This window comes from Algoriphagus kandeliae (assembly GCF_004571135.1).
Taxonomy (GTDB): Bacteria; Bacteroidota; Bacteroidia; order Cytophagales; family Cyclobacteriaceae; genus Algoriphagus; species Algoriphagus kandeliae.
On the sequence record NZ_SPSB01000002.1, the window covers coordinates 288,357 to 346,027 of the forward strand.

Below are 57,671 nucleotides of genomic sequence, written 5' to 3' on the forward strand. Positions count from 1 at the left end.
TTTAAATGAGTTGAGTTGCTGGAGTTCTTCCGGTATTCTCGGGAGAATCTCTTGGAGTTCTTCTTCTGAAAATGAATTGGCTTCTGAAATCAGCCAATTTAAGCCCATCTCTTTATCAAGGTTTTCCACGATTAGGGATTTTTTGCTCTCTCCTTCTGATTGGGAAATTTGATTAGAAATAGTCGAATAGGGATGCTCGGGATCAATTTTAAGTGTGGATAAGTCATCTATTTTTCCTCGAATGTGGTATGTTCCTTTTCCCACCCAAAAAGAATTTCTACCCAGGATTTTCCCATTGTTTTTCAGATGATAAAAAGAAATCTCTGTCGGTCGCTCAAGCTCAGCTTCTAGTTGTCCTGTTACAGCCTCGGTGCTTTGATATGTTTTGTTTGCAAAAGTTGTTTGTATAAAATCTTTCCCGCTAAGATTTCCTTCCAGTTCAATGATAACTCGGGTTGTTTGGGCTAAAAGTGGAAAAGTTAGAAAGAGGTTAAGAATGAGGAATTGGCAGAATCTTTTCATAATCAGGCATTTTCTTCTAACACGAAATTCGAAAACTAAGGTTTGATTACTTGATTGAAAACTACCTGACCAATCCCGATAAGATCGTCTTATTTGAAATCCAAAGGTTTGCGATTTTTAATTTGTCCTTGCCTCTATCCTTACCTTTTCCCCCGTCATTAGGAATCTGCGGTAGCCGTTTTGAGTATCTGTGTTGACTTCTTTTCCCAGCACCTTCACTTGGGTATAGTTTTCCGGTATTTCCACAGACAATCCCCATTTCTTCTCGCTTTGTTCAACTTCAAGGATTAATTCATTCCCCGATTTTTGATAGCTAAGTGAAATTTCATTTTCACCAATCTGGACTTTTTCGATCGAAGCATTTTCCCAGGAGTTTGGCATTTGAGGGCGGATGAAAATCACCTTATTCCCCGCGTCCGGTTTGATTCCAAAAAACTGAGTGACAATAGGAACCGCAAAGCTATACAGGTTCCAAGCTTGGGTAAACATCCCATAATCCGGTGAAACTTCGTAAATAGATCCCGGCAGAGCAAAGCCAAAACTTCGGGTCATTCGCTTCAGATAATCAAGTGCCCCTTTTGGATTCCCATAGTTGTTTTCACCAATGGCTGATACCCCTGTCGGTAAAGTCATTACAGCACCAGTATAGGAGAAAACCTTACTTCCTGAAAATGAGCCATCCTCATTTTCCGCACTTTCATCCCTATCGATACCAGTAACAAAGACACCAAATGGATTGGTGTACTTTCTTCCTGTTTCCAAAGCAATTCTTGCCTTTTCGGGATCTGCAACTCCCACTTCCATGGGTGTATTCACCACCCAATTGTGGTAAATGACAAATCCCTGTTTTTGATCTTTTGGGAATGTGGATAACTTCTCTTTGGTGGTCCTTAACTCTTCTACAGCCCAAGGTTTATATAAGGTATCTGCTCGGATAATAGCGCCATCAATCAAATGTAAAGCCTCATCAGCCGTTCCGATAAAATCGGCATAACTTCCAAATTCCGGTACCCAAAAATCCTTATTGATTTTTTCGGCCAAGGCATTAGCGGTCTGTTGATAACTTTCGGCTAGGTCTGTTTTTCCAAGGATTTCGGCCATTTTTGCCACATCGCTGAAGGCTTTATAGCTGTATGAAGCTACATCAATCATTTCAGATTCTAAGCCGTGGATTTCCATCATTCCATAGCCATCTGCCAAAAGATTCCCATCAGCATCATTTTCATCCAGCAACCATTTCAAACCTTTTTCCACAGAAGGAAAATATTTCTCTAAAAACTCTCGATCTCCAGTCCATCGATACACTTCCCAAATCGTAGAAGCCCACTGTGGCGTTTCGTTGATATTTCCGGGATTGAAGACGACCCCATTGGTGGAGGCTTCATGAATGATTCTTCCATTTCCGTTGGTTTTTTCTGACAGATTGTGGATTAACTCAATGGTACTATAAACCAATTCTTTTCTCCCTGTAGCAAGTAAGCCCTGAATCGTGTATTCACTATCTACTCCGAAAAACCAAGGGTAATCCTGTAATCCAGCTCCGAACCCCCTACCAAGTCCAGGCACATCTCTGACCAACCAATCTGTATTGTATTTGATCCATTCATAGGCTTTTTGAAGTTCTTGATCCGGAATTTGGATTTGGGATTTCTCATGAATCTCCTGGTAGCGGGCTTTTTTAGTGAACCAATCCCCTTCTAAATTTTCTTGCAATTCTGCAAAGGTTTCCAAGGCTTTAAATTCGCTTTCAGTAGAACCAGCGATAAATATGGGAATTATCAATTCCGATTCTGCAGGAATGGATAATTGAATTGAAAAGGCAGAATTGATTCCCCTTCCTTTAGAATCAATTGGGCAGGCATCTTCTTTTGGAGAAAGCGTAATTCCTGATTCACTTCCCCAGACAACAAACCAATCATTATCCTGATCTTTGCCTAAGTAAGTTCCGGTCAATTCATTAAAGCTAACCTGATCGTCCCCATCTATCATTCCATTTTGTTCCCCCAGCCATACTGGTCTTAGGTCTACTTTCGCATTCCAGGAAAACTCAAAATCTGTCGAGGACTTTGCAGAGTTTTGAAAGCGATAGAGAACAACCATTCCTTCCCTTCCATCGGGTACGAAGTGTATTCTGTCTACAGAAAGACCTGTTGTGATTTTTCCATAGTCAATCACATTTGCAAAGGGGTAATTTGTAAAAGACTTGCCGTCTGACAAGCAAATAGTGTTTTCTTCAATTTTTATTTGGGCACTAAAACCATCGAGCAATTTAATTGGATGCAACCAGATTCCCCCCATTTCTCCTTCCACATGCCATCCTAAATCCGGAAAAGTCCCGTTTTGATTTCCGATTAAATACAGCCGATCTCCTGCAGCAGCAAAAGGTGAGTTCAAATAGGATTCAGTCCCTTTTAAACCTTCCAATGTGGAAATATCCTCATAGATCATCGAATAAGGGCCACTTGCTTTTTCGCAAGATTGAAAAATCAGCCCGAGGACAAAAAGCAATAAAAAGGGGTTTTTCATAAATAGTAATGTTTGACGGAAACTATTCCTAAGCTTTCCAATGATCCCAAAAGTTAAAAAATAAGTGCTTTTGAAAATTCAAATTTTTCAAAACACTTCAATTACACAGGCTGTTCACCCGATATGAAGCAAAGACGGATCATAGTTTGGTTTCGAAACGATTTGAGATTGCAGGATAATGAAACTTTATCGAAAGCAATCCAAATGGGAGAGGAAGTTGTTCCGGTTTATTGCTTTGATCCTCGTCATTTCGAAAAAACTGAATTAGGTTTTCCAAAGACAGGAAATTTTCGAGGCAAATTCCTTTTGGAGTCCGTACAAGATCTTCGAAACAACTTACAAAATCTAGGAGGCGATCTAGTTATCCTTCGAGGAAAGCCTGAGGAGGAGTTGGTCACATTTGCAGAGCGAATCCAAGCAGGTGCTATCTATTTTTCTCAGGAAGTCACAGCTGAAGAATGCTATGTGGATAAGTCTCTCGAAAAGAATGCTTGGGCTAAAGGTATCGCTACCGAGAGCTTTTGGCAAACCACCTTATATCATATAGATGATTTGCCGTTTCCGATAAATCAAACCCCGGAGGTATTTACTCAATTTCGAAAATCTGTGGAGAAACTTTCATCTATTAGAGAGACTTATCCACAGCCTGAAAAAATATCTTTTCCGGAAAAAGAAATTATTCCACAAGCAGGTGTGATGCCTGATTTACAAACTTATGGATTGGAGGAGCCTGAGTCTGAACCACGCGCGGTGATGGTTTTTGAAGGTGGAGAGCGTGCCGGACTCAGGCAAATCCATTCCTATATATGGGAAAAGGATTTACTAAAAACCTACAAAGAGACCCGTAATGGATTGATTGGGGAAGATTACAGTTCCAAGTTTTCCGCTTGGTTGGCTTTAGGCTGTATCTCGCCGCGAACGATTTATGAAGAAGTAAAGCGATACGAGCGAGAGCGAAAGAAAAATCAAAGTACCTATTGGTTGGTTTTTGAATTGATTTGGCGGGATTATTTCCGCTTTATCACCAAGAAACACGGAAACAAAGTTTTCCACATTGGTGGCATCAAAAATCTAAAGGACTCCTGGAGAAGGGATAATGCTGTTTTTCAGCGTTGGTGTGAGGGGCAGACAGGAGTTCCTTTTGTTGATGCAAATATGCTGGAATTGAAAAATTCAGGTTTCATGTCCAATCGCGGTCGTCAAAATGTTGCAAGCTTTTTGGTAAATGATTTAGGGATTGATTGGACTTGGGGTGCCAGTTATTTTGAGAGTGTGTTGATCGATTATGATGTTTGCTCTAATTGGGGAAATTGGATGTATGTAGGTGGTGTAGGAAATGATCCTCGGGAAAACCGCTATTTCAATATTCTACGGCAAGGCAAAAATTACGATCGAAATGGAGATTATGTCCGATTGTGGATTCCTGAATTAGCTGCTTTGAAAGGCTTTGATATTCATCAGCCTTGGGACTTATCCACAATCGAATTGCAAAAAGCAGGGATCAGAATAGAAGGAACTTATCCACAGCCTTTGGTTGACTTACAGTCTGCCTACTGAATTTTAAATTGTGGATAAATCAGTTTGCCTTGCTTCTATTTTGTTTGATTTTTTCTCTAAAGGTTGGGTTGGGTTTCCAAAAGAGAAAGTACTCAAAGGCAAACCAAAATCCCATATAGACTAACAGTATTAAATAGGATTCTGGTTTTTGTAGAAAACTCCAATCAAAGCCTATATTCAATCTATAATTGCCAAAGGTTACAATCCAATTGACTAAAGCAGCCAAGACCGTCCAAAGCCAAAAGACTTTCAGGAAAAGTGTGAAATCTGGAAACCTATTTTTATTCATTTTTTTAGATTACTCGTCTTCTAAACTAATAATCCATTTTTAATTCTCCCCAATCAGGTTTCAATAGCTTTTTCCTTTTTAACTCAATCTGATATAAATACTCACCTAATTCAGCAAAAAAAGGTAAGCCAACTTCTTCGGTTTCATAAGTATCATCATTCAGCGTTTGATTTTTATTCGTATAAATGATCGCAGAGACAAAAAACTCCACTCCATTTTCATAATCCACAAAATAGCTTCCATCAATTAAGTGTCCATAAGCCCAACCGGTTTTGTTGAAAATTCGAAATTGCTCGGGAATTGGGTTTTTGTCAGTGCCGAACTTGAAAAATTTGGAATAGCTATCATAGTAATCTGGATCTTCATATTTCGGAAAATCCGATTCTCCGGGAAGCATACTCATATATTTTAAAATAAAGTTTCGATGCTCTTCATTCAACTGAAATCGTTCAGTTTCCAAAAAGGACCGCGGAAAAATGATTCGTTGAACTACTCCGTGTAAATCAGACAAAGCGAACTTGTTTTTATAGGTAAACTCCATGCCTTTCTCGATTAAGGAATCCCCTGAATAATAAGCTTTGCCAATGATAGGTCGCTCTGAATTAGAATAGATAGTTTTGGTTTCTCTTTCTGGGATTTCAAGAATTGTTTCTCCTGACTTATCCACAAATCGAATAGGGTTGAAAAATCGATTTTCGATTTCATTGGCAGGATAGCTAAGTCGATGATTAATGACAGTATGCTTGAGCCCTTTCTCGGCCAACTTTTGATTAATGTAGTCTTGGCCGAGCAATTCATAGAGGCGATTATAGGCGTCATTATCTGAAACCAACAGAATCTTTTTTATGTAATGGGCGATGCTAGGTAAAGAATCTTGTGAGGAGTTATCCACATAGGCTGGCATTTGAGAGGGTCTTACCGAATCAGTTAACATGGGAGTATCCATGTTTAAGTTATCCACATTTTGTTCTTCTAGCCACTCCAATGCAAGAATAGCTACCGGCAATTTTACCGTAGAAGCTGGATAGAAATACCGCTCATCATCCAAATTGAAGGAAAAAGTTTCCATCATCGGATTCATGTGCTCATTTCGATCAATTCGAGTGTAAAAGATTTGGACTTGGTAAGTCTCTGTGCTATCCAAGACTCGCTTAAGAATTGGATAAGCATCTAGACCATCCTTAAAAGGAATAGGATTTTTTTGCGAGCAAGAAAAAATTAATAATCCAATGACAAATAGGTAAATAGGGTTACGAGTTTTCATTAGGAAGCTAGATTTTCTAAAATATCGGCTAAGTATTCAATATCTTCTTTTTCATGAAAAGCAGAAAGGACAATCCGGTTTATCTTAGGGCTGTGGGCATGTGGATAAGGGAAACTTGAGGTGATAATTCCTGATTTTTCTAGCTGATCAACCCAAGAATCATTCATATACCGAAAAACAGGATAATCAGTATGTCCGATAATTTGTGAAAGGAATGCTATTCGATTATAGAAATATTGGATGTTTTCCTTTAACTGTTCTTGCGCTACATCATAAGTATGTTGCATTTCCAAAAAGGTTTGTAAATGAGCAGGAGATCCCGGTGATGCTCCTGCAAAAAGTGGAGTGGATTTAATTTTTTCTATTTTCGGTAGATCTCCCAGAACGATACCTGCTGGCAATCCCAAGCCTTTTCCAAGGGAACCTGAAACTAGCAAATGGAAGGATTCATCCATCCATTTGGAATAGGTTCCAAAAATCCCTCTTCCTATCACTCCAAATGCATGGGAATCATCAATCAAGAGATATACTTCATGTTTTTTTGCGATTTCACGTACCCAGGAATAATCATGTATCTCCACTTGAAGGGCATCGACTGCGTTCCCAATGATTAAAATTGTTTGGGAAGAAAGATTTTCAGATCGTTTTAGACAATGATTTTTCCATTGTTTAAAATTTAATTGGTCACTTGCTTTAAATCCATCAGGAATAATTGCAGGGTGCGTATCAGAGGCAATCCAAACTTCATTTGTGAAATGGATCAGGCTTTTCCAAGCGGCGATGCCCGCTAGGTAACCAGAACTAAAAAGAGCCGCGCTTTCAGCACCTGACTCGGAAGCAAAAAATTCCTCAAATTCATCAAAAACCTTTAGCTGTATATTGTTTTTTCGACTTTGGCCAAAGTTAGAACCGTACTCGAAAATATTATTTGCTAGCACGTCCAGAAAATCATTATCCTGGGCTATCCCTAAATAGGACGTTCCGCTGAAATAAAGGTATTCTTTCCCCTCTATTTCAATCATTCGATCAATTCCGCTATGAAGGAAATGCTTTTTCAAATAATCTTATTTAGCAAAAATCTGTGATTCGTCCTGGAAGGATTTGAACTCCAAGGCATTTCCACAAGGATCCAAAAAGAACATGGTAGCCTGCTCTCCAACTTCCCCTTTGAATCGAATGTAAGGCTCGATCACAAACTCAATTCCATGTGCCTTGAGTTTATCAGCTAACTCATGCCATTCATCCCAAGGAAGAATCACCCCAAAATGACGGACTGGCACATTTTTACCATCTACGGCATTGGTTTTAGCTTGGGCTAATTCTTCAGGCTTGATATGAGCCGAAAGTTGATGTCCGAAGAAGTTGAAATCTATCCATTTATCAGTGCTTCTGCCGATATCACAACCTAAAAGGTCGCCGTAGAATTTTCTTGTTTCTTCAATATCCCGAATAGGGAAAGCCAGGTGGAAAGGTTTAAATTGACTCATATTGCGTACATTCGTTTGACAATTTTCATCCTAAAGATATGGCAAAAAAGCAGAAAGTTTCATTGGTTTTAAGTAGCGGTGGAGCTCGAGGATTAGCCCATGTCGGAGTCATTGAGGAATTGGAAGAGCGGGGCTATGAAATCGCCGAAATCGCAGGTTGCTCAGCAGGAGCCTTGGTAGGTGGTATGTATGCTGCTAAGAAAATGGACGAGTTTAAAAACTGGATCTGTAACCTGGATCGTATCGATGTTTTTTCCTTGATGGATTTCACTTTTTCAAGTAGAGGCTTTATCAAAGGAGAAAAAGTGTTTTCCGCTTTGAAAAAGGTGATTCGAGATTGTCAGATCGAAGATTTAGAAATTCCTTTTTCCTGTAATGCTGTAGATGTGCATAGCGGAAAAGAAGTCGTGTTTTCTGAAGGAAGCCTATTTGCTGCTATCCGTGCTTCGGGAAGTATTCCTTCTGTGATAATTCCTGCCAAGCAGGGAAAACAACAATTGATCGATGGAGGTGTGCTAAATCCAATTCCCATTTCTTTGCTCAAAAAAGAAGATAATAATCTTTTGGTGGTCGTCGATGTCAATGGGACCGATCAGGATTTTGTTTCTCCTCCAAAGAAGGATTCTGAAGGGAATCGCTTCATATCGCTTCCTAAGTGGCTGTCAGAGTATAGAGACAAGATGAAAGAGTATTTTCCTGATGACAAGGAGGAAGAAAAACCCAGCTCTTTTTCAGCATTGGATTTGGTATCCCGCTCCTTTGATTTGCTTCAGGATCGCTATTGTGAAATAATAATCGCGCAAAACAAGGTGGATGTACTCGTCAAGGTCGCGCGAAAGCAAGCAGGAACCTTGGAATTTCACCGGTCTGCGGAAATGATCGAAGTGGGTCGAATCAAAGCAAAAGAAGCCTTAGATAAATTGGAAAATGGAAATAGCTGAACTGAATCGCCTGCTGGGAAATGTGGATATCTACCTGCTGGATCAAATTCTAAAGGGTAGGTTTTCCAAGGAAATGCGGATTCTCGATGCAGGTTGTGGAGAAGGACGCAACACGGTTTACTTTATTAATCAAGGCTATCAGATTTTTGGAATCGACCCGAATGATGTCGCGATTCAGTATTGTCGTTACCAAGCCAAAAGCTTAAATCCAAATTATGATATTCATCGCTTTCAGCTGGGAAGCCTGGAAGATGTTCCTTTTCATCAGGAAGCTTTTGATGCGGTCATTTGTTCTGCTGTACTTCATTTTGCGTCTAGTGTTGATAACTTTTGGCAAATGATTTCAGAAATCCATCGGGTTTTAAAGCCTGGAGGAATATTTTGGTTTCGAATGTGCACGGGTTTAGGAGGAATATTAGAACAATCCGAATCCTTAGGAGACGGCAGATTTTTGCTGCCTGATGGAACTGAGCGATTTGTCTTAACTCGGGAGCAACTGCATGAAATTGAAAGCCTTGGATTTCGGTTCGTAGAAACTCCCAAAACTGTTTTGGTGCTAGATCAACGGGAAATGGGGATTTTTCTTCTGGAAAAAATATAAATACAATTTAATTGTAAACAATTAATAAATGACTTTACAATACGCTCTTGAGCTTGTCGGAACCTTTGTTTTTGCCATTTCAGGCGCCTTGGCTATTCGTGAGCGAGAGCATGATTTGTTTGGGGCAGGATTCACTGGTTTCATTACCGCCATTGGTGGAGGAACCTTGAGAGATATTTTGTTGGATTCCTATCCGCTCGTTTGGATTGGCGATATTTATTTCTTGTATGCTATTCTATTGGGTGTATTGGCAGCATTTGTTTTTCCGAATTTTTTAAGCCAGTTGCGCAAGACCTTTTTCCTTTTTGATACCCTTGGGATTGGATTTTTCACAGTATTGGGTGTGGAAAAGGCTTTGAGCTTGGGTGTTCGCCCTGAGATTGCTGCTATTATGGGTATGTTTTCGGCAGTAATGGGTGGCGTCATTCGGGATACACTGACCAATGAAATCCCGATTTTATTCCGTAAGGAAATATATGCCTCTGCTTGCCTTGCCGGAGCGATTTTGTATTTGGTGCTGAATTATCTAGGCCTAGACCGCGATTGGAATCTCCTGATATCCATGTCTATGGTAATTTCCATTCGCTTGGTAGCGGTAAAGTATAAGCTGAGTTTGCCGAGATTGGATTGAATTTTTAGAACTCGCAAGGCCGCAACGACGCGAAGAAAAAATTCTCCCGCAAAGGAGCTAAGGCGAAATTGTTTTCCCTGCTGAAAACAATCCATATCAGGTTAATAATCTGTAAAATTCTGTGTTTTCATCTGTGACGATCTGTGGGAAAAATTTCTCTAATTCCTGTCTCAGTTTAGTTCCTGTTTCTTTCTTGCAACGTTGCAACAGAAAAACTCCCGCAAAGAAGCAAAGGAATTTTCCCCTACATTGATGTTTAGAATAGCTTTGAACTTTCCTTTAAAAAAGGACTGGGGTACCTGAATCCGCGAAAATCAGGGACTTTTTCTGCGTCGATCAGTAGAAAAGCTCTTTTGCTTCTTTGCGCCTCTGCGGGAGGCCTTATTCAGAAATACTCGGCTTCACCCGCACAAAAGCCACTTCATCGTCAATATTCAGGAATTTCCACAACCTACCATCGAGATAAAATGCAGGTTCGAAGAAGTTGAATCGTTCGGGTAAAAGCGTTTCACCAACTTGATTAGTCTCTGAATCAAAGGCTGTCAGGATATTTTTATAAATAATAGTATCTCCCGCAGTCAGCCGATCCATTTCGCGATGAACTCTCCAAAACTTATCTTGATCAGGGGCGAGGATCAATCGGCCAAAACTAACCTCCTTGTTTTTTTCCTTCATTGCTTCTCTAAATTCTTCTGGAGAACTCGCCTGCATGGGAAAATTTCCTTTTTTGCTATTTGAACTCAACTGGCTTTCATAATTACGACTTATTAAGCTGTCTAGCTCCAAGTTCCATTCCCATAATTCGTTTTTGGCAGTGGTCGTGATCAGGATTCTATCGTCTATCTTTCGGACACGATTTTGCTCCGGAGCCTTTGCCATTCCTCCCCCATTCATCTCTAGACTGATTTCATAGGCCGAGGTGAATTGTAAAAAATCCGATGGAAATAAGCGTAGCGATTGATCACTTAGGTTGAATTGGGCAATCCCTAAATTTTTGCTGTCAAAAAAATTTTCTGTCCCATAGAATCCATAGAATGTTTTCCCGTCTTGAGTATCCAAGCTGGACACATTGATTTCTTCGCTATCTCCCAATTGATCCCCTTTCCAGTCGATTTCTTCCAATTTGTAGGTGGCAATTTTTTCACCGGACTTGGCGACATGATGGATTCCATTGAAATCATAAAAAATGACGCTTTCATCTGGCAGCACTTGGACACGCATGATAAATCCACCTCCGATGCCATTGGGCCCTTCTTTTTCGTATTGTTTTACCTCTTTCAGCTTCAGATTTTCGAGATCAATGATCTCCATCTTGAAGTCCTGATTATTGAAGTTGTAGAGGAGCTTTCTACTTTCATCCACATCAGACATCCCCAAACCGTATTGGACAAAAAAGAAATGATCTCCTGCATCCACCATCACGGTGTCTATTTCGTAGGAGATTTCTAGATTTTGATTGGATTCTGTGCTTTCAGGATCTCCTCCGCAGGAAATGAGAACAAGAATTAAAAAGTAAACCGGTAAGTTTTTCATAATATATTGGTTTAGAGGAATTAAAACTTAAAATCAAAAATGGCAAAACCCAGTTCATCATCCACATTGACATAGGACCAGAGCTTGCCGTCTTTGAAGAAGGCACTTTGAGGAATGGAGTAAATACCCTCCATTTTTGCTTCGCCAAGCAGTCTGAAGTTCTGATCGAACATAAAAAGAAAAATATCACCTTTTCTTGTCTGCTCCCCATCTTTTTTAGGTTCCAAAATTCTCCCAAACCGGAAAAAACGGTTGGAGCTATCATCATAGATCAAGCTCCCAAAATAAATCTGAGACAGGGCTATTTCTTCTTCGACCAGGTACTCCTCGAGGGAGTTTACTTCCTTCTTGATGGGCCGTTCTTTTTGATTGGGAACGAGTGAAAAATCATATTCCATCAATTTCAAAGAGTCTGTATCAAATTCGTATTGGTAAAGTTTATTGTTGGTAGAATTACCAACCAAAACACCATTTTCAATTTGGTTAAGCCAAATCCCATCACCAACGAAACGAATCCTGTTTCCAGCTTGAAATTCAAGAGAATAATCGAAAGCTTGTTCCATTTCTGGAAGCCAAAAAACCTTACCAGTCATAGTTTCCAGATCAAAGACGATCAGCTCTGAAGAGTTGCTTTCTCCAATCCGCTTTAAGACTGACCCAAATCTTCCATCTTTGGAAAACGTGAATCTTAAACCCAAATCAGTGATTTCTAGGGCTTCTAATCCTTTGTAGTCGGCGGGGTTTAAATTTAATTCTTGGACTTTCTTTCCCTGCAGGGTAAAAACTCCATATTGAGCTCCATATCCACCAAGTATTAATTGCCCATTGTCTAGGAACTGCATCCCAAAAATCAATGGTGCAATTCCATTTGGCCCCTCTTCCTCAAATGGATATTGGTTTTCCAATTTGAATGAATTCAGATTGATTTGGTTTATTTGAGGTTTACTAGGGTCAAATTGGTAAAGAAATTGTCGTTCAGGACCAAGAGTGGCATTACCAATTCCGTAAGAAAGGTTGATTATTTTATCACTAGGATCGATGAGAATCGTGTCTACTGAAAAACTGAAGTTTTCCAGAATCTTATCCGAATCGGATTTTTCAGATGAGTTGCCTCCACAGGACAAAATCAACGGAAGAGAAATAAGAGATATAAGTCTTTTCACTTGTCTAAAATTTAAAATCAAAGACGGCAAAACCCAACTCATCATCTACATTGACATAGGACCAGAGTTTGCCGTCTTTGAAGAAGGAATTGCTGGGAGTTTGGTCTAGTTGTGGAATTTCTGTTTCACCCAAAAAATTTAGGTTTTCATCAAAAGCGAAAAGAAATACCTGAGCCTTTCTTGGGGCCTCAGGGTCTTCTCTTGGTTCGTAAATTCTGCCAAAACGAAAAAATCGTTTTGTTTTTTCATCATAAAGCAATTTTTCGAAACCGATTTGTGTATTCGCTTTTTCCATTTCTGACCTAAATTCCTCCATAGACGACACTTCTTTTCTAATTGGAATTTGTTTTTGATTTGGTACTAGCGAAAAATCATATTCAAATAAGTCCAAGGAATCCTGGCCTGATTCAAATCGATAAATGCTGTTGGTTGTAGCGCCTGAGATAAAAAACTTATCATTAATTTCCTGAAAAGCCATTTCCTCTCTGTAAATACTCATCCCGTCGCCGGATTGAAGAAGAATTTGGTATTCACCAACTATATCCAAAGCCGGAATGGGAAGTACAGCGCCTTTTTTGGTTTCAAGGTTGATTTTCGCCAACTGTGTAGTTCCTTCCATAAAGTCACTTGGAAGCGAGTAGGCCCACTTTCTATCTGGAGATAGACGGATGGAACTTGTGATATTGAATTTCTCATTTTCTCCTAGTCCCTCGATATCGATCTCTTCAGGTTTGAGGGTCAAGTCGAGTACTTTTTTGCCCTGTTTGTTAAAAATACCTGTGGATTGAAAATTAGAAAAAAGGAACTCTTCACCAGGCATGTATCTTGAAGTGGTGATATAGTTAGCCCCGATTCCATTCGGTCCTTCTTTTTCAAAAGGTATTTGCTCTTCCAAGACCAATTCATCCAGGTTGATTTTATTGATTTGGGTGGTCGCTTCATCAAATAGATAGAAATAGGTCTTGGTTTCATCCAATGAACTTCCCCTTACTCCACGGGAAAGATTGATGATCTCTTCTCCAGGATCCACAACTACGGTGTCTACTGAAAAGGAGAAGTTTTCAAAAATATTGTTATTGCTTGAGTCCATGGACTCATTTTCTCCGCTGCAGGAAAAGGCCAAAGCGGCAAGGAGTATAAGAAAAAGATAATTTTTCATAATTGGGGGTTAAAAGTTTAAAGTCATGATTACAAATCCTGGGTCTTCTTCCACAGGGAGATAATTGTAGATTTTACCATCGTAGAAAAAGCTTTGGTAGAAGAAATTATTGAGTTGATCGAGTTTGGTTTCTCCGAGGAGATTAAAATTTTCATCGTATGAAAAGAGATACCAATCTGCCTTCTTAGGTTCTCCCGACTCTAAAAATCCATTTTGTTTGACGGCAAAACGGAAATATTGCTGCCGGCTTTCATCCCAGAGAAAGCCCATGAAAGAGACCTGCGAACGAATTTCTTGAGCGATTTCCATCAATTCCTCTCGCGTTCCAGCCTCGCTTGGGAAGTCGCCGCTTTTTTGATTAGGGACCAATTGATGTTCAAATTCGATCAATTTCAATTCTTTACTATTCCAGTCATATATATAGATGTCGGCTGTACTGGCAGAATATATGACAAGCTGATTCCGAACTTCCTGAATAGTCACATTATCTCCCATGGTTGTGGTGCCACCACCTTGGGAAAAAGAAGACCTGAATTTCTTGGTAATTTCCAATTCTGGCAGGGGAAGCATTTGGCCCGTTTTGTTTTCAATATCCATCATAGCGAGGCCGACGGAAGCATCCCTGTATTCTATGGGTCGGGAGATCGCAAGCTTTTTATCAGGGCTTACATGGATAAAACCATACAAACTGCTCAATGACTCATCCAATCCATCATATTCTTCAGGCAGGGCTTTGATATTTAAAACTTTTTCAGCCTGATCATTGAAGACCGCTTGAATATTATAACTGGCTAGCAGGAATTCCCCGTTGGGAAGAACTTGGAAAAAGTTGATAAAACTCGGGGCTTGATTGGGACCGTCTTTTTCAAAAGCAATACGGCGCTCCAGCTTCAGTTCTGGTAAATTGTAGGCATGAACCTCTGTATTCATGCCATCCGCAAAGTAGATAGTTTTATTATCCTCACTTAGTCCAAACCCATAATAGGCTGTTGCATTAATTATCTCATCGCCTACGTCTACTCTGACTGTGTCTAAAGAGATTTGGAGATTTTCGAGTTGGTTTTCGGAATAAGGTTTTGAAGAATCTGATTGATTTTCGCCCTCTTGATTGGCATTGCTACAGGCAAAAAGCAAGGAAATAGATAAGAGGGAAATGTACTTTTTCATGTAAAGCCGTAAAATTTTCCATAAAACTAAATATATACGGCTAAAAGACTAGTGAAATATTGTTAAACTCGTTAAATCCCTGCAAATTCTTTAATTCAGCCACCAAATCGAGAAATTGAGTACGCTCGCAAAGCTGACCCAAAGCAAATAGGGAATCATCAGGCCAGAAGCCCAAGGGGAAATCACGCGGAATTTTTTCACACAAAAAATTATCAATACCAATAGAGGTAGAATGATTATCAGACCCAAAGGCGGGGATTCCATTCCAAAGAAAGCGGGAGACCAAATGCCATTTAAGGCAAGTTGTACGAAATAAAGGGTCAAAAGACTTTTCTTTTGTGGATGATCACTTTTCCAAATCAGATAACAGGCAATCCCCATTAAAATATAAAGTGTAGTCCATACCGGACCGAAAAGCCAATTGGGTGGATTGAAGCTAGGCTTGTTGATAGTTTGGTACCAGCTTCCGATGGAGGTAATGGTAAAGTAGGCGCCGGTTCCTCCCACTATTTGGGGAAGCGCTAGACTAATAATCAATTTGAGCCAATTGGGCATAGCTTAGAGGATTTCGAGTAAAGTTCGGAAGGCAAGGGCTTTGTCCTGATAGCGTTCCAGGGTTTTGGCCCGAAGTGCCGGAGCAAAGTTTTTTTCATAATCTTCCATATGCTTGAGGCTCTCCGTGAAGAACTGCACAGCATAATTGGTGCTACCATCATCGGCTTCATGAAGAAGGCGGAGGAACTTATGCTCAGAAAAAAGTCCTGTCGCCATGACCTCCGGAATATGCGTTTCCCGCATCCATTGAATGAAATCCGACTCGATTTCAGGGGATACGTTGATGGTTACATTATATAGAATCATCCTTTTTTTCGATTATTTACTTTCCTTTGTCAACAAATTACGTTTTGCAAAGTTAGGAATCCCGAACTGAAAATAGAATTTCCCCAATCCAAGCACTGCCATGCACAAAGTAGTACCCGAGCGAGGTAGCTCCTACCAACTACGATTAACTATCGCCAAGATTGTCATTTTGGTTCTCCATGTGGTGGGGCTAGTGGGGCTAAGTATTCCGGAGTACCAAGATTGGTTTTTGTCTTTGACGCCGGTTCAGTTGCTGACTACTTTGGTGATCATTTTGTTATTTCATCGGGGTTGGACAGATGCTTTTCCCATTTTCGCGGCAGCGGCCTTTTGGATAGGATTTGGAGCCGAATTAATTGGAATTCATACTGGATACCTATTTGGAGATTATGTCTATGGTCCGACTTTAGGCCCTAAACTGTGGGAGGTCCCCGTAATTATCGGAGTCAATTGGTTTATTCTAGCTTACTTGACCGGATCTGTTTTTCACAAGGTACCCAATGATTATTATGCGGCATTTTTGGGAGCTTTTGCCATGACTGCCTTAGATTATATCATGGAACCTGTAGCGGTGGCCTTAGATTTCTGGTATTGGAAATTTGATATTATTCCAGTTGGAAATTACATCGGTTGGTTTGGGGTTTCTTTCCTCATTCACCTTATTTTCCGGAAAGCGAATTTTGAAAAATACAACCCTGTGGCGCTATTGCTGCTATTGACACTTGTTGCATTTTTCACGCTGTTGAATTTCACGGTATTGTAATTGCTGAGTAAAATCATGAAATTTTCTTATCCATATTTTAAACAGTCTTACAGCTTGTTGGATTATAACAAAAGGAAAACTCTATCGGTTATCTAAATGATGTTTGAAGCTATCGGGTTTACATTCTTGGGATTTCTTCTCATGGAGCTTGCTGGATGGTTCATCCACAAGTACCTTATGCATGGGCCTTTGTGGATGATTCACAAAACTCATCACCAACCATCAAAATCGTTTTTTGAGTTGAACGACTTGTTTTCCCTGGGATTTGGTAGTGTTGCGGTACTATTGATTTTCTTGGGAATGGATGGATTTGACTATCGCTTCTGGATAGGAATAGGGATTAGCGTTTACGGAATTTCCTATTTCTTTCTGCATGATGTGTTAGTTCATCGAAGATTAAAATGGTTTGATCGACCAAAAAACTCCTTTTTAAAAGGAATATTTCGGGCGCATCAAGCACATCACCGAACTAATAAGAAAGAGGACGCTGTTTCATTTGGCCTCTTTATTGTTCCAAAAGAATTCTTTAAAAACGAAGAAAAGTGAGCACGTATTCGATAAAGGACCTAGAGCAGCTTTCTGGAATCAAAGCCCATACGCTTCGGATTTGGGAGCAGCGATATAATTTGCTTAGCCCCAAGCGAACAGATACCAATATTCGGTATTATGATGACGCCGACTTGAAGCTGATTTTGAATGTTGCCTTGTTAAATGACAACGGATTTAAGATCAGTAAAATCGCCTCCATGGACGAGCGGGAGATTCGGGAAGAGGTCATGAAGCTTACCGAACGGTCGCTTACGCATGATGATCAGATTCATGCCTTGACGCTTTGCATGATCGAAATGGATGAAGAGCGATTTGATAAAATCCTTTCCTCCAATATTCTCAAATTAGGTTTTGAGCAGACCATGCTCAACATCATTTATCCATTTATGTCTAAAATTGGGGTCTTGTGGCAAACCGGGGCGATTAATCCGGCACAGGAGCATTTTATCTCCAATTTGGTTCGACAAAAACTAATTGTAGCTATCGACGGACAGCTGACTAATGGAGGAGGCAAGAAGTTCCTTTTGTTTCTTCCAGAAGGCGAACTCCACGAAATTGCGATCCTTTTTGCGACTTACTTGATCAAAAGTAAGGGGCATAAAGTGATCTATTTGGGACAAAGTACCCCAAATGATGATCTTTTGGCTGTATATAAATTACACCAGCCTGAATATTTGATGACTGTGGTGACTACTTCACCGAGCGCTGAATACGTACAGGAATATATTAATGCTTTGGCTGAGCGATTCAAGGACGCCAAAATTTTAATTTCTGGCTATCAGGTGATTGGCCAAGACTTGAAGCTGCCTTCCAATGTGGAACAACTGAATTACATCCGGGATGTAAAGGATTTGTTGGAAGAAATAGAACGTATACCACAGGAGAAGTAATCAGTCTAAGAAATTTAACAAAAACTTAAACAAGAGACAGTTTGCAAAAACTGTCTTTTTTTTGCCGTTTACCCTCAAAATTCTCCATTTGCCTGTTTTTTGTGGAGGCTAGATTTGTTTTGTTTAACAAAAACAGAAAAAAATTAGACAAAATGTTTTGATTTTGTTTAATCATTAGTAGCTTTGGTTAAACAAAATAACTCCACAGCCATGACAACTCTAGAATTCAGTTATTCACTAAACAAATTGTCTAGTACACTGAAGCCATTTGCGCTGAAGTTGACCCGTGATATGGATGATGCCAATGACCTTTTGCAAGATACCATGGTCAAGGCTTTCACCAATCGTGATAAATTTACGGAGGGCACCAACTTGAAGGCTTGGTTGTACACAATTATGAAGAATACCTTCATCACCAACTATCAGCGAATGGTGCGTCGTGGAACTTTTGTTGATACCACCGACAATCTTCATTACATCAATTCCAGTGATTCTCAAATTGAGAATGGAGCCTATGGCAATTTCGCTATGGACGATATTACACTAGCCATTGAAAATCTGGACGATGTTTACAAAACTCCATTTATGATGCATTTCCGCGGCTTCAAGTATCATGAAATCGCAGACAAGCTTCAAATTCCCATTGGAACTGTCAAAAATAGGATTCATATTGCCAGAAAGCTACTGAAGGACGAATTGGTAGTCTACAGACACAAAAATTGATCCTATGAATCAGAAACATGTGGTGGTTATCGGTTCGGGTTTTGCCGGACTTTCGGCAGCCACCCATCTTGCTACTAGTAAAAGTTGTAGAGTCACCATTTTAGAAAAAAACAGTACCCCCGGTGGACGAGCCCGTAAGTTCGAGCACCAGGGGTTTGTTTTTGACATGGGACCTAGTTGGTATTGGATGCCGGATGTTTTTGAAGATTATTTTAGAAAATTCGGTAAAAAGCCTTCTGATTACTACGACCTAGTTCGACTTGATCCTTCTTATGCGGTTGTCTATGGGAAAGACCGGATTCTGGATATCCCGGCCAATTTGGATGAGTTTAAGTCCATGTTGGATCAGTTGGAGCCCGGTGCCGGAAAACAATTAGACAAGTTTTTGGCCCAAGCCAAATACAAATATGAAGTAGGGATTCACGATTTGGTAGAAAAACCAAGCCGCTCTTTATTCGAATTTACGTCCCCGGGTTTATTGGTGGACATGATTCGAATGGATATTTTCCAGTCCATGGCAAAGCACGTTCGGAAATTTTTTAAATCCGAAGAAATCATCCGCCTGATGGAATTCCCGGTTTTGTTTTTGGGTGAAACCGCGGAAAATATTCCGGCTCTGTATTCCTTGATGAATTATGCAGACATTGCCTTGGGTACTTGGTATCCTAAAAAAGGCATGCATGAGATTATCAAAGGCATGGTGGATTTGGCTGAAGAAAAGGGAGTAGAAATCCGCTATAATGCTGAAGTAGAGGAAATCGAAATCGAAAATGGGATCGCCAAACGGGTTCGTTTGGTTTCGGGAGAAAAAATTGATGCAGATGTGGTTGTTGCTGGAGCAGATTACCATCATGTAGATAAGCATCTTCTCAACCCTAAGTACAGTAATTATTCGGAGGAATACTGGGATAAGCGAGTTATGGCTCCATCCAGTTTATTGTTCTATCTAGGAATTGACAAAAAGCTGAAAAACCTACGTCATCATAATTTATTTTTTGATGAACCGCTGGGCCCTCACGCAGATGCCATTTACAAGAATCCTAGATGGCCGGAAAAACCGCTGTTCTATGCTTCAGTGCCTTCTGTGACTGACCCAACTGTAGCGCCGGAAGGAAAGGAAAATATGTTTTTATTGATTCCTTTGGCACCTGATTTAGAGGATGGGGAAGAGATGCGGGAAAAATATTTCAATATCATAATGGATCGTTTAGAAGAGATTACGGGTCAGGAGATCCGCTCGCATATAATCTATAAGCGGTCCTATGCCCATTCGGATTTCAAATCCGATTACCATGCCTTTAAGGGAAATGCTTACGGTCTTGCTAATACCTTGACTCAAACAGCAATTTTAAAGCCTTCTCTTAAGAACAAAAATGTCAAAAACCTGTATTACACAGGTCAACTTACCGTACCTGGACCTGGGGTTCCTCCTTCTTTAATTTCTGGGGGAGTTGTGGCACGGGAAGTGATGAAAGAAAACAATCTGTAAATAAATGGGTATATTATAGCAATGGATGCTAAGAAACTTTTTGATCAAACCACGCTTGAATGTAGTCGTCTGATTACTCAGCGGTATAGCACAAGCTTTACACTAGGGATCAAAACCCTGGATAAAAAGTTTCATTTGCCGATTTATGCTATTTACGGTTTTGTTCGCTATGCTGACGAAATCGTAGATACGTTTCATGACCAAGATAAAGCTGGTCTGTTGGAGCGCTTCAAGGCGGATACCTATGAGGCCATAGAAAAGAAAATCTCTTTAAATCCGGTCTTGCATGCCTTTCAATTGATCGTCAATGAATATCAAATTGATTTGGATCTCATCGAGGCATTTCTGCATAGCATGGAAATGGACTTGGATTTCAAAACTTACAATGATTCCCGCTACAATGAGTATATCTACGGGTCTGCGGAAGTAGTTGGTTTGATGTGTCTGAAAGTATTTTGTGGAGCGGATAATGCAGAATACGAACGATTGAAAGAGCCTGCCTGTAAATTAGGATCTGCTTTTCAAAAGGTTAATTTCTTACGGGACTTGAAAAGCGATTATGAGGAGCGAGGCCGAGTGTATTTTCCGGGAGTAGATTTTCGATTATTTGATCGGGATGTAAAACAGGAGATCGAAAAAGACATTCAAAAAGACTTCGATGATGCTTTGGTAGGAATAGAAGCTTTACCGGAAGGTGCCAAGCTGGGTGTAAAGGTGGCTTACTTGTATTACCAAAAGCTATTTGATAAGATCAAGGGCTTGCCCGCAGAAACGATCACCCAGCAGCGTATTCGAATTCCAAATTCTAAAAAGCTTTCCTTATTGGTAGGCACCTATTTTGGCACCAAACTAGGCATCAGCTAATGGAAAAGTACCTCTATTTCGGCGTGCTACTATTTGCCATTTCCTACCCTTTGGCTCAGTCGTTTGAGCATAGGATTCGCTATGCTTCTAAATGGGGTCAGATTTTCCCCGGGATGCTGATTACTGCAGCCTTCTTTTTGATTTGGGATGTTTGGTTTACCGATATTGGAGTTTGGGAATTTAATCCAACCTACATTTCTGGATTGTACCTTCTAAATCTTCCGGTGGAGGAGTGGCTTTTCTTCTTTGTGATTCCTTTTGCTTGCCTATTTATTTATGAAGTCCTGATCTACTTTTTCCCGAAAGATCCTTTACGGGATTGGGGAAAGCCTTTTGTGTACATCATGGTACCTTTCCTAATTGGATTTGCGCTTTTGCATTTGGACAAATGGTACACTTCTGTCAATTTTTTGGTGGGAGGTATTGCCTTATTGGTTCATTTTCTGATATTTAACGATAAATACTTAGGCAAATTTCTCTTTGCTTACTTAGTACATTTGATTCCGTTTTTTCTATGTAATGGGATATTGACGGGAGGGATAACAGAAGAGCCGGTTGTAATTTATAACAATGCCGAAAATTTGGGCATTCGCATCTGGACTGTTCCTATTGAGGACAGCATTTACTCCATGACATTGTTATTGATGAATGTCAGTTTCTTTGAAGCAATTCGAAGTGCAAAAACATTTCATTCTGTCAAAAGTTTATAGCCTATGAAATCGAGCAATCGCCAAATTTTTGAATGTTTTTGGATAGCATTGCGAGATTCTATGTGGCCATTAATTATTAAAAAATAATCACATGAAAAATCTCCATGTAGAAATCGACCAACACTCAGGCTTCTGTTTCGGAGTGGTCTATGCCATCGAAATGGCTGAGGAGATTTTGGATGAACAAGGCTATCTCTATTGCTTGGGAGATATTGTTCATAATGATGAGGAAGTGAGCCGGCTTACCCGGAAGGGTCTCAGAATTATTGATCATGAAGAGCTGAAGCAGCTCAAAAATGAAAAAGTTCTTATCCGAGCTCATGGAGAGCCGCCTTCAACCTATGAGTTGTCTATTCAAAATAATCTTACCCTGATTGATGCTTCCTGTCCGGTCGTTTTGAAATTGCAAAACCGGATCAAAAATTCCTTTGACAAGGATGAAACCATCTACATTTATGGTAAGCATGGTCACGCAGAAGTCATCGGATTATTGGGACAAACCAACAACAAAGCGGTAGTCTTTCAGGATATCTCCGAATTGGATATTCCATCCCTACCAAAAAACCTGACGCTTTACAGTCAAACAACCAAGAGTACCGATAAATTTTACGAAATCAATGAAGTGCTGAGGGAAAATGGAATTACGGTAAATACCAACGACACCATTTGCAGACAGGTCTCCAATCGTGACAAGGAACTTCGGGAGTTTGCAGATAAATACAATAAAATCGTCTTTGTCAGCGGTACCAAATCCTCCAACGGCAAGGTATTATACAATGTCTGCAAGGATAAAAACCCGAATACCTACTTCGTTTCCAATCCAGATCAAATCGAAGAATCTTGGTTTGATCCCAATGATTCTGTGGGAATTTGTGGAGCAACTTCCACTCCTATGTGGCTGATGGAGCAAGTTCGTGAGCGAATTCTCACCTTTTAAAATCTGAAGGCCTGTTTTATGGCAATATCTCAGACAATCTCTAAAAAAGTTGACCCCAAGGGGCTAATTATAGGTTGGTCCATCATTATACTATGGGCTATCAGTCTAATTTTTTGGCTGAATATTGACCTAGATTGGAAGTCGCCCTTGACGTATTTGGGAATTCTGATTCAAATGCATTTGTACACGGGTTTGTTTATCACTGCCCATGATGCCATGCATGGAGTTGTTTCTAGTAATAAGCGATTAAATCATGTGACAGGTTGGATAGCTGCCATCTTATTCTCCTTTAATTTTTATTGGAAATTGTTTCCTAAGCATCATGAGCATCACCGCCACGTAGCAACGGATCAAGATCCGGACTATCATCCCTCGGGTAATTTCTTTATTTGGTATTTTTCCTTCATTAAGCAGTATGTGACCTTTTTTCAGATATTATTGATGGCGGTTACCTTCAATATTCTCAAGCTTTTTCTTCCAACGGAAAACCTGATTGTTTTCTGGATGCTACCTGCTGTACTTTCTACGCTTCAGTTGTTCTATTTTGGAACTTACCTTCCTCATCGAGGAGAAAGCGATAATGTTCACCACTCTAAATCCCAATCAAAAAATCATCTTTGGGCATTTTTGAGCTGTTATTTTTTCGGATATCATTATGAGCATCATGATTCTCCTGGTACTCCATGGTGGAGACTTTGGCAGGTGAAAGAGCAACAAACTGCCGATTTTCGATGATTTATGTCAAAATCTTTTGATTCTTTGAAACTATCATAGGCCAAATTGATTTTCATAGTAATTAAAAAACCAACTATGAAATCAAAGCTACTCACACTTGTTTTGCTTTTTCTGACTCTGAACCTATTTGGGCAGGGTGTAATCCGTGGAAGGGTATTCAACCCAGTCAATAATGAGCCTATAGCATTTGCCAATATTTTAGTCTTGGACACCGATTTGGGTGCGATCTCCGATGAGGATGGTAATTATGAAATCCAGGGGATTCCTCCTGGACTTTACAATGTTCGCGCGAGTTTTGTAGGTTATAAAACCTCCACCAAATATGAAATTCAAATCAGCCAAGCCAAAGCCATTCAATTGGATTTTGAATTGCTGGAGGATGCCTCGGAGTTGAACGAGGTAGTGGTTAGTTCTGAGTTTTCTAGATCAGAAGAAACTCCCTTATCCGTCAGAAGATTAAATACCAATGAAATTGAGCGATATCCAGGAGGAAACCGGGATATCTCAAGGGTAATCCAAGCCCTTCCCGGAGTAGCAAGTACCCCAAGTTTTCGTAATGATATTTTGATTCGTGGAGGAGCTCCAAACGAAAACAAATTCTTTATTGATGAGATAGAAGTACCGGTAATCAACCACTTTGCTACCCAAGGTTCTTCAGGGGGGCCTGTCGGGATTCTCAATGTGAATCTGATCAAAAATGTCGATGTCATCACAGGTGGCTTTCCCGCCAATAGGATGAACTCCCTGAGTTCTTTCTTTGAAATTCAGCTCAAGGAAGGAAGAAGGGATGAGATGTTTACTCAGCTGACAGTTGGAGCTTCTGAATTGACACTATCCAATGAAGGGCCTATTGGAGAAAATACGACTTATCTCCTCTCAGCTCGGAGATCGTATCTGCAAGGCCTATTTAGGCTATTAGGTTTGCCATTTTTGCCAACATTCAATGATTTCCAGGTCAAGACAACTACCAAGCTGAATGACAAAACTGAATTGACATTTTTGGGAGTAGGAGCGATTGACAACTTCGTATTGAATCAGGATATCCCAGATGATGAAACTGAGGAAGAGCGAGAAAATCGGCTCTACCTTCTGGATGTTTTACCGATACAGGAACAGTGGAATTATGCCACTGGCTTGAAGTTAAAACGCTTCCGAGACAATGGTTTTTGGACTTTTGTCCTCAGCCGAAATATGCTGAACAATCATTCGTTCAAATATTCCAATAATGATGAAAGCAACGAGGATAATTTGTTGTTTGATTATCTATCTCAGGAGTCTGAAAATAAATTCCGGGCCGAAAACTCCATTTTTGGAAGTGGCTATACCTTGAAGTATGGGGTCAATTATGAGTATTCCCGCTACTTTATCGACAATTTTGACAGAGCCACTCTTTCAAGTACGGGAGAAATAATTGATGTTCAGGCCACTTCGAATTTTAATTCTTATGGGGCCTTCATTTCTGGAAGCAGGACCCTTGACGGTGAACGATTATTACTTTCTGGGGGTATTCGGGTAGATGGAGCAGATTTTGGTGAAACGGCTCAAAATCCTTTGAATCAGATCAGCCCGCGGTTTTCTGTTTCTTATCAGTTGAAGCCCAATTTATTTTTGACTGGAAACACCGGTATTTATTACCAAAGACCACCTTATACGGTTTTGGGGTATCGGGATAATGAGGGAAATTTATTGAATCAAGAAAATGATGTTCGCTTCATTCGAAATACCCAATTCATCGCTGGAATTGAGTTGTTAAAGTCTGAGAAAAACCGGCGCTTTACAGTAGAGGGATTCTATAAGAAATATTCCAATTACCCATCATCTATTCGTAATGGTATTTCTCTTGCCAACTTGGGGGCTGATTTTGGAGTGATTGGCAATGAGCCTGTAGTTTCAAATTCAGAGGGTAGAGCCTATGGACTTGAGTTTTTGGCGCAACAGCGATTGTTCCAGGACTTTTATGGTATAGCAGCCTTGACCTTGGTACGAAGCGAATTTACCAACCCAAATACGGATGGTTATATTCCTTCTTCTTGGGATAATCGGATGATTGTGAGTTTAACTGCCGGGAAGCGCTTTTCCAAGAACTGGGAGATCGGTGCCAGGTGGAGATATTTGGGAGGAACGCCTTATACTCCTTATGACTTAGAAGAGTCCTCTTTAATTGCAAATTGGGATTTGCGAAATCAGGCCATTTTGGATTTCGATCAGATAAATGCAGAACGTCTTCCTGCGTTTCATCAATTGGATCTGCGAATCGATAAGAAATACTACTTCAAGAATTGGAACTTGAACTGGTATTTGGACATTCAGAATGCTTACAATTTTGAAGCGCTTCAAGCGCCATTATTGGTTCCGGTAAGAAATGATTCAGGTCAAATTTTGGTAAATCCCAATGATCCTAGTCGCTATCAATTGAAAGAGATCGAAAATACCGCAGGGACTATCTTACCCACTGTTGGTATTATCATAGAATTCTAAAAATTAGCCGGAAGAATCATTATTTAAGGAAGCTTTCTTTTAGAGAAGAGAGTCCAAAAGACGAATGATTCTTTCGGCTTTTTCATTTTCTGATTTTGCTGCATAAATAAACTCCATCCATTCAGATTTTTCCTTTTCTTCCAAAGCCAAAAATGCCTCGAATTTCCCCGGGTAATCTTTGAGGCAGTCGATCAATTCTTCAGGAGCCTCAGTAGGAGTATCCGGTACTTCCAAAAGTAAATTGATAGGATCTCCAACCTCTTTTTTGATCACTTTTCGGATGTCTTTTGAGATGGGTAAAAACAAAGCACCATCTCCTAGGGGCATCAATTGTTTCTTGTCAAAGGTAAAATCATCAACTTTTCCCGAAACTTGTCGCATCCCAAAATAATGGCCTTTCTTTTCAAAAGTCAGAGGAATCCGAGCATAAGTCCATCCTCCTTTTCCTGAGAATTTCTCCAGATAGATTATCCCTTCAAAAATCTTTTTCATAAAAAAAGCAGGGCTTTTGACCCTGCTGTTAACTATTGCATGAATTAATCATTTGGCCCAAATCGCCAACGAACGTTGAAACCAAATCCATCTCCAACAAAGCGGGTATTTTCTACGATCACAAAAACCGGTCGGTAATCAGCACCTATCGTGATCGGCACATCTGCGAAAGCGTATTCTATACCGATTTCACCAGCGGCACCCAAGGTGAATGGATCACCTAGGAATAGAGATGGACCAAAACCTGCATACCAGTTGAAATCGCTGCTTCCTACAGGTTTGAAGATAGGATTCCAAAGCGCATCAATTCCAACGCCTCCGCCACCAAAACTGACATCTGCATGAATTCTTGAGAATTCACCTAATGCAAATACTCCATCGACCGCAACATTATTTCCGGAGAAACTACCGAATCGAATACCTACTTCTTGAGAGTAAGCTTCAACGCTGACAAAAAGAGTCAGAAAGAAGAAAATGGATAGTAATTGAAGTTTTTTCATGTAATAATTGATTAGTGGATTTATTCCTTTGAAATGTATTTATAAGTAATCCCGGCCAAAATCGCACCAATTATGGGCGCTATCCAAAAAAGCCATAGTTGCTGTAGATAAATTCCTCCTGCAAATAAGGCTTGAGAGGTACTTCTTGCTGGATTCACTGAGGTATTCGTTACGGGAATGCTAATTAAATGAATCAAAACTAAAGCTAATCCAATTGCTAATCCTGCAAAACCTGCAGGTGCTTTGGAATCAGTTGATCCTAATATAACCATTAAAAAGAAAAATGTCATTACGGTTTCAGTAACCAAGGCCGCCATCATGGAATATCCTCCTGGTGATGCTTCTCCATATCCATTGGAGGCAAATCCTCCTATATCTACTCCTGCTTTTCCGGTTGCAATCAGATAAAGAATTCCAGCTCCTGCAAGTCCGCCTAAAACTTGGGCAATGATATAAGGAACCAAATCTTTGCGATCAAAACGGCCTCCTATCCAAAGACCTACAGAAACAGCAGGATTCAAATGGCAACCTGAAATGTGGCCGATGGCATAAGCCATAGTCACTACGGTAAGACCAAATGCAAAAGAAACTCCAACGAATCCAATTCCTAATTCAGGAAAACCTGCCGCTAAAACGGCACTTCCACAACCTCCAAGGACTAGCCATAAGGTTCCAATAAATTCTGCGAAAAGCTTTTTCATAAAAAATTGTTTTTTGATTTATATAAAAATAAAAATTTTTAATTATTGATTTCTCCTTTTTTTATTAAAAAATTTAACTCAACCAATAATTTCTTTCCCTATTCTAATGACTTCTCTTACTAATAAATCCATATCTTCAAATTGGCTGCGTTGATTTACGTTGGCAATTCGAATCGTATACTTTCCATTCAAAATGGTGGAACTTGGAGAAGCGATTCCTTCTTCTTGAAGCCGTACTAATATTTCCTGGTTTAGGTCTCGAATTTGTTCCTCTGAAAAATTTGGAGGAGACATTCGGAAACAGGTGATACTCATAGAGGTGGGTGCCATCAATTCCAGCTGAGGGTTTTCTAAAACCAGTTGAGTCAAGTATTCTGCCTGTCGGTTGTTCTGAGCAATCATTTGTGCATATTTTTCCCGACCATGTTCCTTGAGAGACATCCAAATCTTGAGTGCTTTAAAACCTCTCGAAAGTTCAAATCCATAGTGATTGATGGAATCCAATCCGCCAGAAAGTCCTCTACTTTCCTGTAGCAAATAATTAGGTGTATTCGCAAATGCGTCTCGGTGCTTTTTGGCATCACGGATCAACGTGCAGCCAACTTCATAGGGAACATACATCCATTTATGCAGGTCAAAAGCTAAGCTATCTGCTTCTTCGATAGCCTTTAAACGATCTGAATATACCGGGTCCAACTTGGCTAAAGCTCCATAGGCTCCATCTACATGAAACCATAAATTGTATTGCCGGGAAATTTTAAATAAATCATCTAAGGGGTCAATTGCTCCCGTATTGACTGTACCAGCAGTGCCTACTATGGCAAAGGGACATAATCCTAATTCCAAATCCTGTTCAATCTGCTTTTGCAGCAAATCAGCACGCATTTCATAAGCATCATTTACCGGGATCTTTCTGACATGCTGACTTCCTATACCCAAAATTTCCGCTGCCTTTTGAATACAAGCATGTGTTTCGGTGGAGCAATAAAGAATTAATTGCTGCCCATTTTCCAATAACCCCTTTTCTCGAATTTTCCCCTCACCAAAGGCATTTCGGGCTACTGTGAGTGCAGTAATATTTGCCATGGATCCACCACTTACAAGAATTCCAGATGCACTGCTAGGGAAGCCCATTAATTCTTTGCACCAGTTCACTACCTGCCGATCTACGTACATGGCTGAGTGTTCCCCAATGGTGGTATTTGGATTCATACCAGAAGCCAATAAGTCTGCAAAGGTTCCCATTGGAGTACCTGTTCCTTGAATCCAAGCAAAGAACCGGGGATGTACATTTCCTTTGTTATAGGGAAAAATGGTTTTCTTGAATTCTTCATAAACAGCCTCCGGGTCCATTCCTGTTTCTGGGATGGAATCATCCAAACGCTGTTTAATTTCCTCAGGAATTGGTCTCCAGATTTTCTCTTCCCGAATTCCTTTCCAATAATCAATCAGATCATCAATCATCTGATGACCTAGTTCACGCATGGATTCCCAATCTTGAGGGTCTAGGGTCTGGTTTTTTGGTTTGTTCATAGGAAGTTTTCAGATATAGGAAAGGGAAAAGAAAGAAATCCCTCAGGATATTCTACTCCAGTTAACCGCTGTTTTTTTCTGCTGCTGGATTTGTTTTAAAATGGGTTGATTTTCTGGAAGACTTAAATGAGGATCATTTGCCAATAATTGTTGAGCAGCATCCCGCGCCAAGGTTAAAAGACCAGCATCCTTACTTAGATCTGCGATCAAAAGATCAGTAACACCACTTTGCTGAGTCCCCATCAAATCTCCGGGGCCTCGAAGCCGAAGATCCACATCAGCAATTTCAAACCCATCATTGGTTCGGACCATGGTTTCTAGTCGGATTCTGGAATCCTTGGACAACTCGTACTTACTCATCAGGATACAATAACTTTGCTCTGCACCCCGGCCTACCCTTCCGCGCAATTGATGTAATTGGGATAAGCCAAAGCGTTCAGCATTTTCGATGATCATAACTGAAGCATTTGGGACGTTTACGCCTACTTCGATTACAGTGGTTGCAACCATGATTTTGGTTTCCCCTTTCACAAAGCGCTGCATTTCAAAATCTTTGGCTTCGGCTTTCATGGCTCCATGGACTATGCTAAGCGGATATTGAGGGAAAGCCCTCGCAATGCTTTCATAGCCATCCATGAGATTTTTTAGGTTTAGTTTTTCGGACTCTTCAATTAAAGGATAGACTATGTAAACCTGACGGCCCTTTTGGATTTCCTGATTGATAAAGCCAAATACTTTCAACCGGTCTTTATCATAGCGGTGTACGGTTTGAATGGGTTTTCTTCCTGCCGGTAACTCATCTATGACTGAAACATCCAAATCTCCATAAAGCGTCATGGCAAGGGTTCTTGGAATCGGTGTGGCTGTCATCACCAAAACGTGGGGAAAAAACTCCTCATTCTTGGCCCATAATTTTGCCCGTTGTGCTACCCCGAATCGATGCTGTTCATCTACAATGGCCAAACCCAAATTTTGGAATTGCACCACATCCTCTAAAAGTGCATGAGTTCCGATGAGAATTTTTAAATCTCCAGATAAAAGCTCCTCATGAATCGTTTTCCTAGCGGACTTTTTCACCGAACCAGTCAACAAAGCGATTTTGATTCCCATCATATCCGCATATTCCTTCAATCCCTCATAATGTTGATTGGCTAGAATTTCTGTTGGTGCCATCAGACATGCTTGAGACCCTGAGCCAATAGCAATCAACATGCAGATAAAAGCAACCATGGTTTTTCCACTTCCCACATCTCCCTGAATCAGCCGATTCATCTGTTTTCCAGACTTCAAGTCATGATAGGATTCCCGAATGACCCGTTTCTGTGCACCTGTCAATTCGAATGGAATATGGTTTTGATAAAATTCAGTTAGCAAGGAAGTATTATCCAGAATTTGCCCTCGAAATTTCTCTGTTCGGGCAACTTTCATTTTCAGAAGGCGGAGTTGTAAGAAAAAGAACTCCTCGAATTTAAGTCGCTTTCGAGCTCGCTGAAGGAGTTCGGGACGGCTTGGAAAGTGAATTTCACGCAAAGCCTCCTTTTTCCCGATCAATTGATACTGTTCTAGAATGCTTGTAGGAAGTGTCTCCTGAATATAAGGCAAACTCGCATGGACTAATTGTTCCATGAGTTTGGAGATACCTCTCGAGTCCAAGAATCGAGCTCGTAATTTTTCAGTGGTGGAATAGACCGGTTGGAAACTGTTTCGATTCTCGGAGGCTTGGCTCAGAGGCTCCATTTCAGGATGAGCTATGCTCCATTTTCTTCCAAATTGAGCAGGCTTTCCAAAGAAAATAAAGACGCTTCCTACCGGTAATTTCTTTTGAACCCATTGAATTCCCTTAAACCAGGTCATTTCCATTTCTCCGGTTTCATCAGCTACATGGGCTACCAGTCTTTTTTTTCCACCCACACCCACGATTTCCAATTTCATCACACGTGCGATGACCTGGACATTTTCTAAATCAGGATTGAGTTGCTGGATTTTGTAAAACTTACTTCTGTCCTCGTAGCGAAAGGGGTAATGCTGCAATAAATCCCCATAGGTAAAAATCTGGAGCTCTTTATTGAGCAGTTCGGCGCGCTGTGGGCCTACTCCTTTGAGGAACTCTATTTTGGTGGAAAAAAAACCAGACAAGGGACGGATGATTTTGTAAAAGGCAATTTACTCTTGGTGGGAAAATTTTACCAAGTTTTCCTGCTAATTGTCAGAAGCCTGAACCTTTTCAAGAGATTTTTTCCAGATATCCCTTAACTGCGCTCGCTTTTCTTGCTGATCCCGAAGCAAAATCATCTGATTTTTTGCCCGGTGGAGGTTTTGTTCCGGATACTGAACCCGATAGTAAATATTCCCCTGAAGATGGTCTGTAAAAAATCGAAGTCCCATCATACAAGTCATTACTTCTCCTCCGATCAATAGTGATTCGAATTCTTCGGGGGTAGCAAGGGTTTTTACTCCTTCCAAATAACCCAAGACCAATTCCTCAAATATTTCTTCTTGAAGTCTTATTTCATCCCATTGAATACTGGTTTCGGGAAGGCTGCATGCGACCGTCCTTACCAAATCTCCAAAATCATAAAGCAGTAATCCAGGCATGACCGTATCCAAGTCTATCAAAGCCTTTATCTGATGAAGATCCTCAGAAAAGATCAAGTTGTTGATTTTGGTGTCACTATGGGTTAATCGGATGGGAAGTTTTTGTTTTTCCTCTTTGTATGATTCAATAAGTGGTTTTTGATTGAGGTAAAATCGTAAAATATCCTCTTCCTCTTTGGTCCAGGAGAAAACAGCACTAGCCGCCTGTTGGAATTTTTCAAAACGGAGATCCAGTCGATGAAAGTCCGGGATGGTTTCCATAAACTCAGACATATTCAGCTCCTTGCCTGCTGAAGCAAATTCCCCAAATGCTTTTGCAGCAAGCCAAGCTTCGTTTGGAGCCTGAATCTGTTCCAAAGTTTTACCCGAAACAAAAGGAAAGATTCTCCATAATTTCCCTTCAAAATTCGTCAATTGCTCTCCTTGAGAATTTTGTATAGGCAATGGCAATTCAAAAGGAAGACGGTCCGCGACTTGTTTTCGAAAAAGAATATCCAGGTTATTTTGAATCCGTTCGGGAAAAGGGAAAACCGATTTATTATAGGCCTGTAAGACAAAATGTCCTTTGAGAGTGGAGATTTTCCAAGTCTCATGGATAAGCCCATTTCCCAATGGTTCTATGCTGATTTCTTCATTGGAAAATAACTCCGGGTAATGGAATAAAAGTTGTTTGAGGTGATCCAAATCCATTTTCAAAAGTAGGGAGAATTGGTAGTTTTTTGGAAATAAAAAAAGGCTGAGAATTTTCTCAGCCTTTCAATCAAAAATTTATGGTGGTTAATTCTGATATACTCGGATAACTCCATCCCCTTCCGAGCTGACAAGAAGGGTAGCCTTTCCATTAGGGCTTTCTTCAGAAGGGATAAAAAGCACACCCTCTGGCGCGTCTCCAGTTTCTAGGATTTGCACGTAGGTAACTCCTCCAATGCCTCTTAACTCATAAACAGCTACAGCATCAGCTCGCTCCATTCCTACAAACAGGTATGTTCGACCATTCACTATTCCTATTTCGACTGCTTCCGGTTCCACTCCTTTATTGTCGCTTCTTCCGTCATCATACAAGGAAGGATTTGTTGCCAAAAGGTCTTTTTCCAAATTTTTATAATCATTCACTTTTGTTCCGTTGTTTCCATTCCAAATCGTGAAAGATCGGCCACCAATTCCATGAAGCACATCAAAATCCCCATCTCCATCCAGGTCGCCGGATGCGGTGGTCACAGTATACCGTCCTAGGTTTTCATCCTCTTGCAAGAAATCAGCATTTGGAAAAGCATCTGGGTCTAAATCCAGGTCTTTAACCCTGGACTCTTCCTCATAAGTTTCATATTCCCGAGTATCTCCTTCATTCGCGGTAATGTAGAACTCTGCACTTCCCAAAGAATAAGATACAATAGCGTCTGGTAGATAATAGGCATAAATTGGCCAGTTTTGAAGATTAACTCCACCATCCCGATCACTTGGATCCATTTCATTACCATTTTTGGTATGGTCCTTTAGTCCCATTGGGAAAATATCAGTGATTATTTTTCTTTTGATATCCACCTTGGCAATTCCATTATTTTCCTGAAGGGTAACCCAAGCTGTTTCGGATTTGGAATCAATGGCCACATATTCCGGTTCGGTATCTTGTGCCAAAGAAGCATTTGGTCCAAATACACGATACCCCCCAGCCATTAATGCCTCTTTTTGGCCTTCAAAAGATTCAAATCCCAAAGTCGTTACATCGAAGCCCATTTCCACATCGATGATGGAAATTGAACCTTCTGGATCGATGGAGTAATCATCATTTGGCTCGCCTTCATTCGCGGTCATGATATATCTTCCATTTGGACTAAAGGTCACCATATCCGGTAATGCTCCCACAGGAATTATTGCGAGAGGGGTTTCCAGGTTGCTTGTTTCAAAAACTAGAACGGAACCATTGTCGGTTTTGGTAAATGCTTCTACTGCAATCGCCAAAAGTCCATTTTTCACAGCAACAGAATTGACTCCTCCACCATAGGAAGTGATATCAATAAAGCCTGTCGGTAACATATTTTGTGGATCAGAAAAATCGATAATGTCCACGGTAGAAGACAGGCTATTGTTTACAACAAAAAGTTGCTGTGTCTCCGGATCGTGAGCAGTGATTTCAGCGGCAGCTTCCCCGCCAATATCGATACTTGAAACTTGTGTAAAGTTGGACTGAAAAGGAATTCCTTTCCCTCCGCGCTCCATACAGGACGCTAGGGTAAATATCATCCCAAAAATTAATGCTAGTCTTTTCATGATAAATAAGAGTTTTTGGTTGGTTATTAAAAGGATGAAATTATCTAGCAAGAGTCTTAATTGATTGATTTTCAGGTTAAATAAAGGGGAAGGAATGGTTAAGTTTTTTAGATAGAATTAACAGGCTGTTAATATGAATTGGGAAATTCCCCAAGCCTTTGAATTAGAAGGTTTTTAAAATTTATTAATAAAGTAAAAAGACATTCAAATAAAAATTTGTTTATTGGTTGGTCGATAAACCCCTAAGACCATGAATGTTACTACTATTGATTGGGTGATCATCGGAGCTTTCTTCGTTATCTCCTTATTAATTGGAATATTAACCTCCAAAAAAGCCGGATCTTCTGCCAAAGAGTTCTTCCTTTCGGGACGAAATATGCCTTGGTGGTTACTTGGTGTCAGTATGGTGGCGACCACTTTTTCAGCTGACACTCCCAATTTGGTAACGGATATTGTTCGGAAAAATGGAGTAAGTGGTAACTGGGCTTGGTGGGCTTTTCTACTCACTGGTATGTTGACTGTATTTGTCTATGCCAAATTGTGGAGAAGGTCCGAGGTCACGACGGATTTGGAGTTTTATGAATTGCGGTATTCAGGAACAGGAGCCGCTTTCCTTCGTGCCTTTCGAGCCATCTATTTAGGGGTGTTTTTCAATGTGGTTATTATGGCCACGGTTTCTCTGGCTGCAATTAAAATTGGAGGGGTGATGTTAGGATTAAGTCCTATCCAAACCCTACTTATAGCCTCAATTGTCACAGTAATCTATAGTTCACTTGGCGGCTTGAAAGGGGTTTTGCTGACTGATTTCTTCCAGTTCTTTATTGCCATGATCGGAGCCTTTGGGGCGGCTTACTTTATCTTGGATCTTCCTGAAATCGGAAGCTTGCAAGGCTTACTAGCCCATGAAAATGTGGCTGATAAGCTAGACTTTGTTCCTGATTTTGATGATCCAAATGTCTATGTTCCTTTGTTTATCATTCCCATAGCTATTCAATGGTGGGCTACTTGGTATCCAGGTGCAGAGCCGGGAGGTGGAGGCTACATCGCTCAGCGAATGCTTTCTGCTAAAGATGAGAATAATGCGGTTGGTGCCACTTTATTCTTCAACATTGCGCATTATGCGCTTCGTCCTTGGCCTTGGATTATCATTGCCCTTGCCTCACTTGTTGTCTTTCCTACTATCTCTGATATGCAGACTGCCTTCCCAGAGATTCCTGCCGATAAATTGGGGGATGACTTGGCATATTCGGCTATGTTGACTTTCCTACCTACAGGCTTATTGGGAATTGTTTTGGCTTCCTTGATTGCCGCTGTAATGTCGACTCTTTCGACCCATCTCAACTGGGGGTCTTCCTATATAGTAAATGACTTTTACCTACGATTTATAAAGCCTGAAGCGTCTGATAAGGAATTGGTGGCAGTAGGTAGAATCTCTACGGTAGCATTGATGGTTTTGTCGGCATTTTTGGCTTTGGCTTTGTCTTCAGCCCTGCATGCATTTAATATCTTGCTTCAGATTGGAGCTGGAACAGGTCTTATTTTCATCCTTCGCTGGTTTTGGTGGAGAATCAATGCCTATACAGAGATTTCAGCTATGGCAATTTCCTTCGTCGTAGCCATCTTTTTTGAAGTGATCAATCCAAATGTCAATTGGATAATGATACCTGAAGACCAAGCCTATCTGAAATTGATCTATTCCGTTTCCTTTACTACGGCGGGCTGGCTATTGGTGACCTTTTTGACCCGGCCTGAAAAAGATGAAGTTCTCCTAAGCTTCTACAGAAAAGTACACCCAGCTTCTTGGGGTTGGAAAAAAGTATTGGATAGATATCCGGGTGAAAAACAAGTAACAGGTCAACTTCCAAGAGAAATCGGCTTGATGTTAATTGGATCCATCATGATCTATTCCGCTCTTTTTGCTACAGGTTTCTGGATTTATGGAGAGGCGCTTGCTGGAAGTATCGCCACGGTTGTAGCCTTGGCAGGGGGAGTGATTATTTACAGATCCTGGAAGTATATCAGTTAATTTTCAAATTTCAGCGAATTCATCAGGTGGGCCATGTCCACCTTGATGTATTCAATGACGGGGGCTAAGGAGTCATTTTTTAATGCAGTATTGAAATACAAAGCTCCTCGAAGGAAATGCTCCGTTGAATCGGTTACAAAAAATTGGAACTGCGTAGGTACTTCACCCGAAAGTTCGGCTACCACTCCGGTATAGCCTTCAGGAGTGAGCAGAACTGATTCTTCGATTCCATAGGCTTTGATTTGATGCTTTGCTGTCAGCTTAAAGGCATCGTTGGATAGGGTACGAAAGTCTACTTCATTGGAAATGGGTTTATAGGTCAAGTGGACTTTGGCTCCAAAATCCTTGTAATTCAAATTGATCCAAGCTTTTTCCTGTAGGTTAAAAGAATCAGGTTCCACCTCGCTATAACGCGAATATTCCAATTGATAGGGATATCCCTCTTCAAGCGCTTGATAGTTATGATTGGGTAGGTCGATTCGGTTGTAGCCTTTCGGTTTGGGCAAAAAGGTGTTTTCACAACTTGCTAATAATCCAGCGATTAAAAAGAAAAACAAGAATTTTTTCATAGCATAAAATTAGCCTTTCGATTTGATTTCATTCTGGAATAGTGGAACTTTAATACTCAACCAACCCAATCCAAAAATGAAAAAGCAAGTTAAAACACTTTTTACTAGCCTATTTACCTTGGCATTTTTGTTTGTCTTGGGAAATCTTCATGCTCAAACGACCATGGATGAATTTCTCAGCAAATGGAGAAACGGAAAGCAATTTACCATTGATGTCCTGAACGCTATGCCTGAATCAGGTATGGATTACAAAACGGATCCGGAAGCAATGAGTTTCAAAGAGCAAATTCATCACATTGCATCTTCAGCAGTTGGAATAGCACAGGGATACTTGATGGGAAAAGACCCGGGGTTCAGTATTGATTTGGCTACAGCAAGTAAGGCTGAGCTAGCTGATTATGTAGCAAAGGCCTATGATTATACCGAAGAAACAATGAAGGCCGTTCCAGCTGACAAGGCCGGAGAGGTTATTGAGGTTTTTGGAATGAATGCAAGCCGAAGACAGATAATGGCTTTGATCATGGATCATAGCACACATCATCGTGGTGCCGCAATCGCCTACTTAAGGGCGAATGGAGTCACTCCTCCAGCATTCGTAGCACTTTAAAAAAAAATGGCCGCTAATAATCTTAGCGGCCATTTTTTTATTCTCTGATCCAACCTACTCGGTCTGCAATCGGCTCTCGTTTTCCAGCTGGCCAATTGTCTGTAGCTGGTTTAGCGACATAGAAGAATCCCATCAGCATATCTTCTCCTTCCAGCCCAAAATCTTCCCTAGCTTCTTCCCAGAAAGTTGGTCCACCTGTACCCCAGTAGCAGGCTAATCCATGTGCACAAGCTGTCAGGTACATGTTCTGAACAGCCATGGATACTGCAGCAATTTCTTCCATCACCGGAATGCCGGAACCTTCCGTTCGGTTCATCAAAATGGCAATCACGTGAGAAGCTTTCAGCGGATTTTCCTTGAATCGCTGATAAGTTGCCTCGATGAAAGGAGTCCCATTTTTCTCAGCGCGCTTTTTATATAATTCTGCCTGATAATCGGCGAATTTTTTCAAGCCAGCTCCTGTGTAAACGATGAATCTCCAAGGCTGAGTCAATTTGTGAGTAGGTGCCCAATTCGCATTTTCGAGCATTTCCTCGATGATGGAATCATCCACGGGGTCATTCTCTTTGAATTGAGCAACAAACATGGATCTTCTTCCACGAATGATTTTATTGACTTCTTCGATATTGAAATCTGGTTTTTGCATTCTATTAAACAGCTTTTGAGGTTTCCATTTTGTTAATAATGTCTTCGTAATCCAATCGATCCCAGTTTTCAGTAATTAAAGGGTCGGCCATCACCTGATCCATGATAGCTTCTTGGAGCTTTCCTTGCGCGTAAGCCTCCGCATAGCCCATATCTGAAAAAGTGACCATGGAATACAGGGGAATCCACTCTTTGGGGTATAATTCATGCAATTTGCTCTCGATCTTCTTTCGAATAACAAATTTAGGATCTGCTACTGAGTCCCGCATTTCGATGAAATTTTCCATTGCCAATCGGCAAATCGCATCTGTATCAGGCTTTCTCTTTTTCTGGAATTTTTCAAAAACCAAATCCCAGGAATTGTGGCCGTATTTATCGATGAGCTGATTGAGGATATAGCAATCTTCAAAACCGCAATTCATTCCCTGTCCATAAAATGGAACCATGGCATGGGAAGCATCACCCAAGAGCAAACTGTGTCCCTGCACCCAAGGATAGCATTCAATGTTGATCAAAGCCGAGGTGGGATTCTTGAAAAATTCCGTTTTCAAATCCGGCATCAACTCATAGGCATCATAGAAATAAGCCTGGAAGATGGTTTCCAAATCATCCTCATCATTGATTTTTTCGAAGCAAACCTTTGTGCCTTCAAAAGGCAAAAACAAGGTACAGGTGAAGGATTTATCTGGATTCGGTAATGCGATTAGCATGAATTTACCTCTTGGCCAGATATGCAAGGCATTTGGATCCATGGCAAACTCACCTTCAGGAGTCGCAGGAATGGTCAGTTCCTTATATCCGTGAGAAATATATTCCTGCTTGTAGTTGAAGCGCACTTGCTTTTGCATGGACATACGAAGGGAAGAATATGCCCCATCTGCCCCAATGATCACTGGAGCGATTTTTTTGGTTGTTCCTTCAGGACTTGAAAAAGTAATACTTTGATCTCTGAAGTCTACTTCTTCGCATTTATGCTCAAAATGAATGGTTGCTCCCAAGCGCTCGGCTTCTTCCATCAGCAATTGGTTGAATTTGCCTCTGGAAATAGAATAAATCGCCTGTCCTTCCAGGCCATAAGGCATAAAGGAGGTTCCACCGTGCTCATCGTGAATTCTACGACCATACATAGGGATGGCAAGGGGCTTGACTTGATCGATAAGACCAACTTGTTCTAAGCTTTTCCAACCACGATGGCTCAAGGCCATATTAATGGAGCGTCCACCTTCGTAGTATTGGGATTTTCGCATATCAGGACGCTTGTCGTACACGTGCACGTCAAGTCCCTGTTTTTTTAGAAAGATGCTAATGAGGGACCCGATCAGGCCGGCTCCAAGCACCGTTATTTCTTCTTTTTTCATGGGGATGAGTTGATCCTCGCTTCCTTAAGCGAATTTTTCCAAGGATTGTTCCAAAATCTTTGCAAATCGGAACACATCCAAGTAGCTGTTGTACAGGGGAGTAGGCGCCAATCGGATGACATTGGGATTTCGCCAATCTCCCACTACTCCATGTTGATACCATTCATCGAAGACGGCTTTTCCGCCGCGATGAATCAGCAAAGATAACTGACAGCCCCTTTCTGCTGGGTTTTTGGGGGTAATTATTTCCAAAACCCCTGATTCTCCGCTGATTTCCTCAATCAAGAATTCTAAATAACTTGTCAGTTTTTCGCTTTTTTCCCGAAGATTTTTGATCCCCGCTTCCTGAAATATATCCAAGGAAGCCTGATGGGCTGCCAAGGCTAATACATTGCTGTTGGCTAGCTGCCAACCGTCGGCACCGAACATAGGGATGAAACCTTTTTCCATCAAAAATCGCTGCCCTTCATCATGTCCCCACCAGCCTGCGAAACGAGGAAGATCGGGTCGCTCGGCATATTTTTCATGAACAAAAATCCCAGAAACATTCCCTGGACCGGAATTCAGGTATTTGTAACTGCACCAAGTGGCAAAGTCCACTCCCCAATCATGAAGAACTAATGGTGCATTACCCACTGCATGTGCCAAATCGAATCCGGCATAGGCACCCACCGAATGAGCGGCCTCCGTGATGGCTTTCATGTCAAAAACCTGACCCGAATAATATTGCAGGCCGGCCATGTTAACCACAGCCAATTGATTGCCTTGGTTCTTGATTTCCGCAATAATGTCTTCTGTACGAAGGATATGCTCTCCTGGTCTAGGTTTTAATTCCACGATGGCTTCAACTGGATCATAACCGTGAAATTTCACCTGACTTTCCAGCATGTATTGATCTGAAGGAAATGCTCCAGCCTCGACAATAATCTTAAATCGATCAGGGGTAGGCTGATAAAAAGAAACCATGAGCAAGTGCAAATTCACGCTCAAATTGTTCATAGCCACCACTTCATGCTCATGAGCACCTACAATTTCAGCCAATGCCGGCTTTGATTTTTTTCGGATATGATACCAAGCGTCTTCCCCATGAAAATGTCCATCTACGCCTAATTCAGCCCAATTAGTAAGCTCTCGATCCAAATAATCCCTGACGCTTTTAGGCTGAAGGCCTAAAGAATTGCCACAAAAATAAATGACCTCCCGATCATTTACTTTAGGGAAATGAAAGCGGTTTCTAAAATCCTTCAAAGGATCTTCGGCATCCATTTTTTGGGCAAAGGATTCTGAGAACTCGTAGTTCAGCTTGCTCATGTTGTGATAGGATTAATTGGGAAAGGGTAAATTATTTTTCCATGACAGTTCCGCACTTTTTACAGGTGCGAAGATCTTCACTTGACCAGAAGCGCTCCATGATTGGAGGAAGTTGGCTGACGATATCGGTCAATTCCACGTATTCTTCATGGAGGAGATTATGGCAGTTTTCACAATACCACATGAAGCCGTCCTTTTCTCCCTCCCTTCGATATCGCTCCATAACCAAACCAACTGTGTTTGCTGGTCGTTGTGGCGAATGTGGAACGCGTGGAGGAAGCAAGAAGATCTCTCCTTCTTTGATAGGAATATCTTTTGGGATTCCTTCATCGATCACCTTGAGGACAATGTCACCTTCAAGTTGGTAGAAAAACTCCTCTCCTTCCTCGTAGTGGTAATCTTTTCGGGCATTTGGGCCCCCAACTACCATCACGATGAAGTCTTTATTTCCTTTATATACCTGTTGATTGCCCACGGGAGGCTTCAACAAATGCCGATTGTCATCAATCCATTTTTTGAAATTGAAAGGAGGAGTAAGTGCCATGACGTGATTTTTTTGATGATCTTAAGATCTAACTCGCTGAGGGGCTAAAAGTATTAAAAAACACGCATTTTTTTGGTTTACTTTGTTTGAAACTACCTGCTAATGAACTTCCCCATTTACGACCTTCATTGCGATATGCTGTCCTATTTGGCTAAAGTGCCAAATGCAAATGCCTTTTCTTCAGAGGATATTGCTTGTGCTGTTCCTTGGCTTCAAAAGGGTAACGTTCACCTGCAAGTCATGGCAATTTATACAGATGTTCGTCCCGGCTCCATGGAGTTGGCGAGAAAACAGGCGGTAATTTTCCAAGATCTTATTCAAAAAAACTCTGATATTTTCTGTGCCTTTGAACCTGGTAGGGAAGTTTCTTCCAATCAAATTGCTCTGATTGCTTCCATCGAAAATGCTGCTGGTTTGGGAGAGGAAAATGCAAATTGGGAGGATATTCAAAAGCAATTTGGTGAGATTCTTTTAAGAGTGGGAAAATTGGCCTATATCAGTTTGACCCATCATACCGAGAACCGATTTGGTGGAGGAAATTACACCGAAGGAATCGGTCTAAAGGAGGATGGAAAACGCCTACTTGATCTCATGCATGGAAAGAAAATTCCGGTGGATTTATCTCATACCTCTGATTTATTGGCCGAGGGAATTTTGAATCACATCGATCAGGAAAGTTTGGATGTTCCTGTCATTGCCAGCCATTCCAATTATCGGGCAATCTGGGATCATAAGCGGAATTTGACTGATGAATTTGCACAAGAGATTATTCGTCGACAAGGGATAATTGGAGTGAACTTTCTACGGGCATTTTTGGATAATTCTGTCCCAGAACGATTGTATGAGCATATTTTGCATGGATTTGAAATAGGCGGAGAAAACGCTCAAAGCTTTGGAGCTGACTTCTTTTATACGGGAGATTTTCCGGATAAAAGCCGCCATCCTTTTTACTTTCCTTTAGCAGAAAATGCTTCTAAATATCCAGAAATTTTAGGTGTGCTTCAGCGATCTCTTTCTCGGGAGCAGTTGGAAAATTTGGCTTATAAAAACGTTCAGAATTTCTACCAAAACCTCTATAGCTGATGTCTTCCCATCATTTTGTCAAAGAGCAACAAGAGCCTGCTGTGGTGATACTCGATATCGAGGATTTTTCCTGGGAGCAGTTGTCTGGGCTTTTTGAATGGGTGCCTACTGTACTCGTGGCTGAGCCTGCAGTGGAGCAAGTTCTTTCTTGGGGGATTAAAATCGACGTGATTTTGGCATCTTCTGCTTTTCAAAAGGAAAATATTCACCTTTTAGAAGAGCAATACCCTTTACGCTTTTTTGAAAGTGGTAAAGGGAAATTCACCCAGGATGCCTTACATTATTTGATGGCCTCCGATCATCGAGCGGCTCATTTGGTTGGTTTTCCCATTGGGCAGTTTGATGATTTGGCCCTTTTTATGGAAAAGTTGGATTTGTGCATTTTTGACCAAGGGAAGAAGTATTTTCCCGTCAAGTCCGGAGAATTGAAGAAGTGGTATCCAAAGGGAGAGTTGGAACTTTTTGGCCAAAAAGAACAGCTGGTACGAATAGAAAATAAAGAAGAAATCCTTGACCCCTCAGCTTATATAAGCATTTCGGAAGGATTGAATCACTTTTATTCAGAAAAACTCTTTTGGATTGGGGAATCTCTGACTTAAATCTGGCGGGCGAGGGTTTCCATCAATTGCTCCAAATAGTGCTGATCTTCCTGGTCAAAGTCATTTAACTGATCGCTATCCACATCCAAAACAAGGATAACCGCTCCATTTTTGATTAAAGGCACGACTATTTCAGAGCGGCTTGCGGAGCTGCAGGCAATGTGCCCTGGGAATAAATCAACGTCTGGAACGAGTTGGGTTTTGGCTTCTTTCCAAGCTGTACCGCAAACTCCCTTTCCAAAATTAATCCGTGTACAGGCTATTGGTCCCTGAAAAGGCCCCAAAACCAACTGATCATTTTTTACCAGGTAAAAACCCACCCAAAAAAAACCAAAAGCCTCTTTTAGAGCCGCGGTGATATTGGAAAGATTGGCATACAAATCAGGCTCTCCATGAATCAAAGCTTCGATCTGAGGAATAATGGTCTGGTATTTTTCAGCTTTACCAGCTTCTGCGGGGATATATAAATTTTCAGACATGGAAATAAAAGGAAAGAATATCGTCTTCTAATTGAACTTGTTCAGTTGGAGGAATAGGCATCACGGGAGCTGCAATTCCTTCTTCAAATCGAACTTGACTGGTAAACACCCGGGCTTCATCCCAAAGTTCGGCTTCAAGGAATTTTTTCAAAACAAAAGTACCTCCTTCTATCAGCACACTTTGAATCTTCCTTTCGTGAAGGTCAGCCAAGATTTCCCCGGGATCCATTTCCGGAGTTAATTTGACATAGTCCAGATTCTCGTGGCTTTCACTTTTGATGGAATTGTAGCAAATGGTAGGCTGGGTTTGGTCGAAAAGCTTAAGGCTTGAATCCAGAGCCAAATGTCGATCGATCACGATTCGAATAGGATTTTTCCCCACCCAATCTCTCACATTTAGGGCTGGATTATCATAATGGGCCGTATTTCTCCCTACCAAAATCGCATCTTCTTCCGCTCGCCAACGATGAACCTGCTGCCTGCTCAAGGCATTGGAAATCCATTTGGAGGAAAAGTCCTTTCGGGCAACAAAGCCATCTGCTGTTTGAGCCCATTTCAAAATCACATAAGGTCGATTTTTTTCTATCTGTGTGAAGAATCTCCGATTTTGCCATCTTGCTTCCTTTTCCAGAAGTCCAGTTTCTACCTTAATTCCTGCTTGACGCAGAATTTCAATCCCTTTTCCACCAACCAAAGGATTGGAGTCTAAGGCAGCGATTACCACTTTTTTCACCCCTTTTTGAACAAGCATATTGGCACAAGGAGGGGTTTTTCCAAAATGGGCGCAAGGTTCTAAGGTTACATAAACTGTGGCTTTTGCAAAAAGACTCGGATCCTGAACCGCATTGACGGCATGAACTTCCGCATGTGGTCCACCATATTGTTGATGGTATCCCTCACCGATGATTTTTCCATCTGCTACAATCACACAACCAACCATGGGATTTGGGCTAACACTACCCTTTCCCAATTCAGCCAGTTCCAAGGCCCTTCGCATGTATGCTGCTGGATTTTCCATCAGGGCTTGGGTCTAAAGCTAATCCGATCTAAGGTGAGACTTTCTCGATTGATAATTTCAACCCCCAAAAGCGTATCTGCCAAAAATGCATCATCCTTAGGGTCTAAGTAAATATCATAGATTCCTGCAGGAAGCCGAAACAAAAAGGAACCGGAAGAATTGGTATGGGTGCTGCTACTATCTCCATTGGAAATAGCGTAAACAGCAGGGCTCAAGGAGGTTTGGGAGATGCTACCTTTCAACTCTCCGAATTGACCGGGATAAACGGTCAAAACATTAGGGTTCAGTTCAAAAGAGTATGGTTCGGTAGAAATGGTTCGAATGGATTTTTCCAAATCAATATCCAAGATCAAATCATAGGAAAGTCCTGCTTCTAAACTGAGTTCTGCATCAATAGGAATAAGAGGATCCAAATTAGAATTCAAAGGGATGGAATAAGACTTTTCATCTTTCCAAAGGCTATGGCTAGTTCCTAGACGCATTTCCATCCCAATAATTTGACCAGGAGGTAGAGTACCACGACCCAAGAGCAGTACTTCGCCTCCGACCAAGTCGGATACTTTGATACGCTTGTCTCCGAGTTCGTAGGGAATAAAAAATGACTGCTGCTCAGTATCTCGACCTTCCACATTCATCAGCACATTGACTCCCTCGATTTCTATAAATACAGAATCATAGGCAGGAGGAGAGTCTACTAGGACTAAATTAAGCAGGGCTTTTGGGCTTTCATCACCGCTTGAACAGGCGATAAAGCTGATCGACAGGATAAAAAAAATAAAAAGGGCGTGGATTTTTCTCACGCCCAAATTTAGGTCAAAACTTTGATGGAATGGTGCTCCAATTCCGGAAAATTGAGCTTTTGCTTTATTCAACCGGTTGTAAAATAATTGGACTAGTTGTCGTGATTTTGCCCTCCTCGACTACAATGTCAATCAATTCCAATGATTGATAGGATTCATTCGGGGTGATTTTAAGGGAATAAGTTCCGGGTTCTAGACCTTGAATGACAAAAGCTCCTTCAGCATTGGTGAAAGTCGAGAAGGATTCTCCATTTTGAAAAGCTTCCATTAAAATAGGTTGAGCTTCTGAAGGAAGAACCTGTCCTTGAATCCCTGCTGTTTCCTGCAAAAATGCTCTCAAAACAGGTTTCAGATTAATGTTCCCTGAATTTCCGGCAACAATAATTGATTTGGCTACATCAAAGTCAATAATGATTCCATACGCATTTCCAGCTTCGAGTTTTTGATCTAATTTGAGTTTAAGTCCGCTTTGCTGAGCAGAGGGAGTTTTCAGTTCAAATTGTTCCTCTCCTTTGACCACATAGTTGTTTTCTCCCAGAACTAATCGGATTTGATTAATCCTTCCAGACTCAAAGGATTCAGTGCCGATTAAGAAAGAGTTTTCTCCAGTCAATTCCATCAAATTAACGAGTTGGCTGCCACCTTCCACAGGGATTTCTTCCCAAGTGGATTCATCATCATTTTCCTCACCGTTTTCCGTTACATACTGTACCCGGACTGAAATAACTTCTACCCAAACTTCATCAAAATCTCCAGGTGCATCCACTAAGGTAAAGCTGACCAAGGCTTTTCTACTAGTCGGAGAATCATTGAAATCACATGAAAATGAAATCAGAAGGATTGATAAGATTAAGAAGTTTTGGATTAAATTTTTCATAGTTTGGTTTGGTTTCAGGCTCTTTTACAAACAAGTGTGATGCCAAGAGTTAACGAAGCAGAAAGAGATTTTGTATTAGAAATTTTCATTTCTGGTTTTAGCTAAGGGATTTTTTGGTTGGGAAATCCCTACAAATTCCGTGAATTCTTTCTGAGCCTTCTTATTTTTGGGCATGATGAAATGGGAACGCCTCCTCAGTAGGGGTAGATTTGGAGAAAAGCCGGGATTTATTCCCACACAGGCAGCAAGAAGTGAGTTTGAAGTCGATTATGACCGAATTATTTTTTCGGCTCCTTTCCGTAATCTACAGGACAAAACACAGGTATTTCCTTTGCCGGAGCAGGCATTCGTGCATACACGTCTGACGCATAGCTTGGAAGTTTCTTCGGTAGGGCGATCTTTGGGAAAAGCCGCTGGGGAATATCTCCTTGAAAAATATCCCAACCTGAAAAAAACAGAGCTATCCGCATCTGAAATTGGCGGAATTGTAGCCGCAGCTGCTTTGACCCATGATATAGGAAATCCGCCCTTTGGGCATGCTGGAGAAGAGGCTATTTCTGATTTCTTCAAATTCCACGCAAAAGGAAGAGCTTGGGAAAAGCACCTTCGTCCCGAACAGTGGGTTGACCTTTGCAATTTTGAAGGAAATGCTCAAGGTTTTCGTATGCTAGTTTCCAAGCAAAATGGGCTCAAACTTACTTATGCGACTTTGGCAGCATTTACCAAATACCCAAGGCCAAGCTTTATTTCCCATCGGGATATTGCCCGGAGAAGTCAGAAGAAATTCGGTTTCTTCATTAATCAGCTTTCGGATTTCGAGCAATTGACAGATTTCTTGGGGATTGAAAAATCCAGCGAGGAATGTTGGTTTCGTCATCCTTTGGCCTTCCTCGTGGAGGCTGCCGATGATATCTGTTACTCCATTATTGATTTGGAAGACGGATGTACCATGGGGCTGGTGAGCTTTGAAGAAACTGTAGCATTATTGAAGCCCATACTGGGAGATAAATTCAATCCCAAAAAATTAGAAAACCGTACCCAATCTCAGAATTTGGGAGCTCTACGAGCCTTGACCATTGGGGTCTTGATTCAGGAAACCGTGGAGGCTTTTGCCCAATATGAAGAAAGCATGTGCAAGGGACATTTTGACAAAGCCTTGACGGATGTGATTCCTTCTGCTAAAGCCCTTCAGGCGATTTCTGAATTATCTATTCGAAAGATTTATCGATCACAAGTAGTTCTCGAAAAAGAAGCTGCAGGCTTTCAGGTCTTAGAAGGATTACTGGAAGTATTTGGTCAGGCCCTGTATCATAAGTTTTATGCACCCGAACTTTTCTCCGGTCAGGATAAAAGCATTTTGCGATTGCTTCCTGAAGATTTCCCATTGAAAGGATGGGGAGCAGAGGTTAATCCTTATCCTTTGTTGCGCCAATTGATTGACTTTATTGCTGGGATGACGGATAAATATGCACTCAACTTGTATCGACGCGTGAAAGGGATCTCCTTCCCGGGAGTTTGATAAGTTTTGCTCCTTACTCCTATCTTTGGCCTATGTGGAAAGAAATCACCGTCTTAATCCGAAAGGAAATCACTTTGGAGTGGCGACAAAAGTATGCCCTCAACGGAATTCTGCTCTATGTAGTCTCGGCGGTCTTCATCACCTATCTGAGTGTTGGGGCTAAAATGGGTAATCTTTCCGTACCTACCTGGAATGCCTTGTATTGGATAATCATACTTTTTTCGGCGGTAAATGCCGTGGCAAAAAGTTTTGTGCAGGAGCATCAGGGGAGGCAACTTTACTATTACATGATCGCTTCTCCCGAGGCCATTATTCTTTCCAAGATTATCTATAATACAGCTCTTACCCTGATTTTGGCCCTGTTGGGATATGTGGTTTTTTCGGTGATTTTGGGAAATCCCGTTCAGGATCAAACGCTCTTCTTGCTTAATCTGGTTTTGGGAGCCATGGGATTTTCTGCCTGTCTCACCATGGTTTCAGGAATCGCATCCAAAGCTGGAAATAATGCCACATTGATGGCGATTCTGAGTTTTCCAGTCATCATTCCCATTTTGTTGATGGCCATCCGCATTTCGAAAAATGCATTGGATGGTTTGGATTGGTCGGTCAGCGCTGATAAGGTGTTGAGTTTGGTGGCTATCAATGCGATTGTTGCCGCAGCGGGGTATTTGTTGTTTCCTTATTTGTGGAGAAGTTAGGTCAGTAAGCAGTATTCAGTGAACAGTTTGCAGTGAGGAGAATTAAGAGGGAGATTTATTGTTCCTAAAGAGATCTTCTCATTTTAATTAGCCCCGGGTTTTAACCCGGGGAATAGATATTACAAGATAAAAGCAGAAATGGCTTTAGCCATTTTTAATTTCTTGAGTCTGAATTTTTCTTATTAAAGCCTCGTATTCTTCTTGAAACGTTACTTTTCGATGATGAGCTTTCTGGTTTTGGATATAGTCAAAAACTTTTCCTCTTATTGAGTCTGAAACAGAATAAGCAGCAAAACCTGTTTGCCATGCAAATTTTTCATTTATTAAATCACTTAGATTGATCCAGTGGGAACTTGAACCCTTTAATTGTTTAATTACTTCAGAAATAGACTTTTGAGGATTTAATTGAAAAAGACAATGAATATGGTCTGGCATTCCATTGATAATTTGAACTGGGCAGGAAAGTTCAAATAGTTGATTTTTCAAGAATGAATATAAATCATTTTCCCAACTGGATTTGATGAGGGGTTGGCGCTCCTTGGTGGCCCAAACGGCATGAATCCAAATAGTCGAATAAGAATGAGACATGATTAAAAATAAAAACTTCGGAGATAAAAACCATTAAAATGGTTTGTGAAAAATTTCATTTCTTTTTGTTCCCACGGTTAAAACCGTGGGCTATTTTTGCTTATCAAGGGGTTAAATTAAAAGGGATTGATTTATAGCCCCGGGTTTTAACCCGGGGAATAGATATTAGAAGATACAACCAAGAATGGCTTTAGCCATTTAATCATTTGTACTCCTTCCAATCCACATAATTTCTCCAATTATACTGCTCTTTGAAGCCTAGGACTTCGCGGATTTTGCGATTGGAAAATAGGGCTTCATGTTCTTCAAGTTCGCGGGTAAGAGGCACTCCCGGGAAAAATCGCTCCGCTAATTCTTTACTTGGGATAACTGCACCGTTATGGTCATTCCCGGCATTAAAAATCTGAAAACCCAAACCGTCTTTTTTCAAACACAAGTCTACAATTTGCCCTAGATCACGGGCATCGATGTAGCAGAATGCATTTCTTCGGCGTACTTCCGGATGCTTAAAATAGTGCGGAAAAAGTTCGGCGTATTCGTGAGGCTCAATCACATTTCCAATTCGAAGAGCATAGATATCTACTCCCGATCTTCGCTGAAAACTTCTAGCCGTATGTTCATTGACCACTTTGGACAATCCATAACTATCCATTGGGTCTACATCATACTCCTCATCCAAGGGGAGGTATTTTGGATTTGTTTGTCCATCCGAAAAGCAAATCCCATAAGTCGTTTCTGAAGAGGCAATGATGATCTTCTTGATCCCCAACTTCACCGCAGCTTCTATCACATTATAAGTTCCGATGGTGTTGACCCGGAAGGTTTCATTATCCGGTTTGATTAGGATTCTGGGAACAGCTGCAAAATGAACTACTGCATCAAATTTGGGAACACCTGTTCCGGGTTCAAGCTCATCAAAACCCGCATACATGCTCATGGCATTGAACATTTGACCAGAATCGGTAATGTCAGCGGTGATATTATCCACTCCCGGATAATCCAATGGAGTCAGGTCTACATTCATCACTCGATGACCCTGCTGAAGCAAATAGGGGATGACATGCTTTCCGGCTTTTCCAGATCCTCCAGTAAAGAAAATGCGCATTTTTTTCATGACTTGGGTGAAGATTTAATTCAATAGACGAGGTAAGAAATACCCTTTAGGAATCCAAGAGGATTTTTATAAAAGCCTGTTGGATGGGTTCCTAAAATGTTCGGCTCTCGATTCGTAAACAATAATTCCCATATTTTTTAGCTAACTTGATTCAGTTAGCCTTCCTCTTAATCCTTTCAAAATCAATCCCTAAGCCCGTGAAGAAGTTTTTTGTGTTTCCTGTTTTATTCATTTTTGTTGCGTTTGCTTGCACCAATCCTAGTGGTGAGTCTACAGCATTTTCCACAAATGCTCCTGTACCAAAAGAAGTACTCAAATTAGGGGAAAAGACCTACCAAACAGTTTGCGCGGCTTGTCATGCAGAAGGAAATACCACTATGGCTCCTGCACAAGGCCTATTGGCGGGAATGTCTCCCCACGCGATTTTGGCAGCTCTTAATATGGGAAAAATGCGTGTTCAGGCAGAGCAATTGACCGAAGAAGAACGAGAGGCAGTTGCGCAATACCTGACCAATCAGAAACTAGTAAAGGTGGAAATTCCTGAATCAGCTTATACCACATTTCAGGTCACCGAAGAAGATGTAGAAGCTGAGTATAATCATTCGGGATGGGGAGGCGATCTGAAAGGCTCGGGTTTCCGAACTGCCGCTCAGGCTGGAATTACTCCTGAAAATGTTTCTTCCCTTGAACTCGAATGGGCTTTTGCTTTTCCAAATGCTTCAATAGTGAGAAGTAAGCCTGCTATTATCGGAAAATGGATGATTGTGGGAAGTCAATTTGGGGAGGTGTATGCCTTGAATAGGCATACTGGGCAAATTGGTTGGATGTTTCAGGCGGATGCAGCGATTCGAGGGGCAATAAGTTACACCGCTGAAGGCGATCAATTGATCGCCTATTTTGCAGACTATGCTACCAATACCTATTCCGTAGATATCAAAACGGGAGAATTGATTTGGAAAAGCCGAGCGGCTCATCACCCCCTATCTGCTGTTACTGGTTCTGTGGCCGTTTATGATGACATTGTCTATGTTCCCATTACCTCTTTTGAAGTCATTTCATCCCAAAATCCTGAATATGCTTGCTGTACCTCTTCAGGAGGGGTAACTGCTTTGAACGCGAAAACCGGAGAAGAAATCTGGAAACATCGGGTGATTGCAGAGGAAGCTAGAGAGGTTGGTAAAAAGGAAAATGGATATCCTTCTTATGGACCTTCAGGGGCCCCAGTTTGGGCAAGTCCTACGGTGGATGTCGAAAGAGGATTGCTATACATTGGGACAGGGGAAAATTATACTTTTCCTCCTACGAATACGAGCGATGCAATTCAGGCCTTGGATCTGAAAACTGGAGAGCTTGTATGGAATTGGCAGGCAACTGCCAATGATACCTGGAATTTATCCTGCCCGGATAATCCCAATTGTCCTACGCCCACTGGTCCGGATGTGGATTTTGGTATGGCTCCCATATTAGTTTATGACTCGATAAACCAACGAGATATGCTAGTTGCGGGGCAAAAATCAGGAGTTGTTCATGCTCTTTTGCCTGAGACTGGAGAAGTGCTTTGGCAAAGCCGAATAGGAAAAGGTGGCGCCCTGGGAGGAATTCACTGGGGTATGGCAACCGATGGAAATTTAGTCTATGCTGCCAACTCCGATAATGTTTTTGCGCTGGATCCGAGTGATCCAAGTTTGGGTCCTACTCCTGGGATTTATGCACTCAATCTTCAAACAGGAGAGCAGGTTTGGAAAACTGCCCCACCTCCATGTTCTGAGGGTCCACGAAGAAACTGCCAACAGTCTAATTCCGCTGCGCCAACGCTAATTCCCGGAGTTGTCTTCGAGGGAGATTTGAATGGTTTTATTCGAGCCTATGCTGCTCATGATGGAACAGTTTTGTGGGAGTTTGATACAGTTCGTGAGTACGAAACAGTCAATGGACAAAAAGGAATGGGAGGATCAATTGATGGCCCGGGGCCGGTAGTAGCCGACGGGATGCTTTACGTTAATTCAGGCTACAGCATGTTTGGAGAAATGCCAGGGAATGTCTTGTTGGCTTTTAAGGTAAAGGGAAATTGAGAGGCATATATGGTTGAAAAACCTAATCCACTTTCGTATATCCTTGTACCAATTCAGTTCGGCCAGCTTGGTAGGAAAGTACCAAGTAATTCTGCTCGTCATTGATAGAATAGGAAGCTAGGATTTCTGTCCCGTCATCCCCCTTAAAAATAATTTCCTGCTTGCTTGGGTCTAGAATAAATACACCATCCAAGTTCCCGGAATTGTCTTCATGATAGGTGTATCTCCCCACAAGATCATTGGACTTTCCATCCAGATGAAAATTAAAATACTTGCAGCATTTAGGAAGTAGGTCGGATGAACCATTAATTGACTCCTCTGACAATTCCCAAGAATTCAGGATTCCAGTTTCCAATAAGAGGTCATCATCTGAATAAATATCCTCCCCGCATTGAAAAGCCATCAAAAAGGGCAGAAAAAATAGGAGCCTTGAAAATTTCATCTTTTTACACATTTACCTCCAAGGTACGCTGTGAAATACTTGAGGTTCTATTTTCTGTGTTTTTAAATTGTTAAGAATTAGTCAATGATGATCTTTTCCTGATATTCTTTCGGCTGCAGATTCCCGTTTTCCTGTGGCTGGAATTAATTCACCCACTTTTCCCAGGCCATATTTAGGCATATTGTTGTAAATGCATTCATAATCGCCAGCATGCACTTTGTAGGTTTCGTGCCAAATCCCCACATCCCCATTGCTTTTGATTTTCTTGTTGAAATCTCGCCACGCCGGATAATGCAAGCCCTCCCGATCTTTAGCATAGGCTTCCAGATGCTCGAAGGATCTCCAATACTGCACGATCACTGGAGGAATGCCACCAAATAACTGGAATCCCAAAAGACCGCTTTCTGGATTCATGGAAAGTTCTTTCAGCATTTTAGGCATGGCTCTCGCTACGGGCATCCATTTGTGAATTTTCCAAAGCTTATTGATTCGCATTCCGATCAGGAAAACCACAAAGTCTCCTTCAATTTTTGCTGTCACCCGTTGATTGATTGTTTTTGACATAAGGGATTTTTAAAAAGAATTAAAAGAAGAAATGAAAAGTCTATTTGACTGATAATCATTAAGATAGTCAGAATATTTATTGGATAATAAATTTTGTTATCTAAAATATTTTTTCAAAAATTCATTTGGCAGCTAATCATTCTGAATAAGTATTAACATGTAGGACAAAATTTTGTAATTTGATGAAACCTGAATTTTTAAAATAAAGCTCCCTAATTGAATTCTAAACCAGTTTTAGAAATAAAAACCAAATTATATTTTAAAAAATAAAAGGTTTTCAACATTTATTGCCTTAAATAGTTCAGGATTTAACGCATTTATTTTAAGATAAATCAAAAGGGTATGAAAAAACTACTAGTTCTATTTTTAGCCTTTAACCTCCTAAACCAAAATAGCTGGAGCCAAGAGGCACTGACTACGGTCAATTTGGATCTTATCCAAAACAAAATTAATGGAGGTATGCCCCTTCCTTCGGAGGAAAAATTTTACATCCGGGGAGCCATTCCAAGAACCATAGAATTGGTCAAAGTAGAAATCTATTTATCCAAGAAATCCTCCAAAACCGAGAATATTTACTTCTGGAAAGCTCCTTTTGGATATCAGGAGCTTGCTTTTCAAGCATTGATAGATGAACCCCTACGGTCGAATGAGGACTACCATGTAGAGATAGGTTTTTACCAAAAGGCCGGAAAGGAAGAAGTAGAAGAGGTCCGTCGCCTAATTCAAACCAATCTTAGCACTTATTTGACTACCATTACCTCAGTCAAAAAAGGAGGGATTCATTTTGAAGATTCTGACGAGCAAATTCTCTCCAATTTGGAGCAAATCGTCAATGCAGGAGCCTATTATTTTGAATTGCCAAATGGTATGGCATTTCCAGGTTTTTCGGATCTGACCCGAAAAAAGCTACAACAGCGAAAGAAACTTAAAATGGGGAAGGCCAAATTCAATGTTTCAGGATTGAGTGAGGCGGATAATGCGAGGGGAGCGTATGCTAGGCAATATCTAGGAGAGCTAGAAGCCATTATTTTTTCAGAGGTCGATCAATACCTCAGCACCAATTTATTGGCAAGAGTGGATGAAAAGATCTTCCAGAATTATCCCACAGAAAAGAAAGCCAATTCAATTCCGATCAATTTGGGTTATGGAGCGATTTCCTTATCCAAAAATTTACCTCAGCAGGAATTTGTCTACAGTCCTTATGTAGGCTTCTCCTTTCCTTTGGGTAATCGGACTTTTGCAAGATTCATGAGTAATATGTCCATCAGTACAGGGATTTTCCTGTCGGGTGATATAGAAAATTCAATTGGAGAACGAATCAGCGGTCCTGCTTTTAGCCGTCCGGTCTTTGTGGGTCTTGGGTACAATTTTTTCCGCTTTATCCGTCTGAATGCAGGGGGCACATTTTTGACCACTGAGCAGATTGATGGAAATAATGTCAATGCATTTCAGCCCTATGTCGGGCTAAGCGCTGAGTTTAGAATTTGGTTGGGCTTTGGAAATAAAAGGTAAGATCATGAAAAGACTATTTTCAATTTTCGCCTTCCTCCTGCTAGTTTCTCCAATCTATTCGCAGCAGTATGGATACAAGTGGAGGTTTGGATTCAGTGCCGGGACCACCAATTATTTTGGAGATATCCGGCCTTTAGGGGTCAAGAACTTTGATCAGTTTACCAAACTTTTTAAGCGCTACGATAATTATTCCCAAAATTTATCCTATCAAGCATCGATTGAATATGCTTTAGGGAATTCGATCGGTTTGATGTTCACAGCAGGAAGTTATCAGTTTGGTTCTTCGGATCGCTTTGTCAAGAATGATGGTACACTTTACACTGAAGGAGAAAACTTTAACCGGGCACTGAACTTTCAGACTAATTTGATAGATGCCGGACTTTCCTTTGTCATCAAGCCTGATAACAATTGGTTGCTTTCCGGTAAATCAATTTTTGCACCTTATTTGACGCTCGGCATGGGTGTGCAGAGTTTTGATGTATATGGGGACCTATTGGATGCCAATGGAAACCGATACAATTACAAGAATCAAAATGTGATTCCTGACGGTACCTTTGAAACGAACCTACGAGATATTGAAACTGAAATTCCCGGTGGATATAAGCGGGCAACTCTTTATGCAAATCTAGGTTTAGGCTTTAGAATTCGGGTGGCAAAAGGGATAGAAATTTTTGCACAATCTGACTTCAAAAGGGCTGCCACAGATTATTTGGATGATGTGTCAGGGGTCTACCGACTGGAATACGACAATGATTTTCAAGAATATGCTGCTCTTCCCGGTACCAATGTGCCCACTTTTGACAATCCCTACAGAGGGAATAGAAATGGCAGAGGAGACTGGTATATCTACCATGGAATAGGAGTCAAATTTAGTTTGGGTGCTACCAAGGAAAGTTTTCAGCCTCCGGTAATTAGTCAGCGATATACTTTTGTTCCTGATGAATTGCTTAAAAAGCAAATGGAAAAAGCGGATTCGATCAGGGCTTATGGAGTATCCCAAACTCCGGTTTCCAATAATTATTTCACAGTGATTCAGCTTCCAAGCTGGGAGCAAAAAGGCTTTCAACGAGACAGCAGCGCCCTAGATTCAGCAGCCTTAGCTCAATTGGATCTGATTCGGGATTCTATCGAAAGTCAGCGGGAAGGAATCCAACTGGAATTACTTGGTGCCCAGCGCGAAATTTCTCAAATCGACGAGACTATCGCCCTTGCACAAAGAGATACTACGGTTTCTGAAGCTGTGACAGAAAGTCGCCTGACTAGTTTAGAAAGTGAGCGATCCGCCAGCATGGAGCGATTGACAAACCTTAATTCTATAGATTCCCAATTGGCCTTCAAATTAGATTCTATCGAGGCTGTGAAAGCAAATGAGCAAATCCAATATTTGGATAGTGCTGCCATGTTTCGGCAACTGCTAATCTATCCAGGTCAAGTTTCTAAAATCCTTTACTCAGCCTCAGGGAATACAGAACTTTATTTGGATAGTCTTACCATAAATGACTCTACCCAAAAGGCAGCTAGAACTCGAACAGCTGCTTCAGATGATACGATGACCCGAGAGGAATTTGAGGAAAAAATGGATGAGTTCAGGTCTGAAATGCTCCAAGCTCAAGCAACACGTGATTCGGCAATGATGATGGCTTTTGCGTCTAGAATTCCTGAGCAACAAAGCTATGAACCTCAAGAGACGGAGCCCCAAGAGGTCTTAATAAATACTGAGGCTGTAGATGAAAAAACAGCGAAAAAGCTGGAGAAGAACCGGAAAAAGCAGGAAAAGCTGGATAAGAAAAACAATGAGTTGTTAAAGGATGCGCTTTTGGTAGGAGGAACTGCTGCGACTACAGCAGCGATTGCCAATTCCGGTGATAGAAGAAGGGAAGAAGAGCAAGCTCGTAGGGATTCCTTATTAATGGCACAGATTCAAGCGGATTCTATTTTGATTGACAGTTTGCAACGAATGGTTGCGATCAGTCCTGAAACGGTCCCAGATACAGTGTTCATTGAAAACACCGTTCCTTCTACCTCACATGCTCTTTTGAATCAGAGTAAGGTGGAGGTCTTTTTTGGAATCAATCAAACCGAAATCGCAGATTCTGAGAAGGAGAAACTGATGAAGGTGAAGGAAATTTTGGATACCAATCCAGAACTTGGACTGGAATTGATTGGCTTTGCGGATAATACCGGTACCGTGAGTTACAACCTTCAAATCTCCGGAAAACGGGTGGAATCCGTCAAAAACTACTTTATATCACTAGGAATAGATCCCGCAAGGATAAGTTCCGATGTGGGCGGATTGATCATTAGAGGAGCAAGCAAAGGATCCGTAGATTCGGATCGTAAGGTGGAAGTAAGGTTTAGAGAATGGCAGATTCCCTAGCAAAGGAAAACGAAGCTCTTATTGACTTCTAGAATACTCTAAAATTCAACTAACCTTAGGGAGTGTCTTGTTTTTGTACCCAAGGCCTCCCTTTTTTATTGATAGAATTTCTAGTAGAAATTGGGGCGGGGCTTTAAAAAACCACTAGTCTTTTTTAAATGGGTCACTGAATTTTTCATCCTGAATGATACCTTCATCCGTCAGCGTGTTGAGGAAGTTTACTAGATTGGTTTTCTGTTGTTCGGTAAAATTGAGCCTAACAGCTTGCCCATTTGGATCTTTTAAAGCTGTACCCAAATTTGGGTGATTTTGTATCCCCCTACTATAATGCTCCACTACTTCTTCGAGTGAAGCAAATCTTCCATCATGCATGTAAGGAGCTGTTAAGGCAATGTTTTTCAGAGAAGGCACTTTGAAGGTTCCTAAAAAGGCTGGATTGTTGATGCTTTCAAAAACCCCTAAATCATCGGTGGAGGCAGCATCCAATCCATTATTGGTAGGTCCATTGTCGGGATTGATAAATGCCTCGGTGGAATGGCAGCCTATGCAGGAGCCGCCTCCTTGGCCAACCGGCAAGAAAAACAAGCGCTTTCCATTATTCTCGCTTGGAGTGAAATTGGGAAAATCTTGTACAGGTATATTCACTTGGGCTCTGCCTACATCGTACTTACTGGAAATACTAACAAGGCTCCTGACGAATTGAGCCAAAGCCTTAGAAATTCGATCAATTGTGATATCCGAGCTTCCAAAAGCTTTTTGAAAAAGTTCTGGGTAATAGGATTGTTCATTTACAGTTTGGACAAGCTCATCGAGACTTAATCCCATTTCAACCGGATCTTGGAAAGGCATGAGTACTTGTTCTTCTAAGGATGTCGCCCGTTCATCCCAAAAGAAACGTCCTCTTCCATACCAACGCGCATTAATTAGGGACATGGAGTGGC

Annotated in this window: 55 protein-coding genes (2 of these 55 cut by a window edge); 23 read left to right on the forward strand and 32 right to left on the reverse strand. The window is 41.1% G+C overall.

The genetic code is table 11. The features are described 5' to 3' along the window. Positions 1-522, reverse strand: partial view of a peroxiredoxin family protein gene (locus E4S40_RS05815; RefSeq protein WP_135072125.1) — the 5' portion only. Its footprint begins 474 nt before the window's first position; only the first 522 of its 996 coding nucleotides appear in the window; its start codon is at positions 520-522; its stop codon lies off the left edge, out of view. 117 nt (positions 523-639) lie between these two features. Continuing rightward, positions 640-3,048, reverse strand: a complete 2,409-nt coding sequence (locus E4S40_RS05820) for an alpha-L-rhamnosidase-related protein (protein ID WP_135072127.1) — start codon at positions 3,046-3,048, stop codon at positions 640-642. Between the two features lie 123 nt (positions 3,049-3,171). Here E4S40_RS05820 and E4S40_RS05825 point away from each other — a divergent pair, with 123 nt between their 5' ends. Beyond that, positions 3,172-4,605 (forward strand): DASH family cryptochrome, encoded by a 1,434-nt coding sequence (locus tag E4S40_RS05825; RefSeq protein ID WP_135072129.1) that lies wholly within the window; start codon positions 3,172-3,174, stop codon positions 4,603-4,605. 314 nt (positions 4,606-4,919) lie between these two features. On the opposite strand, the gene E4S40_RS05830 is transcribed toward E4S40_RS05825, so the two are convergent. From E4S40_RS05830 to E4S40_RS05840, 3 genes are read right to left on the reverse strand one after another with little or no spacing between them, the layout of a single operon-like run. Next, complete coding sequence (locus E4S40_RS05830) at positions 4,920-6,158, reverse strand: serine hydrolase (protein ID WP_135072131.1); 1,239 nt, start codon at positions 6,156-6,158, stop codon at positions 4,920-4,922. Continuing rightward, complete coding sequence (locus E4S40_RS05835; protein ID WP_135072133.1) at positions 6,158-7,216, reverse strand: aminotransferase class I/II-fold pyridoxal phosphate-dependent enzyme; 1,059 nt, start codon at positions 7,214-7,216, stop codon at positions 6,158-6,160. Before E4S40_RS05835 ends, E4S40_RS05830 begins: the two co-directional genes overlap by 1 nt. A gap of 6 nt (positions 7,217-7,222) precedes the next feature. Next, complete coding sequence (locus E4S40_RS05840) at positions 7,223-7,645, reverse strand: VOC family protein (RefSeq protein ID WP_135072135.1); 423 nt, start codon at positions 7,643-7,645, stop codon at positions 7,223-7,225. A 38-nt stretch (positions 7,646-7,683) separates the two neighbouring features. On the opposite strand from E4S40_RS05840, the gene E4S40_RS05845 reads away from it, so the two are divergent. Genes E4S40_RS05845 through E4S40_RS05855 form a run of 3 tightly spaced genes read left to right on the forward strand, consistent with a single transcriptional unit; the run spans position 7,684 to position 9,818 of the window. Further along, a complete protein-coding gene (locus tag E4S40_RS05845) occupies positions 7,684-8,586 on the forward strand; it encodes a patatin-like phospholipase family protein (RefSeq protein ID WP_135072137.1) in 903 nt (300 codons plus the stop codon). Beyond that, the gene (locus E4S40_RS05850; protein ID WP_135072139.1) at positions 8,573-9,187 is read left to right on the forward strand and encodes a class I SAM-dependent methyltransferase; all 615 of its coding nucleotides are present in this window, start codon (positions 8,573-8,575) and stop codon (positions 9,185-9,187) included. The genes E4S40_RS05845 and E4S40_RS05850 overlap by 14 nt, the downstream gene beginning before the upstream one ends. Positions 9,188-9,215: 28 nt before the next feature. Next, complete coding sequence (locus tag E4S40_RS05855; RefSeq protein ID WP_135072141.1) at positions 9,216-9,818, forward strand: trimeric intracellular cation channel family protein; 603 nt, start codon at positions 9,216-9,218, stop codon at positions 9,816-9,818. Positions 9,819-10,199: 381 nt separating this feature from the next. Here the strand turns inward: E4S40_RS05855 and E4S40_RS05860 are convergent, their stop codons facing one another. The 6 genes from E4S40_RS05860 to E4S40_RS05885 form a co-directional block, all read right to left on the reverse strand. Continuing rightward, positions 10,200-11,351 (reverse strand): DUF4221 family protein, encoded by a 1,152-nt coding sequence (locus E4S40_RS05860; RefSeq protein ID WP_135072143.1) that lies wholly within the window; start codon positions 11,349-11,351, stop codon positions 10,200-10,202. Between the two features lie 20 nt (positions 11,352-11,371). Further along, complete coding sequence (locus E4S40_RS05865) at positions 11,372-12,514, reverse strand: DUF4221 family protein (RefSeq protein ID WP_161971778.1); 1,143 nt, start codon at positions 12,512-12,514, stop codon at positions 11,372-11,374. Positions 12,515-12,518: 4 nt separating this feature from the next. Continuing rightward, positions 12,519-13,673, reverse strand: a complete 1,155-nt coding sequence (locus E4S40_RS05870) for a DUF4221 family protein (RefSeq protein WP_135072147.1) — start codon at positions 13,671-13,673, stop codon at positions 12,519-12,521. A 9-nt stretch (positions 13,674-13,682) separates the two neighbouring features. After that, the gene (locus E4S40_RS05875) at positions 13,683-14,840 is read right to left on the reverse strand and encodes a DUF4221 family protein (protein ID WP_135072149.1); all 1,158 of its coding nucleotides are present in this window, start codon (positions 14,838-14,840) and stop codon (positions 13,683-13,685) included. 90 nt (positions 14,841-14,930) lie between these two features. After that, a complete protein-coding gene (locus E4S40_RS05880) occupies positions 14,931-15,395 on the reverse strand; it encodes a TspO/MBR family protein (protein ID WP_135072152.1) in 465 nt (154 codons plus the stop codon). Positions 15,396-15,398: 3 nt separating this feature from the next. Beyond that, the gene (locus tag E4S40_RS05885; RefSeq protein ID WP_135072154.1) at positions 15,399-15,701 is read right to left on the reverse strand and encodes a DUF4286 family protein; all 303 of its coding nucleotides are present in this window, start codon (positions 15,699-15,701) and stop codon (positions 15,399-15,401) included. A 100-nt stretch (positions 15,702-15,801) separates the two neighbouring features. On the opposite strand from E4S40_RS05885, the gene E4S40_RS05890 reads away from it, so the two are divergent. The 10 genes from E4S40_RS05890 to E4S40_RS05935 all read left to right on the forward strand — a co-directional run bounded on the left by E4S40_RS05890 (position 15,802) and on the right by E4S40_RS05935 (position 25,839). Next, positions 15,802-16,464, forward strand: a complete 663-nt coding sequence (locus tag E4S40_RS05890; RefSeq protein ID WP_135072156.1) for a carotenoid biosynthesis protein — start codon at positions 15,802-15,804, stop codon at positions 16,462-16,464. A 99-nt stretch (positions 16,465-16,563) separates the two neighbouring features. Beyond that, complete coding sequence (locus E4S40_RS05895; RefSeq protein WP_135073077.1) at positions 16,564-17,010, forward strand: sterol desaturase family protein; 447 nt, start codon at positions 16,564-16,566, stop codon at positions 17,008-17,010. Further along, on the forward strand, positions 17,007-17,903 hold the full coding sequence (locus E4S40_RS05900) for a MerR family transcriptional regulator (protein ID WP_135072158.1): 897 nt from the start codon (positions 17,007-17,009) through the stop codon (positions 17,901-17,903). The genes E4S40_RS05895 and E4S40_RS05900 overlap by 4 nt, the downstream gene beginning before the upstream one ends. A 210-nt stretch (positions 17,904-18,113) precedes the next feature. Continuing rightward, positions 18,114-18,626, forward strand: coding sequence for an RNA polymerase sigma factor (locus E4S40_RS05905; RefSeq protein ID WP_135072160.1), 513 nt, complete (start codon positions 18,114-18,116; stop codon positions 18,624-18,626). Positions 18,627-18,630: 4 nt separating this feature from the next. Beyond that, the gene (locus tag E4S40_RS05910; RefSeq protein ID WP_135072162.1) at positions 18,631-20,115 is read left to right on the forward strand and encodes a phytoene desaturase family protein; all 1,485 of its coding nucleotides are present in this window, start codon (positions 18,631-18,633) and stop codon (positions 20,113-20,115) included. 21 nt (positions 20,116-20,136) lie between these two features. After that, positions 20,137-20,979: a phytoene/squalene synthase family protein gene (locus tag E4S40_RS05915; protein ID WP_135072164.1), complete on the forward strand. Its 843-nt coding sequence runs from the start codon at positions 20,137-20,139 to the stop codon at positions 20,977-20,979. Beyond that, positions 20,979-21,689 carry a lycopene cyclase domain-containing protein gene (locus tag E4S40_RS05920; protein ID WP_135072166.1) on the forward strand — a complete coding sequence of 237 codons (711 nt, stop codon included), beginning with the start codon at positions 20,979-20,981 and terminating at the stop codon, positions 21,687-21,689. The genes E4S40_RS05915 and E4S40_RS05920 overlap by 1 nt, the downstream gene beginning before the upstream one ends. A 91-nt stretch (positions 21,690-21,780) precedes the next feature. Continuing rightward, the gene (locus E4S40_RS05925; RefSeq protein WP_135072168.1) at positions 21,781-22,626 is read left to right on the forward strand and encodes a 4-hydroxy-3-methylbut-2-enyl diphosphate reductase; all 846 of its coding nucleotides are present in this window, start codon (positions 21,781-21,783) and stop codon (positions 22,624-22,626) included. A gap of 18 nt (positions 22,627-22,644) precedes the next feature. Then, positions 22,645-23,361 carry a fatty acid desaturase gene (locus tag E4S40_RS05930; RefSeq protein WP_135072170.1) on the forward strand — a complete coding sequence of 239 codons (717 nt, stop codon included), beginning with the start codon at positions 22,645-22,647 and terminating at the stop codon, positions 23,359-23,361. Between the two features lie 75 nt (positions 23,362-23,436). Continuing rightward, entirely contained in the window at positions 23,437-25,839 is a 2,403-nt protein-coding gene (locus E4S40_RS05935; protein ID WP_135072172.1) for a TonB-dependent receptor, read from the forward strand. A gap of 39 nt (positions 25,840-25,878) precedes the next feature. Here the strand turns inward: E4S40_RS05935 and E4S40_RS05940 are convergent, their stop codons facing one another. The 7 genes from E4S40_RS05940 to E4S40_RS05970 form a co-directional block, all read right to left on the reverse strand. Next, positions 25,879-26,331, reverse strand: a complete 453-nt coding sequence (locus E4S40_RS05940; protein ID WP_135072174.1) for a YdeI/OmpD-associated family protein — start codon at positions 26,329-26,331, stop codon at positions 25,879-25,881. 44 nt (positions 26,332-26,375) lie between these two features. Next, positions 26,376-26,831 (reverse strand): outer membrane insertion C- signal, encoded by a 456-nt coding sequence (locus E4S40_RS05945; RefSeq protein WP_135072176.1) that lies wholly within the window; start codon positions 26,829-26,831, stop codon positions 26,376-26,378. A gap of 20 nt (positions 26,832-26,851) precedes the next feature. Next, positions 26,852-27,532: an aquaporin Z gene (gene aqpZ, locus E4S40_RS05950; RefSeq protein ID WP_135072178.1), complete on the reverse strand. Its 681-nt coding sequence runs from the start codon at positions 27,530-27,532 to the stop codon at positions 26,852-26,854. Positions 27,533-27,610: 78 nt separating this feature from the next. Beyond that, positions 27,611-29,065: a pyridoxal phosphate-dependent decarboxylase family protein gene (locus E4S40_RS05955; RefSeq protein WP_135072180.1), complete on the reverse strand. Its 1,455-nt coding sequence runs from the start codon at positions 29,063-29,065 to the stop codon at positions 27,611-27,613. Positions 29,066-29,107: 42 nt separating this feature from the next. Further along, positions 29,108-31,201 (reverse strand): ATP-dependent DNA helicase RecG, encoded by a 2,094-nt coding sequence (gene recG, locus E4S40_RS05960; protein ID WP_135072182.1) that lies wholly within the window; start codon positions 31,199-31,201, stop codon positions 29,108-29,110. A gap of 63 nt (positions 31,202-31,264) precedes the next feature. Then, a complete protein-coding gene (locus E4S40_RS05965) occupies positions 31,265-32,350 on the reverse strand; it encodes a phosphotransferase enzyme family protein (RefSeq protein WP_135072184.1) in 1,086 nt (361 codons plus the stop codon). A gap of 87 nt (positions 32,351-32,437) precedes the next feature. After that, a complete protein-coding gene (locus E4S40_RS05970; RefSeq protein WP_135072186.1) occupies positions 32,438-33,928 on the reverse strand; it encodes a choice-of-anchor I family protein in 1,491 nt (496 codons plus the stop codon). Between the two features lie 250 nt (positions 33,929-34,178). On the opposite strand from E4S40_RS05970, the gene E4S40_RS05975 reads away from it, so the two are divergent. Further along, positions 34,179-35,954 carry a sodium:solute symporter family protein gene (locus tag E4S40_RS05975; protein WP_135072188.1) on the forward strand — a complete coding sequence of 592 codons (1,776 nt, stop codon included), beginning with the start codon at positions 34,179-34,181 and terminating at the stop codon, positions 35,952-35,954. Here the strand turns inward: E4S40_RS05975 and gldD are convergent. Beyond that, the gene (gene gldD, locus E4S40_RS05980; RefSeq protein ID WP_135072190.1) at positions 35,951-36,523 is read right to left on the reverse strand and encodes a gliding motility lipoprotein GldD; all 573 of its coding nucleotides are present in this window, start codon (positions 36,521-36,523) and stop codon (positions 35,951-35,953) included. The two genes, E4S40_RS05975 and gldD, sit on opposite strands and share 4 nt — an antisense overlap. A gap of 76 nt (positions 36,524-36,599) precedes the next feature. Here gldD and E4S40_RS05985 point away from each other — a divergent pair, with 76 nt between their 5' ends. Continuing rightward, positions 36,600-37,130, forward strand: a complete 531-nt coding sequence (locus E4S40_RS05985) for a DinB family protein (RefSeq protein ID WP_135072192.1) — start codon at positions 36,600-36,602, stop codon at positions 37,128-37,130. A 37-nt stretch (positions 37,131-37,167) separates the two neighbouring features. On the opposite strand, the gene E4S40_RS05990 is transcribed toward E4S40_RS05985, so the two are convergent. The 4 genes from E4S40_RS05990 to E4S40_RS06005 are packed head-to-tail and all read right to left on the reverse strand — an operon-like array spanning position 37,168 to position 40,988. Continuing rightward, complete coding sequence (locus E4S40_RS05990) at positions 37,168-37,776, reverse strand: nitroreductase family protein (protein ID WP_135072194.1); 609 nt, start codon at positions 37,774-37,776, stop codon at positions 37,168-37,170. 4 nt (positions 37,777-37,780) lie between these two features. Continuing rightward, positions 37,781-39,133, reverse strand: a complete 1,353-nt coding sequence (locus tag E4S40_RS05995; protein ID WP_135072196.1) for an FAD-dependent oxidoreductase — start codon at positions 39,131-39,133, stop codon at positions 37,781-37,783. A 24-nt stretch (positions 39,134-39,157) separates the two neighbouring features. Next, positions 39,158-40,444, reverse strand: a complete 1,287-nt coding sequence (gene kynU, locus E4S40_RS06000; protein WP_135072198.1) for a kynureninase — start codon at positions 40,442-40,444, stop codon at positions 39,158-39,160. A gap of 31 nt (positions 40,445-40,475) precedes the next feature. Continuing rightward, positions 40,476-40,988: a 3-hydroxyanthranilate 3,4-dioxygenase gene (locus E4S40_RS06005; RefSeq protein WP_135072200.1), complete on the reverse strand. Its 513-nt coding sequence runs from the start codon at positions 40,986-40,988 to the stop codon at positions 40,476-40,478. Between the two features lie 102 nt (positions 40,989-41,090). Between E4S40_RS06005 and E4S40_RS06010 the strand changes: the two genes are divergently transcribed. Both E4S40_RS06010 and E4S40_RS06015 read left to right on the forward strand, forming a co-directional pair. Next, positions 41,091-42,071 (forward strand): dipeptidase, encoded by a 981-nt coding sequence (locus E4S40_RS06010; RefSeq protein ID WP_135072202.1) that lies wholly within the window; start codon positions 41,091-41,093, stop codon positions 42,069-42,071. Beyond that, on the forward strand, positions 42,071-42,670 hold the full coding sequence (locus E4S40_RS06015; RefSeq protein ID WP_135072204.1) for a thiamine pyrophosphokinase: 600 nt from the start codon (positions 42,071-42,073) through the stop codon (positions 42,668-42,670). The genes E4S40_RS06010 and E4S40_RS06015 overlap by 1 nt, the downstream gene beginning before the upstream one ends. Here the strand turns inward: E4S40_RS06015 and E4S40_RS06020 are convergent. The 4 genes from E4S40_RS06020 to E4S40_RS06035 form a co-directional block, all read right to left on the reverse strand. Then, the gene (locus E4S40_RS06020; protein ID WP_135072206.1) at positions 42,667-43,149 is read right to left on the reverse strand and encodes a GAF domain-containing protein; all 483 of its coding nucleotides are present in this window, start codon (positions 43,147-43,149) and stop codon (positions 42,667-42,669) included. The two genes, E4S40_RS06015 and E4S40_RS06020, sit on opposite strands and share 4 nt — an antisense overlap. Beyond that, positions 43,142-44,167 (reverse strand): bifunctional diaminohydroxyphosphoribosylaminopyrimidine deaminase/5-amino-6-(5-phosphoribosylamino)uracil reductase RibD, encoded by a 1,026-nt coding sequence (gene ribD, locus E4S40_RS06025; RefSeq protein ID WP_135072208.1) that lies wholly within the window; start codon positions 44,165-44,167, stop codon positions 43,142-43,144. The genes E4S40_RS06020 and ribD overlap by 8 nt, the downstream gene beginning before the upstream one ends. Continuing rightward, positions 44,167-44,967, reverse strand: a complete 801-nt coding sequence (locus E4S40_RS06030; protein ID WP_161971779.1) for a DUF4382 domain-containing protein — start codon at positions 44,965-44,967, stop codon at positions 44,167-44,169. Before E4S40_RS06030 ends, ribD begins: the two co-directional genes overlap by 1 nt. Positions 44,968-45,031: 64 nt before the next feature. Continuing rightward, positions 45,032-45,844, reverse strand: a complete 813-nt coding sequence (locus tag E4S40_RS06035) for a DUF4382 domain-containing protein (protein ID WP_135072212.1) — start codon at positions 45,842-45,844, stop codon at positions 45,032-45,034. Positions 45,845-46,016: 172 nt separating this feature from the next. Here E4S40_RS06035 and dgt point away from each other — a divergent pair, with 172 nt between their 5' ends. Next, a complete protein-coding gene (gene dgt, locus E4S40_RS06040) occupies positions 46,017-47,363 on the forward strand; it encodes a dGTP triphosphohydrolase (protein WP_237563139.1) in 1,347 nt (448 codons plus the stop codon). A 32-nt stretch (positions 47,364-47,395) separates the two neighbouring features. Continuing rightward, entirely contained in the window at positions 47,396-48,061 is a 666-nt protein-coding gene (locus E4S40_RS06045; RefSeq protein ID WP_135072214.1) for a heme exporter protein CcmB, read from the forward strand. A 144-nt stretch (positions 48,062-48,205) separates the two neighbouring features. Here the strand turns inward: E4S40_RS06045 and tnpA are convergent, their stop codons facing one another. Both tnpA and E4S40_RS06055 read right to left on the reverse strand, forming a co-directional pair. Next, positions 48,206-48,649, reverse strand: coding sequence for an IS200/IS605 family transposase (gene tnpA / locus E4S40_RS06050; RefSeq protein ID WP_135072216.1), 444 nt, complete (start codon positions 48,647-48,649; stop codon positions 48,206-48,208). A 202-nt stretch (positions 48,650-48,851) separates the two neighbouring features. Further along, positions 48,852-49,763 carry an NAD-dependent epimerase/dehydratase family protein gene (locus E4S40_RS06055; protein WP_135072218.1) on the reverse strand — a complete coding sequence of 304 codons (912 nt, stop codon included), beginning with the start codon at positions 49,761-49,763 and terminating at the stop codon, positions 48,852-48,854. A gap of 197 nt (positions 49,764-49,960) precedes the next feature. On the opposite strand from E4S40_RS06055, the gene E4S40_RS06060 reads away from it, so the two are divergent. Further along, the gene (locus E4S40_RS06060) at positions 49,961-51,835 is read left to right on the forward strand and encodes an outer membrane protein assembly factor BamB family protein (RefSeq protein ID WP_237563140.1); all 1,875 of its coding nucleotides are present in this window, start codon (positions 49,961-49,963) and stop codon (positions 51,833-51,835) included. A 22-nt stretch (positions 51,836-51,857) separates the two neighbouring features. Here E4S40_RS06060 and E4S40_RS06065 read toward each other — a convergent pair whose 3' ends face one another. Then, positions 51,858-52,277 (reverse strand): hypothetical protein, encoded by a 420-nt coding sequence (locus E4S40_RS06065; RefSeq protein ID WP_135072222.1) that lies wholly within the window; start codon positions 52,275-52,277, stop codon positions 51,858-51,860. 81 nt (positions 52,278-52,358) lie between these two features. Continuing rightward, a complete protein-coding gene (locus E4S40_RS06070) occupies positions 52,359-52,841 on the reverse strand; it encodes a DUF4188 domain-containing protein (RefSeq protein WP_135072224.1) in 483 nt (160 codons plus the stop codon). 342 nt (positions 52,842-53,183) lie between these two features. Between E4S40_RS06070 and E4S40_RS06075 the strand changes: the two genes are divergently transcribed. Further along, positions 53,184-54,353: a hypothetical protein gene (locus E4S40_RS06075; protein ID WP_135072226.1), complete on the forward strand. Its 1,170-nt coding sequence runs from the start codon at positions 53,184-53,186 to the stop codon at positions 54,351-54,353. 4 nt (positions 54,354-54,357) lie between these two features. Beyond that, the gene (locus E4S40_RS06080; RefSeq protein ID WP_135072228.1) at positions 54,358-56,730 is read left to right on the forward strand and encodes an OmpA family protein; all 2,373 of its coding nucleotides are present in this window, start codon (positions 54,358-54,360) and stop codon (positions 56,728-56,730) included. A 144-nt stretch (positions 56,731-56,874) separates the two neighbouring features. Here E4S40_RS06080 and E4S40_RS06085 read toward each other — a convergent pair whose 3' ends face one another. After that, positions 56,875-57,671 carry the 3' portion of a cytochrome-c peroxidase gene (locus E4S40_RS06085; protein ID WP_135072230.1) on the reverse strand. Its footprint extends 388 nt past the window's final position, so only the last 797 of its 1,185 coding nucleotides appear in the window; its start codon lies beyond the right edge, outside the window; it ends in the stop codon at positions 56,875-56,877.

Excerpts from the sequence above, each read along its gene's own strand:
- E4S40_RS05820 (WP_135072127.1), bottom strand. The coding sequence starts at position 3,048 with ATGAAAAACCCCTTTTTATTGCTTTTTGTCCTCGGGCTGATTTTTCAA.
- E4S40_RS05825 (WP_135072129.1), top strand. The coding sequence starts at position 3,172 with ATGAAGCAAAGACGGATCATAGTTTGGTTTCGAAACGATTTGAGATTG.
- E4S40_RS05830 (WP_135072131.1), bottom strand. The coding sequence starts at position 6,158 with ATGAAAACTCGTAACCCTATTTACCTATTTGTCATTGGATTATTAATT.
- E4S40_RS05840 (WP_135072135.1), bottom strand. The coding sequence starts at position 7,645 with ATGAGTCAATTTAAACCTTTCCACCTGGCTTTCCCTATTCGGGATATT.
- E4S40_RS05845 (WP_135072137.1), top strand. The coding sequence starts at position 7,684 with ATGGCAAAAAAGCAGAAAGTTTCATTGGTTTTAAGTAGCGGTGGAGCT.
- E4S40_RS05850 (WP_135072139.1), top strand. The coding sequence starts at position 8,573 with ATGGAAATAGCTGAACTGAATCGCCTGCTGGGAAATGTGGATATCTAC.
- E4S40_RS05855 (WP_135072141.1), top strand. The coding sequence starts at position 9,216 with ATGACTTTACAATACGCTCTTGAGCTTGTCGGAACCTTTGTTTTTGCC.
- E4S40_RS05860 (WP_135072143.1), bottom strand. The coding sequence starts at position 11,351 with ATGAAAAACTTACCGGTTTACTTTTTAATTCTTGTTCTCATTTCCTGC.
- E4S40_RS05870 (WP_135072147.1), bottom strand. The coding sequence starts at position 13,673 with ATGAAAAATTATCTTTTTCTTATACTCCTTGCCGCTTTGGCCTTTTCC.
- E4S40_RS05875 (WP_135072149.1), bottom strand. The coding sequence starts at position 14,840 with ATGAAAAAGTACATTTCCCTCTTATCTATTTCCTTGCTTTTTGCCTGT.
- E4S40_RS05880 (WP_135072152.1), bottom strand. The coding sequence starts at position 15,395 with ATGCCCAATTGGCTCAAATTGATTATTAGTCTAGCGCTTCCCCAAATA.
- E4S40_RS05885 (WP_135072154.1), bottom strand. The coding sequence starts at position 15,701 with ATGATTCTATATAATGTAACCATCAACGTATCCCCTGAAATCGAGTCG.
- E4S40_RS05890 (WP_135072156.1), top strand. The coding sequence starts at position 15,802 with ATGCACAAAGTAGTACCCGAGCGAGGTAGCTCCTACCAACTACGATTA.
- E4S40_RS05895 (WP_135073077.1), top strand. The coding sequence starts at position 16,564 with ATGTTTGAAGCTATCGGGTTTACATTCTTGGGATTTCTTCTCATGGAG.
- E4S40_RS05905 (WP_135072160.1), top strand. The coding sequence starts at position 18,114 with ATGACAACTCTAGAATTCAGTTATTCACTAAACAAATTGTCTAGTACA.
- E4S40_RS05910 (WP_135072162.1), top strand. The coding sequence starts at position 18,631 with ATGAATCAGAAACATGTGGTGGTTATCGGTTCGGGTTTTGCCGGACTT.
- E4S40_RS05915 (WP_135072164.1), top strand. The coding sequence starts at position 20,137 with ATGGATGCTAAGAAACTTTTTGATCAAACCACGCTTGAATGTAGTCGT.
- E4S40_RS05920 (WP_135072166.1), top strand. The coding sequence starts at position 20,979 with ATGGAAAAGTACCTCTATTTCGGCGTGCTACTATTTGCCATTTCCTAC.
- E4S40_RS05925 (WP_135072168.1), top strand. The coding sequence starts at position 21,781 with ATGAAAAATCTCCATGTAGAAATCGACCAACACTCAGGCTTCTGTTTC.
- E4S40_RS05930 (WP_135072170.1), top strand. The coding sequence starts at position 22,645 with ATGGCAATATCTCAGACAATCTCTAAAAAAGTTGACCCCAAGGGGCTA.
- E4S40_RS05935 (WP_135072172.1), top strand. The coding sequence starts at position 23,437 with ATGAAATCAAAGCTACTCACACTTGTTTTGCTTTTTCTGACTCTGAAC.
- E4S40_RS05940 (WP_135072174.1), bottom strand. The coding sequence starts at position 26,331 with ATGAAAAAGATTTTTGAAGGGATAATCTATCTGGAGAAATTCTCAGGA.
- E4S40_RS05945 (WP_135072176.1), bottom strand. The coding sequence starts at position 26,831 with ATGAAAAAACTTCAATTACTATCCATTTTCTTCTTTCTGACTCTTTTT.
- aqpZ (WP_135072178.1), bottom strand. The coding sequence starts at position 27,532 with ATGAAAAAGCTTTTCGCAGAATTTATTGGAACCTTATGGCTAGTCCTT.
- E4S40_RS05955 (WP_135072180.1), bottom strand. The coding sequence starts at position 29,065 with ATGAACAAACCAAAAAACCAGACCCTAGACCCTCAAGATTGGGAATCC.
- E4S40_RS05965 (WP_135072184.1), bottom strand. The coding sequence starts at position 32,350 with ATGGATTTGGATCACCTCAAACAACTTTTATTCCATTACCCGGAGTTA.
- E4S40_RS05970 (WP_135072186.1), bottom strand. The coding sequence starts at position 33,928 with ATGAAAAGACTAGCATTAATTTTTGGGATGATATTTACCCTAGCGTCC.
- E4S40_RS05975 (WP_135072188.1), top strand. The coding sequence starts at position 34,179 with ATGAATGTTACTACTATTGATTGGGTGATCATCGGAGCTTTCTTCGTT.
- gldD (WP_135072190.1), bottom strand. The coding sequence starts at position 36,523 with ATGAAAAAATTCTTGTTTTTCTTTTTAATCGCTGGATTATTAGCAAGT.
- E4S40_RS05985 (WP_135072192.1), top strand. The coding sequence starts at position 36,600 with ATGAAAAAGCAAGTTAAAACACTTTTTACTAGCCTATTTACCTTGGCA.
- E4S40_RS05990 (WP_135072194.1), bottom strand. The coding sequence starts at position 37,776 with ATGCAAAAACCAGATTTCAATATCGAAGAAGTCAATAAAATCATTCGT.
- E4S40_RS05995 (WP_135072196.1), bottom strand. The coding sequence starts at position 39,133 with ATGAAAAAAGAAGAAATAACGGTGCTTGGAGCCGGCCTGATCGGGTCC.
- kynU (WP_135072198.1), bottom strand. The coding sequence starts at position 40,444 with ATGAGCAAGCTGAACTACGAGTTCTCAGAATCCTTTGCCCAAAAAATG.
- E4S40_RS06005 (WP_135072200.1), bottom strand. The coding sequence starts at position 40,988 with ATGGCACTTACTCCTCCTTTCAATTTCAAAAAATGGATTGATGACAAT.
- E4S40_RS06010 (WP_135072202.1), top strand. The coding sequence starts at position 41,091 with ATGAACTTCCCCATTTACGACCTTCATTGCGATATGCTGTCCTATTTG.
- E4S40_RS06015 (WP_135072204.1), top strand. The coding sequence starts at position 42,071 with ATGTCTTCCCATCATTTTGTCAAAGAGCAACAAGAGCCTGCTGTGGTG.
- E4S40_RS06020 (WP_135072206.1), bottom strand. The coding sequence starts at position 43,149 with ATGTCTGAAAATTTATATATCCCCGCAGAAGCTGGTAAAGCTGAAAAA.
- ribD (WP_135072208.1), bottom strand. The coding sequence starts at position 44,167 with ATGGAAAATCCAGCAGCATACATGCGAAGGGCCTTGGAACTGGCTGAA.
- E4S40_RS06035 (WP_135072212.1), bottom strand. The coding sequence starts at position 45,844 with ATGAAAAATTTAATCCAAAACTTCTTAATCTTATCAATCCTTCTGATT.
- dgt (WP_237563139.1), top strand. The coding sequence starts at position 46,017 with ATGATGAAATGGGAACGCCTCCTCAGTAGGGGTAGATTTGGAGAAAAG.
- E4S40_RS06045 (WP_135072214.1), top strand. The coding sequence starts at position 47,396 with ATGTGGAAAGAAATCACCGTCTTAATCCGAAAGGAAATCACTTTGGAG.
- tnpA (WP_135072216.1), bottom strand. The coding sequence starts at position 48,649 with ATGTCTCATTCTTATTCGACTATTTGGATTCATGCCGTTTGGGCCACC.
- E4S40_RS06055 (WP_135072218.1), bottom strand. The coding sequence starts at position 49,763 with ATGAAAAAAATGCGCATTTTCTTTACTGGAGGATCTGGAAAAGCCGGA.
- E4S40_RS06065 (WP_135072222.1), bottom strand. The coding sequence starts at position 52,277 with ATGAAATTTTCAAGGCTCCTATTTTTTCTGCCCTTTTTGATGGCTTTT.
- E4S40_RS06070 (WP_135072224.1), bottom strand. The coding sequence starts at position 52,841 with ATGTCAAAAACAATCAATCAACGGGTGACAGCAAAAATTGAAGGAGAC.
- E4S40_RS06075 (WP_135072226.1), top strand. The coding sequence starts at position 53,184 with ATGAAAAAACTACTAGTTCTATTTTTAGCCTTTAACCTCCTAAACCAA.
- E4S40_RS06080 (WP_135072228.1), top strand. The coding sequence starts at position 54,358 with ATGAAAAGACTATTTTCAATTTTCGCCTTCCTCCTGCTAGTTTCTCCA.